Source organism: Kluyvera sp. 1366, assembly GCF_054823405.1.
The window spans coordinates 170281-226799 of sequence record NZ_JBTRDW010000006.1 but is presented as its reverse complement, the minus strand read 5'-3'; the positions used below and the strand labels follow the sequence as shown (position 1 = coordinate 226799).

General features: G+C 55.3%; 54 protein-coding genes and 1 pseudogene (2 of these 55 only partly in view). 25 read left to right on the top strand and 30 right to left on the bottom strand.

The window, feature by feature from the left end:
* Nucleotides 1-1056: the 3' portion of a lipoprotein-releasing ABC transporter permease subunit LolE gene (gene lolE, locus ACVLVH_RS15235; protein ID WP_192413639.1), read on the top strand. Its footprint begins 189 nt before the window's first position; only the last 1056 of its 1245 coding nucleotides appear in the window; the start codon falls outside the window, past its left edge; the stop codon is at nt 1054-1056.
* A 97-nt stretch (nt 1057-1153) separates the two neighbouring features.
* Entirely contained in the window at nt 1154-1987 is an 834-nt protein-coding gene (gene cobB, locus ACVLVH_RS15230; protein WP_312464065.1) for a Sir2 family NAD+-dependent deacetylase, read from the top strand.
* 109 nt (nt 1988-2096) lie between these two features.
* On the opposite strand, the gene potD is transcribed toward cobB, so the two are convergent.
* The 4 genes from potD to potA are packed head-to-tail and all read right to left on the bottom strand — an operon-like array spanning nt 2097 to nt 5877.
* On the bottom strand, nt 2097-3140 hold the full coding sequence (gene potD, locus ACVLVH_RS15225) for a spermidine/putrescine ABC transporter substrate-binding protein PotD (RefSeq protein WP_192413637.1): 1044 nt from the start codon (nt 3138-3140) through the stop codon (nt 2097-2099).
* Between the two features lie 10 nt (nt 3141-3150).
* Nucleotides 3151-3924, bottom strand: coding sequence for a spermidine/putrescine ABC transporter permease PotC (potC, locus tag ACVLVH_RS15220; protein WP_498949667.1), 774 nt, complete (start codon nt 3922-3924; stop codon nt 3151-3153).
* Nucleotides 3921-4781, bottom strand: a complete 861-nt coding sequence (potB, locus tag ACVLVH_RS15215; protein WP_192413635.1) for a spermidine/putrescine ABC transporter permease PotB — start codon at nt 4779-4781, stop codon at nt 3921-3923. The genes potC and potB overlap by 4 nt, the downstream gene beginning before the upstream one ends.
* On the bottom strand, nt 4765-5877 hold the full coding sequence (potA, locus tag ACVLVH_RS15210) for a spermidine/putrescine ABC transporter ATP-binding protein PotA (protein ID WP_192413632.1): 1113 nt from the start codon (nt 5875-5877) through the stop codon (nt 4765-4767). Before potA ends, potB begins: the two co-directional genes overlap by 17 nt.
* 299 nt (nt 5878-6176) lie before the next feature.
* Between potA and pepT the strand changes: the two genes are divergently transcribed.
* Nucleotides 6177-7406 carry a peptidase T gene (gene pepT / locus ACVLVH_RS15205; RefSeq protein ID WP_498949664.1) on the top strand — a complete coding sequence of 410 codons (1230 nt, stop codon included), beginning with the start codon at nt 6177-6179 and terminating at the stop codon, nt 7404-7406.
* A 242-nt stretch (nt 7407-7648) separates the two neighbouring features.
* Here the strand turns inward: pepT and ACVLVH_RS15200 are convergent, their stop codons facing one another.
* From ACVLVH_RS15200 to rluE, 8 genes are all read right to left on the bottom strand, one after another.
* Nucleotides 7649-8770 carry a ribosomal protein uL16 3-hydroxylase gene (locus ACVLVH_RS15200; protein WP_101760811.1) on the bottom strand — a complete coding sequence of 374 codons (1122 nt, stop codon included), beginning with the start codon at nt 8768-8770 and terminating at the stop codon, nt 7649-7651.
* Between the two features lie 57 nt (nt 8771-8827).
* Nucleotides 8828-10288: a two-component system sensor histidine kinase PhoQ gene (phoQ, locus tag ACVLVH_RS15195; RefSeq protein WP_101760810.1), complete on the bottom strand. Its 1461-nt coding sequence runs from the start codon at nt 10286-10288 to the stop codon at nt 8828-8830.
* 3 nt (nt 10289-10291) lie between these two features.
* Nucleotides 10292-10960 carry a two-component system response regulator PhoP gene (gene phoP / locus ACVLVH_RS15190; RefSeq protein ID WP_101760808.1) on the bottom strand — a complete coding sequence of 223 codons (669 nt, stop codon included), beginning with the start codon at nt 10958-10960 and terminating at the stop codon, nt 10292-10294.
* Between the two features lie 102 nt (nt 10961-11062).
* On the bottom strand, nt 11063-12433 hold the full coding sequence (gene purB, locus ACVLVH_RS15185; protein ID WP_101760807.1) for an adenylosuccinate lyase: 1371 nt from the start codon (nt 12431-12433) through the stop codon (nt 11063-11065).
* 44 nt (nt 12434-12477) lie between these two features.
* Nucleotides 12478-13119 (bottom strand): high frequency lysogenization protein HflD, encoded by a 642-nt coding sequence (hflD, locus tag ACVLVH_RS15180; protein ID WP_222233269.1) that lies wholly within the window; start codon nt 13117-13119, stop codon nt 12478-12480.
* A gap of 36 nt (nt 13120-13155) precedes the next feature.
* A complete protein-coding gene (mnmA, locus tag ACVLVH_RS15175; RefSeq protein ID WP_110865945.1) occupies nt 13156-14268 on the bottom strand; it encodes a tRNA 2-thiouridine(34) synthase MnmA in 1113 nt (370 codons plus the stop codon).
* 42 nt (nt 14269-14310) lie between these two features.
* Nucleotides 14311-14784, bottom strand: a complete 474-nt coding sequence (locus tag ACVLVH_RS15170) for an NUDIX domain-containing protein (protein ID WP_101760804.1) — start codon at nt 14782-14784, stop codon at nt 14311-14313.
* A gap of 30 nt (nt 14785-14814) precedes the next feature.
* Nucleotides 14815-15453, bottom strand: coding sequence for a 23S rRNA pseudouridine(2457) synthase RluE (rluE, locus tag ACVLVH_RS15165; protein WP_371419600.1), 639 nt, complete (start codon nt 15451-15453; stop codon nt 14815-14817).
* A gap of 131 nt (nt 15454-15584) precedes the next feature.
* On the opposite strand from rluE, the gene icd reads away from it, so the two are divergent.
* Nucleotides 15585-16835, top strand: coding sequence for an NADP-dependent isocitrate dehydrogenase (icd, locus tag ACVLVH_RS15160; RefSeq protein ID WP_498949662.1), 1251 nt, complete (start codon nt 15585-15587; stop codon nt 16833-16835).
* 76 nt (nt 16836-16911) lie between these two features.
* On the opposite strand, the gene ACVLVH_RS15155 is transcribed toward icd, so the two are convergent.
* The 4 genes from ACVLVH_RS15155 to ACVLVH_RS15140 all read right to left on the bottom strand — a co-directional run bounded on the left by ACVLVH_RS15155 (nt 16912) and on the right by ACVLVH_RS15140 (nt 21019).
* Complete coding sequence (locus ACVLVH_RS15155) at nt 16912-18324, bottom strand: hypothetical protein (RefSeq protein WP_498949660.1); 1413 nt, start codon at nt 18322-18324, stop codon at nt 16912-16914.
* Entirely contained in the window at nt 18305-19231 is a 927-nt protein-coding gene (locus ACVLVH_RS15150; RefSeq protein WP_498949659.1) for a glycosyltransferase family 2 protein, read from the bottom strand. Before ACVLVH_RS15150 ends, ACVLVH_RS15155 begins: the two co-directional genes overlap by 20 nt.
* Nucleotides 19228-19587: a GtrA family protein gene (locus ACVLVH_RS15145; RefSeq protein ID WP_280172708.1), complete on the bottom strand. Its 360-nt coding sequence runs from the start codon at nt 19585-19587 to the stop codon at nt 19228-19230. The genes ACVLVH_RS15150 and ACVLVH_RS15145 overlap by 4 nt, the downstream gene beginning before the upstream one ends.
* 175 nt (nt 19588-19762) lie before the next feature.
* Nucleotides 19763-21019 carry a mechanosensitive ion channel family protein gene (locus ACVLVH_RS15140; RefSeq protein WP_277974754.1) on the bottom strand — a complete coding sequence of 419 codons (1257 nt, stop codon included), beginning with the start codon at nt 21017-21019 and terminating at the stop codon, nt 19763-19765.
* A gap of 204 nt (nt 21020-21223) precedes the next feature.
* Between ACVLVH_RS15140 and ACVLVH_RS15135 the strand changes: the two genes are divergently transcribed.
* Complete coding sequence (locus ACVLVH_RS15135) at nt 21224-21421, top strand: DUF6404 family protein (RefSeq protein WP_007891509.1); 198 nt, start codon at nt 21224-21226, stop codon at nt 21419-21421.
* 101 nt (nt 21422-21522) lie between these two features.
* Nucleotides 21523-21717 carry a hypothetical protein gene (locus ACVLVH_RS15130; RefSeq protein ID WP_498949656.1) on the top strand — a complete coding sequence of 65 codons (195 nt, stop codon included), beginning with the start codon at nt 21523-21525 and terminating at the stop codon, nt 21715-21717.
* 31 nt (nt 21718-21748) lie between these two features.
* Here the strand turns inward: ACVLVH_RS15130 and ACVLVH_RS15125 are convergent, their stop codons facing one another.
* From ACVLVH_RS15125 to ACVLVH_RS15115, 3 genes are all read right to left on the bottom strand, one after another.
* Nucleotides 21749-21997: a DUF883 family protein gene (locus tag ACVLVH_RS15125; RefSeq protein WP_101760797.1), complete on the bottom strand. Its 249-nt coding sequence runs from the start codon at nt 21995-21997 to the stop codon at nt 21749-21751.
* 150 nt (nt 21998-22147) lie between these two features.
* A complete protein-coding gene (locus ACVLVH_RS15120) occupies nt 22148-22699 on the bottom strand; it encodes a hypothetical protein (protein WP_101761035.1) in 552 nt (183 codons plus the stop codon).
* 61 nt (nt 22700-22760) lie between these two features.
* Complete coding sequence (locus tag ACVLVH_RS15115) at nt 22761-23090, bottom strand: hypothetical protein (protein WP_101761034.1); 330 nt, start codon at nt 23088-23090, stop codon at nt 22761-22763.
* A 199-nt stretch (nt 23091-23289) separates the two neighbouring features.
* Between ACVLVH_RS15115 and ACVLVH_RS15110 the strand changes: the two genes are divergently transcribed.
* Both ACVLVH_RS15110 and ACVLVH_RS15105 read left to right on the top strand, forming a co-directional pair.
* The gene (locus ACVLVH_RS15110) at nt 23290-23469 is read left to right on the top strand and encodes a hypothetical protein (RefSeq protein WP_008108187.1); all 180 of its coding nucleotides are present in this window, start codon (nt 23290-23292) and stop codon (nt 23467-23469) included.
* Between the two features lie 129 nt (nt 23470-23598).
* Nucleotides 23599-23981 (top strand): annotated as a pseudogene (locus ACVLVH_RS15105) (hypothetical protein).
* 1 nt (nt 23982) lies between these two features.
* Here the strand turns inward: ACVLVH_RS15105 and ACVLVH_RS15100 are convergent.
* Complete coding sequence (locus ACVLVH_RS15100) at nt 23983-24657, bottom strand: MBL fold metallo-hydrolase (protein WP_101760794.1); 675 nt, start codon at nt 24655-24657, stop codon at nt 23983-23985.
* A gap of 23 nt (nt 24658-24680) precedes the next feature.
* Nucleotides 24681-25604, bottom strand: coding sequence for a muramoyltetrapeptide carboxypeptidase (gene ldcA / locus ACVLVH_RS15095; RefSeq protein WP_101760792.1), 924 nt, complete (start codon nt 25602-25604; stop codon nt 24681-24683).
* Nucleotides 25605-25767: 163 nt separating this feature from the next.
* Between ldcA and emtA the strand changes: the two genes are divergently transcribed.
* The gene (gene emtA, locus ACVLVH_RS15090; protein WP_498949652.1) at nt 25768-26397 is read left to right on the top strand and encodes a membrane-bound lytic murein transglycosylase EmtA; all 630 of its coding nucleotides are present in this window, start codon (nt 25768-25770) and stop codon (nt 26395-26397) included.
* 52 nt (nt 26398-26449) lie between these two features.
* Here the strand turns inward: emtA and ACVLVH_RS15085 are convergent, their stop codons facing one another.
* The gene (locus ACVLVH_RS15085) at nt 26450-27394 is read right to left on the bottom strand and encodes a sugar-binding transcriptional regulator (protein ID WP_498949650.1); all 945 of its coding nucleotides are present in this window, start codon (nt 27392-27394) and stop codon (nt 26450-26452) included.
* 183 nt (nt 27395-27577) lie between these two features.
* Between ACVLVH_RS15085 and ACVLVH_RS15080 the strand changes: the two genes are divergently transcribed.
* From ACVLVH_RS15080 to ACVLVH_RS15050, 7 genes are all read left to right on the top strand, one after another.
* Nucleotides 27578-28519, top strand: a complete 942-nt coding sequence (locus ACVLVH_RS15080) for a D-ribose ABC transporter substrate-binding protein (RefSeq protein WP_101760789.1) — start codon at nt 27578-27580, stop codon at nt 28517-28519.
* A gap of 13 nt (nt 28520-28532) precedes the next feature.
* Nucleotides 28533-29144 carry a DUF2291 family protein gene (locus ACVLVH_RS15075; RefSeq protein ID WP_498949648.1) on the top strand — a complete coding sequence of 204 codons (612 nt, stop codon included), beginning with the start codon at nt 28533-28535 and terminating at the stop codon, nt 29142-29144.
* Nucleotides 29144-30658: a sugar ABC transporter ATP-binding protein gene (locus tag ACVLVH_RS15070; protein WP_110865954.1), complete on the top strand. Its 1515-nt coding sequence runs from the start codon at nt 29144-29146 to the stop codon at nt 30656-30658. The genes ACVLVH_RS15075 and ACVLVH_RS15070 overlap by 1 nt, the downstream gene beginning before the upstream one ends.
* 1 nt (nt 30659) lies before the next feature.
* Nucleotides 30660-31760 (top strand): ABC transporter permease, encoded by a 1101-nt coding sequence (locus ACVLVH_RS15065; RefSeq protein WP_498949646.1) that lies wholly within the window; start codon nt 30660-30662, stop codon nt 31758-31760.
* An 87-nt stretch (nt 31761-31847) separates the two neighbouring features.
* Nucleotides 31848-32681 (top strand): transketolase, encoded by an 834-nt coding sequence (locus ACVLVH_RS15060; protein WP_192234240.1) that lies wholly within the window; start codon nt 31848-31850, stop codon nt 32679-32681.
* Nucleotides 32674-33618: a transketolase family protein gene (locus ACVLVH_RS15055; protein ID WP_101760785.1), complete on the top strand. Its 945-nt coding sequence runs from the start codon at nt 32674-32676 to the stop codon at nt 33616-33618. The genes ACVLVH_RS15060 and ACVLVH_RS15055 overlap by 8 nt, the downstream gene beginning before the upstream one ends.
* A 2-nt stretch (nt 33619-33620) precedes the next feature.
* Nucleotides 33621-35108: an FGGY family carbohydrate kinase gene (locus ACVLVH_RS15050; protein ID WP_498949643.1), complete on the top strand. Its 1488-nt coding sequence runs from the start codon at nt 33621-33623 to the stop codon at nt 35106-35108.
* A gap of 128 nt (nt 35109-35236) precedes the next feature.
* On the opposite strand, the gene ACVLVH_RS15045 is transcribed toward ACVLVH_RS15050, so the two are convergent.
* The gene (locus ACVLVH_RS15045; RefSeq protein WP_110865957.1) at nt 35237-35971 is read right to left on the bottom strand and encodes a flagellar brake protein; all 735 of its coding nucleotides are present in this window, start codon (nt 35969-35971) and stop codon (nt 35237-35239) included.
* 186 nt (nt 35972-36157) lie between these two features.
* On the opposite strand from ACVLVH_RS15045, the gene ACVLVH_RS15040 reads away from it, so the two are divergent.
* A complete protein-coding gene (locus tag ACVLVH_RS15040) occupies nt 36158-36406 on the top strand; it encodes a GlsB/YeaQ/YmgE family stress response membrane protein (protein ID WP_008102737.1) in 249 nt (82 codons plus the stop codon).
* Nucleotides 36407-36469: 63 nt separating this feature from the next.
* On the opposite strand, the gene ACVLVH_RS15035 is transcribed toward ACVLVH_RS15040, so the two are convergent.
* Together ACVLVH_RS15035 and treA are read right to left on the bottom strand one after the other, a co-directional pair.
* Entirely contained in the window at nt 36470-38569 is a 2100-nt protein-coding gene (locus ACVLVH_RS15035; protein ID WP_309835004.1) for a TonB-dependent siderophore receptor, read from the bottom strand.
* 262 nt (nt 38570-38831) lie between these two features.
* On the bottom strand, nt 38832-40511 hold the full coding sequence (treA, locus tag ACVLVH_RS15030; RefSeq protein ID WP_498949640.1) for an alpha,alpha-trehalase TreA: 1680 nt from the start codon (nt 40509-40511) through the stop codon (nt 38832-38834).
* A gap of 207 nt (nt 40512-40718) precedes the next feature.
* Here treA and ghrA point away from each other — a divergent pair, with 207 nt between their 5' ends.
* The 3 genes from ghrA to ACVLVH_RS15015 are packed head-to-tail and all read left to right on the top strand — an operon-like array spanning nt 40719 to nt 43007.
* On the top strand, nt 40719-41657 hold the full coding sequence (gene ghrA / locus ACVLVH_RS15025; RefSeq protein ID WP_498949638.1) for a glyoxylate/hydroxypyruvate reductase GhrA: 939 nt from the start codon (nt 40719-40721) through the stop codon (nt 41655-41657).
* A 24-nt stretch (nt 41658-41681) separates the two neighbouring features.
* Nucleotides 41682-42419, top strand: coding sequence for a phosphatase (locus ACVLVH_RS15020; protein ID WP_137385589.1), 738 nt, complete (start codon nt 41682-41684; stop codon nt 42417-42419).
* A gap of 27 nt (nt 42420-42446) precedes the next feature.
* A complete protein-coding gene (locus ACVLVH_RS15015) occupies nt 42447-43007 on the top strand; it encodes a TorD/DmsD family molecular chaperone (RefSeq protein ID WP_277974761.1) in 561 nt (186 codons plus the stop codon).
* 3 nt (nt 43008-43010) lie between these two features.
* On the opposite strand, the gene ACVLVH_RS15010 is transcribed toward ACVLVH_RS15015, so the two are convergent.
* Entirely contained in the window at nt 43011-44372 is a 1362-nt protein-coding gene (locus ACVLVH_RS15010) for a CoA transferase (protein ID WP_277974762.1), read from the bottom strand.
* Nucleotides 44373-44418: 46 nt separating this feature from the next.
* The gene (locus ACVLVH_RS15005; RefSeq protein ID WP_101760776.1) at nt 44419-45303 is read right to left on the bottom strand and encodes a DMT family transporter; all 885 of its coding nucleotides are present in this window, start codon (nt 45301-45303) and stop codon (nt 44419-44421) included.
* Between the two features lie 190 nt (nt 45304-45493).
* Between ACVLVH_RS15005 and ACVLVH_RS15000 the strand changes: the two genes are divergently transcribed.
* The gene (locus ACVLVH_RS15000; RefSeq protein WP_280172714.1) at nt 45494-46219 is read left to right on the top strand and encodes a glutamine amidotransferase; all 726 of its coding nucleotides are present in this window, start codon (nt 45494-45496) and stop codon (nt 46217-46219) included.
* On the opposite strand, the gene ACVLVH_RS14995 is transcribed toward ACVLVH_RS15000, so the two are convergent.
* Nucleotides 46207-46770, bottom strand: a complete 564-nt coding sequence (locus tag ACVLVH_RS14995) for a class I SAM-dependent methyltransferase (protein WP_137385593.1) — start codon at nt 46768-46770, stop codon at nt 46207-46209. The two genes, ACVLVH_RS15000 and ACVLVH_RS14995, sit on opposite strands and share 13 nt — an antisense overlap.
* 238 nt (nt 46771-47008) lie before the next feature.
* Here ACVLVH_RS14995 and exaC point away from each other — a divergent pair, with 238 nt between their 5' ends.
* A complete protein-coding gene (gene exaC, locus ACVLVH_RS14990) occupies nt 47009-48529 on the top strand; it encodes an acetaldehyde dehydrogenase ExaC (RefSeq protein WP_222233283.1) in 1521 nt (506 codons plus the stop codon).
* Between the two features lie 173 nt (nt 48530-48702).
* Complete coding sequence (locus ACVLVH_RS14985) at nt 48703-48915, top strand: hypothetical protein (RefSeq protein WP_110865967.1); 213 nt, start codon at nt 48703-48705, stop codon at nt 48913-48915.
* 101 nt (nt 48916-49016) lie between these two features.
* On the opposite strand, the gene fumA is transcribed toward ACVLVH_RS14985, so the two are convergent.
* Complete coding sequence (gene fumA / locus ACVLVH_RS14980; protein ID WP_137385595.1) at nt 49017-50660, bottom strand: class I fumarate hydratase FumA; 1644 nt, start codon at nt 50658-50660, stop codon at nt 49017-49019.
* Nucleotides 50661-50824: 164 nt separating this feature from the next.
* Nucleotides 50825-52339 (bottom strand): anion permease, encoded by a 1515-nt coding sequence (locus ACVLVH_RS14975; protein ID WP_137385596.1) that lies wholly within the window; start codon nt 52337-52339, stop codon nt 50825-50827.
* Nucleotides 52340-52944: 605 nt separating this feature from the next.
* On the opposite strand from ACVLVH_RS14975, the gene ACVLVH_RS14970 reads away from it, so the two are divergent.
* A complete protein-coding gene (locus tag ACVLVH_RS14970) occupies nt 52945-55725 on the top strand; it encodes a flavocytochrome c (protein WP_101760770.1) in 2781 nt (926 codons plus the stop codon).
* A gap of 51 nt (nt 55726-55776) precedes the next feature.
* Nucleotides 55777-56519, top strand: partial view of an FAD:protein FMN transferase gene (locus ACVLVH_RS14965; protein WP_192413594.1) — the 5' portion only. It continues 217 nt past the right edge of the window; 743 of the gene's 960 nt are visible here — the first part of the coding sequence; the start codon lies at nt 55777-55779; its stop codon lies off the right edge, out of view.

The window sequence follows — 56519 nt, the reverse complement described above, 5'->3', positions numbered from 1 at the left end:
CCGCACGGTGAAATCGAGCCGGTGAATCAGCCGTTCCGTAACTGGCAACCGATGATCGCGCCGATTGAGCAGGTGGCCGGCATTGCCGCCGCAGCGCCCTATATCAACTTCACCGGGCTGATTGAGAGCGGCGCAAAGCTGCAGGCGCTGCAGGTGAAAGGCGTCGATCCGCAGCAGGAAGCGCGTCTTAGCGCCTTGCCGAGCTTTGTTGCCGGAGATGCATGGTCGCAGTTCGCGGCTGGTAAACAGCAAATCATTCTGGGTGGCGGCATCGCTAAATCGCTCAACGTGAAACAGGGCGACTGGATCACCATCATGATCCCCAATAATGATGGCGAGAATAAGCTGCTGCAGCCGAAACGTATTCGTCTGCAGGTCAGCGGCGTGCTGCAACTGAGCGGCATGCTTGATCACAGCCTGGCGCTGGTGCCGCTGGCCGATGCGCAGAAATATCTGGATATGGGCGACAGCGTCAGCGGTATTGCGCTGAAGATGAATGACCCGTTCCAGGCGCAGAAGTTGATACATGACGCCGGTGAAGTGACGCACTCTTACGTCTACATCAAGAGCTGGATTGGCACTTATGGCTACATGTACCGTGACATCCAGATGATTCGCGCCATTATGTATTTAGCCATGGTGCTGGTGATTGGCGTGGCCTGCTTTAACATCGTCTCGACGCTGGTGATGGCGGTGAAAGATAAGAGCAGCGACATCGCGGTACTGCGCACGCTGGGGGCCAAAGATGGTTTGATCCGCGCCATCTTTATCTGGTACGGCTTGCTGGCGGGCCTGCTCGGCAGCGTCAGCGGCGTGGTGGTCGGCGTGCTGGTAGCGCTCAATCTCACGCCGGTGATGCGCGTGTTTGAGCACCTGACCGGGCATCAGCTGCTGGCGGGCGATATCTACTTTATCGATTTCCTGCCGTCCGAACTGCACTGGATTGATGTGATTTCGGTGCTGGCCACCGCGATTGTCCTGAGCCTGATTGCCAGCTGGTATCCGGCACGACGCGCCAGCCGTATCGATCCGGCCCGCGTACTCAGCGGTCAGTAAAGATAAAACGCAGCCGCTGTACGGCTGCTATTATCGGGCAGAGTAGCCCGAAAAATCCCCGATGCGCGGCAATAAACGCCGCAGATAAGGAGCTTTTATGCGCATACCGCGCCGCCGCCTACGACTCGCCCGCGACAAAAAAAACCGCCGCAAGGTGCATCAGCGCTTTCGGCAGCGCATCTTCGAGCGCGATCGCAAAGCTGAACTGGCCGCGCATCCGCAACCGCGCGTGGTGGTGCTGACTGGCGCGGGGATCTCCGCCGAATCCGGTATTCGCACTTTCCGCGCCGCCGATGGCTTGTGGGAAGAGCATCGCGTAGAAGATGTCGCCACGCCGGAAGGTTTTCAACGCAATCCGGTGCTGGTGCAGGCGTTTTACAACGCGCGGCGTCAACAGCTGCAGCAGCCAGAAATTCAGCCTAACGCCGCGCACAAAGCGCTGGCGGAACTGGAGCAGGTGCTGGGCGATAACTTCCTGCTGGTGACGCAGAATATCGATAACCTGCACGAACGCGCCGGCAGCCAGCGCGTGCTGCATATGCACGGTGAACTGTTGAAAGTGCGCTGCGTCAGCAGTGGACAAGTGCTGGACTGGACCGAAGATTTAACCGCGGACGATCGCTGCACCTGCTGCCAGTTCCCGGCCATGCTGCGCCCGCACATCGTGTGGTTCGGCGAAATGCCGCTGGGGATGGAAGAGATTTATCAGGCGATTGAGCAGGCGAATCTGTTTATCGCCATTGGCACGTCGGGCCATGTCTATCCCGCCGCCGGTTTTGTCCACGAAGCGAAACTGCAGGGCGCGCATACTGTGGAGCTGAATCTGGAACCGAGCCAGGTCGGCAATGAGTTTGCCGAGCGTCATTACGGCTTAGCAAGCGAAGTGGTGCCGGAGTTTGTGCATACGTTTTTGCGTGGGTTGTATAAGTAGATTTGTGCGCGCTTTACCTCATCCCAACCTTCTCCCAGAGGGAGAAGGGGCTAGACGGAACCCTCTCCCGCTTGCGAGAGAGGGCAGAGTGAGGGGAAGCCGCAGAGAGTTAACGTCCCGCCTTCAGCTTCTGGAACAACGTCTCATACTGCACGCTGGCGTCACCGACATCGTTTTGCCACTCGCCGTTTTTGATCACATCCTCAGCAGGATAAAGCGAAGGATCGCTGGCCACTTCCTGCGGCAGTAACTTCTTCGCTGCCAGGTTTGGCGTGGGATAGCCGATGGTTTCCGCCACCTGTGCCGCCACATCCGGACGCAGCAGGAAGTTAATCAGCTTCAGCGCGCCTTCACGATTTTTCGCATTGGCCGGAATCGCCAGGTTATCCATCCAGAAAATCCCGCCTTCCCGCGGCCAGATAATCTGCAGCGGCGTGCCCGCCTGACGCGCCACGTAGGCGGAACCGTTCCAGATCATCCCAACGTTCACTTCGCCTTCCATAAACGGATTTCCTGGATTATCGGAGTTAAACGCCAGCACGTTAGGCATCAGCTTTTTTAACTCTTCATAAGCGGCTTCGATCTGCTTGGGATCGCGGGTGTTGCCCGAATAGCCCAGCTTACGCAGCGCCATCTGGAACACTTCACGCGCATCGTCGGTCAGCAGCAGGCTTTGCTTATACTCAGGCTTCCACAAATCGGCCCAGCGGGTAATGCTTTTGGCATCCACTTCGTCAGTGTTGATGCCAATGGCGGTCGCGCCCCAGATATAGGGGATCGAGTAATCATTGTTAGGATCAAACGGCTTGTTGAGCAGGTTAGGATCGAGGTTTTTGAAGTTGCTGAGCTGGGTTTTATCGATCTTTTGCAGCATGCCTTCATTACGCATTTTGGCGACGAAGTAGGTTGAAGGCACCACCAAATCGTAGGCGCCATCTTTCCAGGTCTTCAGCTTGGCATACATGCTTTCATTGGATTCGTAGGTGGAGTAAATCACCTTGATGCCGGTCTCTTTGGTGAACTGCTCCAGCAGTCCCGGCGGCACGTATTCGGTCCAGTTATAGAAGTAGAGCGTTTTGCCGGCGTCCGCCTGCGCGCTCTGCATGCCCAATGCCAGCGCCCCAGCCGCCAGCCAGTGAGACCACTTTTTCATCGATTATCCTCTATTTGGTTTTATCACGGAGCAACAGCTGACTGAGCGCCACCAACAGCAGCGACAGCAGCAGCAAAATTGTCGCCAGCGCGTTCACTTCCGGTGACACGCCAACTTTCACCATCGAATAGATTTTTAACGGCATAATTTCGAAGCTCGGGCCGGTGACGAACGACGATACCACGACATCGTCCATCGACAGCGTAAAGCTCAGCAGCCAACCCGCTGCGACCGCCGGCAGCGCCAGCGGCAGCAGAATTTTGCGCAAAATGGTGACTTCGCTGGCACCAAGATCTTTGGCGGCTTCCAGCATGCGCACATCAAACCCTTTCAGGCGCGAATAGACGGTGATGACCACAAACGGCAGGCAGAAGGTGATATGCGAGAACAGCAGCGACCAGAAGCCCAGCGAAATGCCCAGCAGCATAAACAGCACCAGCAGCGAAATCGCCATCACGATATCCGGCGACATCATCACCACAAACAGCATGCCGCTGACGAACGGTTTACCACGGAAGCGATAGCGATAGAGCGCGACGGCGGTCAGCGAGCCGATAATCGTGGCGCAGCTGGCAGAGAGCACGCCCATCAGCAATGAATGTTGTGCCGCCTGAATCAGGCTGTCGTTATTCATCAGCAGGCGATACCACTGCGTGCTGAAGCCCTGCCAGTTAATGCCGAAACGCGAACGGTTGAAGGAGTTGACGATCAGAATGATGATCGGGATATAAAACCAGGCATAAATCACGGCCATGAAGCCGCCACGTAACCAGCGCGCCATCATTGCAGTTCCACCTTGTTGTTCAGCATACGCGCTGCGCGCCAGTAAGCCAGCAGCATCAGCCCCATCAGCAGCGTCATCACAATGCTGGTGGCAGCACCGAACGGCCAGTCACGGATATTCAGGAACTGGCTCTTGATCACGTTGCCAATTAACAGGTTTTTCGCGCCGCCCAGCAAATCCGCTACAAAGAACAAGCCCATCGCCGGGATAAACACCAGCAGGCAACCGGCGACAATGCCTGGCATGGTGAGCGGCAGAATGATGCGTAAAAAGGTTTTTACTTTGTTCGCGCCAAGATCGCGCGCCGCTTCGAGGCAGGATTTATCCAGCTTTTCCAGGCTGGAGTAGAGCGGCAGCACCATAAACGGCAGCAGAATGTAGATCAGCCCCAGAATCACCGCTTCCGAGGTGTACATGATGCGAAACGGTTTATCGATCACCCCAAGCCACAGCAAAAATTCATTCAGCCAGCCGCGCGTGCTGAGGAAGATTTTCAGACCGTAGATACGGATCAGCGAGTTGGTCCAGAACGGCACAATCAGCAGGAACAGCATCAGCGGACGCAGGCGCGCCGGCAGTTTCATCAGACACCAGGCAAACGGATAACCGAGCAGCAGGCAGCACAGCGTGGCGATCAACGCCATATTTAGCGAGTGCAGCAGCACATCAGCGTAGAGCGGATCGAGCAGCCGCGTGTAGTTATTGAGGGTGAAGGCCATACTGACAAAATGCGCATCATCGCGCGTCAGGAAGCTGGTGGCGAAAATCATCAGGTTAGGCAGCAGCACAAACAGCGTTAGCCAACTGACGATCAGCGCGACAATGACTTTCTGCAGGCGGTTACGCATCAACTTCATACGGCAACACCACCTCCCAGTTGGCGACCCAGCTGACGGCCATTTTCTGGTTCAGCGAGTGATCAAAATCGGGATCGTCTTCGTTAAAGAACTCGCTCACCGTCAGCAGCTTGCCGTTCTCCAGCTCAACGGTGGATTCCAGCGTCATGCCTTTATAGTTGCGCTCGCGCACGTAGCCGATCAGGTTGTCGCTGCGGCTGTCGTGATCGATCTCTTCGACGCGCAGATCTTCCGGGCGCAGCAGCACGTGCAGTTTATCGCCGACGCTGACCGGGAAATCACATTGCAGCGTGCATTCAAGGCCTTCCACGCGCGCGCGGATTGTAGGCGCATGTTCGCTGTTCAGCACCTCGGCATCGAACACGTTAATCTCGCCAATAAAGCGCGCCACAAACAGGTTGGCGGGCTCTTCGTAAATCTCGCGTGGCGTGCCGTCCTGTTCGATGCGGCCATCGCGCATTACCACGATACGATCGGACATGGTCAGCGCCTCTTCCTGATCGTGCGTCACAAACACAAAGGTGATGCCAAGCTTACGCTGTAGCGCTTTGAGCTCGTTTTGCATCTGGCGCCGCAGCTTGTAATCCAGCGCCGACAGCGACTCGTCCAGCAGCAGCACTTTCGGGCGATTGACCACCGCGCGCGCAATCGCCACGCGCTGCTGCTGACCGCCCGAAAGCTGATGCGGACGGCGATCGGCAAAACTCTCCAGCTGCACCATCGCCAGCGCATCGTTAACGCGCATGGTGATCTCCGCCGCCGGGGTTTTCTGCATGCGCAGGCCAAAGGCGACGTTCTCAAACACCGACATGTGCGGGAACAGCGCGTAGCTCTGAAACACGGTGTTAATGTGGCGATGCTCGGCGGGCAGATCGGTGATGTCGTTGTCATCAAGAGTGATATGACCGCGATCGGCCGCTTCCAGCCCGGCAATCAAGCGTAAAATGGTGGTTTTTCCGCAGCCGGAAGGGCCAAGCAGCGTGATGAACTCGCCGTGACGGATGGTCAGGTCAAAGTCAGAGATGATGGTTTTGCCATCAAAAGCTTTACTGATGCCAGAAAGCGTAACCAGCGCAGGCGCGCGTGTTTGCGTCATTTTAGTCACTCAGTCTGATGGTGAATCAGGTTACAGCATAGCCGCTGGTGGCCGCTTGCTGTGATGAAGGGCGCGATGATACCGCAAAAATGTGTCAATGCCATGTTTTGCCACGGATTTACCTTGAAAACTCTCAAAAATGCCGGAGTATGCGTAACGGATAAGTCGGACAGGCGCGAGTGAGCGAATTTTCAACGCAAGTCACGTTGAGAGAGCTAACCTGAAGGATAATGATTTGACGCAACATGGTGCCATTTGGTCACCATGATAATGACGCAGGTTCTTTAGAGGGATGACAGATGGATCAATTACTTGAGCGTTTTCTCAGTTATGTTGCAGTAGAAACTCAGTCAAAACCTCAGGCACGACAGGTGCCAAGCAGCGAAGGGCAGTGGACGCTGGCGCGTCAATTACAGGAAGAACTTATCGCGCTGGGCTTTGTTGATGTCTCTCTGAGCGATCACTGCTGTGTGATGGGCACCTTACCGGCTAACGTTGATTGGGCCACGCCGGTGATCGGCTTTATTTCGCACATGGACACCTCACCGGATTTTACCGCCAAAAACGTCAATCCGCAGATTATTGAAAACTATCGCGGTGGCGATATCGCGCTCGGTAACGGTGATGAAATTCTGTCACCGGTGATGTTCCCGGTTCTGCATAAGCTGATCGGTCATACGCTGATCACCACCGATGGCAAAACGCTGCTCGGTGCGGATGATAAAGCCGGTATCGCCGAGATCATGACCGCGATGGCGCGTCTGGCAAAAGGGGATACGCCACACGGTGCGATTCGCGTGGCCTTTACACCGGATGAAGAGATTGGTCGCGGCGCGTCGCACTTCGACGTCGAAGGCTTTGCCGCCGATTGGGCGTATACCGTTGATGGCAGCGATCTCGGCGAGTTCGAGTTCGAGAACTTCAATGCCGCTACCGCGATGGTTAAAATCACCGGCAACAACGTGCATCCGGGCAGCGCTAAAAATGTGATGGTCAATGCGCTGGATCTGGCGATGCGCTTCCACGCGGAACTGCCAGCCAAAGAGAAGCCGCAGTATACCGACGGCTATGAAGGCTTCTTCCATCTGCATACCATTAAAGGCACGGTTGAGCACGCCGAGCTGATGTATCTGATCCGCGATTTTGATGCCGACAGCTATGAACAGCGTAAACAGCTGCTGGAAGAGATTGGTCAGCGCGTCAGCAAAGGGCTGCAAAGCGAATGTTCGGTGAAAGTGGAGATCAGCGACAGTTATCGCAACATGCGCGAGAAAGTCGAACCGCATCCGCACATTATTGAGCTGGCGCTGCAGGCGATGCGCGATTGCGGCATCGAACCGAACGTCAAACCGATTCGCGGCGGCACCGACGGCTCTGCGCTGTCGTGGAAAGGATTGCCATGTCCGAACCTGTTCACCGGCGGCTACAACTATCACGGCAAGCACGAGTTCGCCTCATTCAATGTGATGGCGCAGTCGGTGGATGTGATTGTGCGTTTGGCTGAGCTGGCGGGGCAGAAGAAGGGCTGATGGTGATTGCTTAGCGCGGGTTGTCCCCCATCCCGGCCTTCCCCCATAAATGGGGGAAGGAGACGCTGCCCCATGCAGCTCCCAACTCCCTACTCACATATTGCAGCATCTTCCTCCCCCATTTATGGGGGAGGACCGAGGAGGGGGACAGCGAGCACAGTCCGAGCACCCACCGAGGAGGGGGACAGCGAGCACCTACCGAGCACCCACCGAGTTTTAGAAACCCCGAGACAGATTGAAACTTACTCGCCGAAGAACCAATACCCGCTATTCACCAACGCCGCCAGCTGCGCCAGCAGTGAAGGGTCATCCAGCGCATCGCCGAAATCTTCCAGCGTCAGCACGTGATTGTGCGCCAATGCCGCCAGCACATGCGGATGGCTGCTGGTGACCGATTCACCGTTCACAAACACCACATCGCCAATGGTCAATACGCGCAGGCCGCCGAGCCGCGTCAGCGCATCGCCTTGCTGCAATGCATCGTAGATTTCGTCCGGTTGATACGGCGGCTCCGGCGGTGCGACGTCCAGCTCATGACGCGACTGAGAAATAAACTCGCCAAACCACTGATTAAACTGCTCCGGCTGGTTAATCACATCCATCATGACTTTGCGGATGCCTTCCAGTTCTGACGGCAGAATTTGCGATGGGCATTCACGCGATGGCACATCGGGATCGCTGTAGCGGTAGCTGCCCAATTCGTTGGCCAGCATGTGATCGGCAAAACCGCTGATCAGCTCGCGACCGTTCGGTGCGCGGAAGCCGACCGAATAGTTGATGGCGTTTTCCAGCGAATAGCCTTCGTGCGGGAATCCTGGCGGAATATAGAGAATATCGCCGGGCTCCATCTCTTCATCGATGATGGCGTCGAAAGGCTCAACCTGCAGCAGATCCGGATGCGGGCAGTGCTGTTTCAACGGCACTTTTTCACCCACGCGCCAGCGACGGCGGCCAGTGCCCTGAATGATAAACACATCGTACTGATCGAAATGCGGACCGACGCCGCCTCCCGGCACGGCAAACGAGATCATCAGGTCGTCAACACGCCAGTCGGGCAGAAAACGGAACGGGCGCATCAGTGCGGCAGAAGGTTCATGCCAATGGTTGACCGCCTGCACCAGCAGCGACCAGTTGCTCTCACCGAGATGATCGTAGCTTTCAAACGGGCCGTGGCTGACTTGCCATTTGCCCTCGTTATGGCTGACAAGACGGCTATCGACCTCATTTTCCATCGCCAGACCGGCCAGCTCGTCAGGAGAAATAGGATCGACGAAGTTTTTAAATCCACGTTTAAGCACCACCGGGCGTTTCTGCCAGTAGCGCTGAATAAAGTCGGGCCAGTTGATATCGAGCTGATAGTCCATATGAGGAGTCCGTTTGCTGCAAAGAATGATGGCAAGTATAACAGCCCGCGTCCCTTTCTACTCGCGGTGATGCTCGACTTCCTGGCGCTGGAAAATCACTTCCATGCGCGCGCCGCCGAGCGGGCTGGTGGTGGCGATCACCTGGCCGGCGTACTGTTCGAGGATGTCGCGCACCACGGCTAAACCTAATCCCTGGCCGGGACGCAAAGTGTCGGCACGTTGACCGCGCACGAAGATCAGATCGCGTTTGCTTTCCGGGATGCCGGGGCCGTCATCATCAATAAACAGATGCAAAGTGTTGTCGGTTTGTCGTGCGGTGACTTCAATAAATTCGAGGCAATATTTGCAGGCGTTATCCAGCACGTTGCCGAGCACTTCCATAAAGTCATTTTTATCGCCGATAAAGGTCAGCTCCGGCGAGATATCCAACGTGATCGCCACGCCCTTGCGTTGATAGACTTTATTCAGTGCCGAGCACAGGCTATCGAGCAGCGCCGAAACCGAATGCAAATCGCGCTGCAGAGGATTGTGATCGGCCTGCATGCTGGCGCGATGCAGGTAATAACCAATCTGCTGCGAGATGCGGCTGATCTGCTCCAGCATCACCGGTTCGGCCTGTTCAATGGTTAACTCTTTACCATTGCGTAACGATCGCAGCGTACTTTGCAGCACTGCCAGCGGGGTTTTCAGGCTATGGGTGACATCCGACAAGGTGGTGCGATAGCGCGTGTAGCGTTGACGTTCGTTGGTCAGCAGCAGGTTAAGATTGCGCACCAGACTGCGTAACTCTTGCGGCGGATTGTCATCAAGATTCTCGCGCTGACCGGTTTCCAGCTCGCGCACCTGCGAAGTGAGATCGCCAATCGGCCGCAAACTCCAGTGCGCCGCCAGCCACAGCAGCGGGATCACCAGCAGCAGATTGGCCGCCAGCACATAGCTAAACCACGACCACACCACATCGGAATGCTGCAACTCTTGCGGAATTGAGTCGACCACCACAATGGTCAGCGCCGGTAAGTTGGTGGTGGCATCGTAGCGATTGACCGCGACCGAGTGGGTGAAGGTGTCACTGCTGTCGCTATCCAGCGCGTGCAGCCGCTCTTTCGCCTGCGGGTTGTTGCCCATCGCCGCCATGCTGGTGCGATTGCTGGTATCGATTTCGTAGAAATCGGGCTTGAGCAGCCATTCACGATGAATCTTTTTGCGGATTTCGGGCACATCGCGCTGCTGCCACAGCAGTTTGCCGCGTTCATCGTAGATAAAGACCAGCGTGGGGAAATTGAGCGTCATGCGCTCCGGCTGGCCGATGGTGAGCTGATTGTCGTGCCACTGCGCCAGCGTGAAGAACAGATTGCTCTCGCCGCGCATCACGCGATAGGTATTTTTATCGAAACTGACGACATAGCCAACCACCGCGACCATGCCGTAGGAGAGTGACAAAAACAACACGATCGCCGCGGTCGCCAGCAGAAAACGAGCGCGGAGAGAGAAGGGGCGTAAACGCCGGAACCACGTCATAAATCAGAGATCAAAGCGATAGCCCTGGCCGCGTACGGTGTTGATCACTTCGGTTGGATAGAGTGAGAGAATTTTTTTACGCAGACGGCCCATCAACACGTCGATGGTGTGACTTTCGCGCAGTTCGGCATCCGGATAGAGCTGCAGCATCAGCGAATCTTTGCTCACCACTTTACCCGCGTTGCGAATCAGGGTTTCGACGATGGTGTATTCGAAAGCGGTCAATTTTACCGGTTCATCTTGCACCGTCAGTTCGCGGCGAGAGAGATCGACCTGGAACGGCGGCATAGAGATAATTTGCGACGCGTGTCCGCTGTTGCGACGCATCAGCGCCTGCAAGCGTGCAGCCACTTCTTCAATGTGGAACGGCTTAGTGACGTAGTCGTCGGCACCCGCTTCCAGCGCTTCCACTTTGGCCTGCCAGCCTTCACGCGCGGTTAAGACCAGAATCGGTTGACGTACCGCATCGGTGCGCCAGCGGCGAATCAGCGACATGCCATCTTCATCGGGCAAACCGAGATCGACCAGTGCGATGTCGGGGACATGTTCTTGCAGGAAATAATCCGCTTCTTTGGCATCTTCTGCGGCGTCGACCTGATGGCCCATTTCACGCAATTGCACGGCGAGGTGATGGCGTAGCAGCGCATTATCTTCCACAACCAGAACACGCATAGTATTTCCTTAGCTTCGAACGTAGTGATGATGAGGAGAGTATACGCAAAGCCAGCTAAACCAGAGAACAACCAGGCGCGCGAAACGCGCCTGGCCACCGCATTACTTCAAATCATCAACCATCTGAATCGCACGGCCGAGGTAGTTGGCTGGCGTCATCTGCTTCAGACGCACTTTTTCCTCTTCCGGCAGTTCGAGGCTATCGATAAAGGTTTGCATACCGGCAGCATCAACGCGTTTACCGCGCGTCAGCTCTTTCAGCTTCTCGTACGGTTTTTCGATACCGTAACGACGCATCACGGTTTGGATCGGCTCAGCCAGTACTTCCCAGTTGTGATCCAGCTCGTCCAGCAGACGATCGCGGTTCACTTCCAGTTTAGAGATGCCTTTCAGTGTGGCTTGATAAGCGATCAGCGCATAACCAATGCCCACGCCAAGGTTACGCAGCACGGTGGAATCGGTCAGGTCGCGCTGCCAGCGTGACACCGGCAGTTTGCTCGCCAGATGCTGCATCATGGCGTTAGCCAGGCCGAGGTTGCCTTCGGAGTTTTCGAAGTCAATCGGGTTCACTTTGTGCGGCATGGTGGACGAACCGATTTCACCGGCGATGGTTTTCTGCTTGAAGTGATTGAGCGCGACGTAGCCCCAGATATCACGATCAAAGTCGATCAGAATGGTGTTGAAGCGCGCGATGCAATCAAACAGTTCTGCGATGTAATCGTGCGGCTCGATCTGCGTAGTGTACGGGTTCCAGGTGAGACCTAAGGAGGTTACAAACTGCTCACTCAGCTGGTGCCAATCCACTTCCGGGTAAGCGGAGATGTGGGCGTTATAGTTACCGACCGCACCGTTGATTTTACCCAGCACGTCAATTTTGCTCAGCTGACGCAACTGGCGCTCGAGACGGTATGCCACGTTCGCCATCTCTTTACCCATGGTTGACGGCGTTGCCGGCTGGCCATGGGTGCGCGACAGCAGCGGAATGTCACGGTATTCGTGTGCCAGACCTTTAACAGCATCGATCAGTTGGTTCCAGAACGGCACGATCACATCACGACGAGCGGTTTCCAGCATCAGCGCATGCGACAGGTTGTTGATATCTTCGGAGGTACAGGCGAAGTGAATGAATTCAGACACCGCATGCAGCGCGGGTACATCGGCCACTTTCTCTTTCAGGAAATACTCCACGGCTTTGACGTCGTGGTTGGTGGTGCGCTCGATGGTTTTGATGCGTGCCGCGTCTTCTTCGCTGAAATTGGCGACAATGGCATCAAGGAAAGCGTTTGCGTCGGCATCAAATGCAGGAACTTCCTTGATCTCGACAGTCGTGGCCAATTTTTGTAACCAGCGAACCTCAACCTCAACGCGGAATTTCAGCAAACCGAACTCGCTGAAAATGGCGCGCAGTGGGCTGACTTTATCGCCGTAACGACCATCGACAGGTGAAACGGCGGTCAGAGAGGATAATTCCATCAGTGCAACTCCTGAATCGTTTAACAATTATGCCGGGGCGGCGCTTAATACGCCGGGCCCAGGCGGGATAAAATGGTTTTAGCTTCGCTCAGCAAGCGCTGGCGCGAGAACATCAGCTGCAGACGGCCACCGCCAACCTGCTGCCATAACACCGCAGAGCGAATGCCGGCCAGCAGGGCGGCGCGCACTTTACTCTGCACTTGTGAATTCTGTAGCACCTGCGGTGAACCTGTCACCTGAATGCGCGGGCCCAGCGGGCTAATCACATCCACATAAATGCCGGCCATTGCGCTGATGATGGTGTCCGATTCCAGCTCGTAATGCGCCAGCTGGCGGTCAAGCTGGCCGATGCGTTGTGCCAGCGTGTTCATCGCGGTTTTGTTGCCATGCAGCTTACGCTCCAGCACCATCATGCTTAAGGTATAACGGGTCAGTTCAGCGCTGGCACCCTGACGATTGCTGCTGTTGAGCACCGCCATCAAGGTCTCTAATCCAACCTTTAAATTGGCTTCGTCGTTGCCAAACACTGCCAGCGTCGAACCGGGATTGAGATCGATCAGGCTGCGCAGCGACACATTCATTGCCGCGTTATTGCAATTTCCCTGCTGCGCGAGCTGTTGCACCACATGGGCGGCCTGGCATACGCCCGCCAGCGCCAGCGTAATCTCATAATAGTTCTTAGCCACGCTTAACTCCTGTCATCGCGTCGGGCAGCGCCGACCTTAGGCTTCTGCCAGAGGCAGGCGTTGTTCGATAATGCCGCCGCCGAGGCACACTTCACCGAGATAGAACACGGCGGATTGGCCTGGCGTGACGGCCGCAACCGGCTCGTCAAAACGGACTTCAATACGGTCATCGCCGTGCGGAATAATTTCACACGGAATGTCGGTCTGGCGATAGCGGGTTTTCACCGTGCAGCGCAGCGGCGCGGTCATTGGCTGGCGATCAACCCAGTGCAGCTGTTGGGCAATCAACCCCACGGACATCAGGCGCGGATGCTCGCCGCCTTGCGCCACGATCAGGCGATTGCGCGCCACATCTTTATCGACCACATACCAGGGATCGTCGTTGCTCTCTTTACGGCCGCCGATGCCCAGCCCCTTACGCTGGCCGAGCGTGTGGTACATCAAGCCCTGATGTTCACCGACGATTTCGCCGTCAACGGTTTCGATTTCGCCCGGCTGCGCAGGCAGATAACGACCAAGGAAGTCGCGGAACTTGCGCTCACCGATAAAGCAAATGCCGGTGGAATCTTTCTTTTTCGCGGTGATCAGATCCAGCTGCTCAGCGATGCGGCGCACTTCCGGCTTATCCAGTTCGCCAACCGGGAACAAGCTTTGCGCGATCTGCTGGTGGCTGAGCGTGTAAAGGAAATAGCTCTGATCTTTGTTGCCATCGAGGCCGCGCAGCAGGCGGCTTTGGCCATCCACATCCTGACGGCGCACGTAGTGGCCGGTGGCGATGAAGTCTGCGCCGAGATCATCCGCCGCGAATTCGAGGAAGGCTTTGAACTTGATCTCTTTGTTGCACAGGATGTCAGGATTCGGCGTGCGGCCGGCTTTGTACTCTTCCAGGAAGTGCTCGAACACGTTATCCCAGTACTCAGCGGCGAAGTTGATTTTGTGCAGTTTGATGCCGAGTTTGTCACACACGGCTTGTGCGTCAGCCAGATCATCGGCGGCGGTGCAATACTCCTCGCCATCGTCTTCCTCCCAGTTCTTCATGAACAGGCCTTCAACCTGGTAGCCCTGCTGCTGCAGTAACCAGGCGGAAACGGAAGAATCGACGCCGCCGGACATTCCGACGATCACTTTTTTCTGGCTGTTGTCAGACATGACGCACTCTTAAATTACGATAAAAACAGGCGGCGCATTCTATCATGCAGAAGCGGGGCGCGCACCCTCATGAAACGGCCACTGGAACGGCGCGACCAGATGCAGCGGATAACGCTCGCCTTGTTGCCACAGTCGCACGCTCTCTGCCACTAACGGCGAACGCAGGCGATTGGCCGTCAGAATCTGCTCTGGCGGCAGCCACCAGCAGCAGTCGATGTCGCGATCGTGCGGCGAGGTATCGACTTTTTCGGCCAGATCGAGGCCAAACAGGAAACGCACAAAAGGTGTATCGTCCGGCGCAATCCACTGCTGCACGCCGAGGAAATATTCAGGTTTGGCTTCAATGCCGGTCTCTTCAAACAGTTCACGCTGGGCGGCTTCGAGAAGGGTCTCATTGGCCTCAAGATGCCCGGCGGGCTGGTTCCAGGTAATACGACCGTGCACGCGCTCTTCAACCACCAGCAAATGTCCCTGTGCCTGCACAATACAGGCGACCGTTACATGAGGTTTAAACATCCTTCCTCCGAAATTGTTAACTAAAAGTTATTAAATGGCTACACTGATATCGCGCCATTCACCCGGGGGCAAATCGCCTAACTGATGTTCGCCCATCGCAAAGCGAATCAGGCGCAATGTCGGAAAGCCGATGTGTGCCGTCATGCGGCGCACCTGGCGATTTCGTCCCTCAAACAAGGTGATTTTCAGCCAGCTGGTGGGAATCGCTTTGCGTTCACGAATCGGCGGCTGGCGCGGCCATAGCCACTCTGGCTCGCCCACTAACTCAATCCCTGCCGGCAAAGTGGGGCCATCGTTCAGCGTCACGCCGCTGCGTAACAGGGATAAATCTGATTCCTGCGGCGCACCTTCCACCTGCACAAAATAGACCTTTCCGGTGCGCTTGCCGGGCTGCGTCAGCGCGGCCTGCAGCGCGCCATCGTTGGTCAAAATCATCAATCCTTCGCTGTCGCGATCGAGTCTGCCAGCGGCGTAGACGTCGCTCACCGGCACAAAATCCTTCAGCGTGCGGCGTCCGGCTTCATCACTGAATTGCGGCAAAACATCGAATGGTTTGTTAAAGAGTATGACGCGTCTTGGGCCTTTCGGACGGGTATCGCGGCGCACGGGCTTACGTGCCGGGGCGCTTGCGCGCTTATCCTGGTGAATTCGTTGAGAAGTTTTTCGCATGGGCTTTGCAGTCGGAAACATTCGGCGCATTATAGCGCGAAACTACGGTGATTGGCGTAGCGGAAATAATCAAGTAGTATTGACCCGCATCTTACAAATCATTAACAAAAAATCGCTCGAAGGAGAGGTTGATGGAAAGCAAAGTAGTTGTTCCGGCGGAAGGTCAAAAAATCACCCTGGATCAGGGAAAACTGAATGTTCCGAATAACCCGATTATTCCTTACATTGAAGGTGACGGTATCGGCGTTGATGTTTCCCCGGTAATGTTGAAAGTGGTTGATGCCGCTGTGAAGAAAGCCTACAAGGGCGAGCGAAAAATTTCCTGGATGGAAATTTATACCGGCGAAAAATCAGTAGAACTCTACGGCCAGGACGTCTGGCTGCCGCAGGAAACCCTCGATTTAATCAAAGAATATCGCGTTGCCATCAAAGGCCCGCTGACTACTCCAGTTGGTGGCGGTATTCGTTCTCTGAACGTTGCGCTGCGTCAGGAGCTGGATCTGTACGTTTGTCTGCGTCCGGTTCGCTACTACAAAGGCACGCCAAGCCCGGTTAAGCGTCCAGAAGAGACCGACATGGTGATCTTCCGTGAAAACTCAGAAGATATCTATGCCGGTATCGAGTGGAAAGCGGGCACGCCAGAAGCGGATAAAGTGATCAAGTTCCTGCGCGAAGAGATGGGCGTGAAGAAAATTCGCTTCCCTGAGCAGTGCGGTATCGGCGTTAAGCCATGCTCGGAAGAGGGCACTAAACGTCTGGTGCGCGCAGCGGTTGAATACACCATCACCAACGACCGTGATTCTCTGACCCTGGTTCACAAAGGCAACATCATGAAGTTCACCGAAGGTTCTTTCAAAGACTGGGGTTACCAGTTAGTGAAAGAAGAGTTCGGCGGCAAGCTGATCGATGGCGGCCCGTGGATGAAGTTCAAGAACCCGAACACCGGTAAAGAGATCATCGTTAAAGACGTGATCGCCGACGCCTTCCTGCAGCAGATCCTGCTGCGTCCGGCGGAATACGACGTGATCGCCTGTATGAACCTGAACGGTGACTACATCTCTGATGCCCTGGCGGCACAGGTTGGCGGCATCGGTATCGCACCAGGCGCCAACATCGGTGACGAATGCGCCCTGTTCGAAGCGACGCACGGTACAGCACCGAAGTATGCAGGTCAGGATAAAGTGAACCCAGGTTCAGTGATTCTGTCGGCAGAAATGATGCTGCGCCACCTGGAGTGGTTCGAAGCGGCTGACCTGATCGTTAAAGGTGTTGAAGGCGCTATTGCTAACAAAACCGTGACCTACGATTTCGAACGTCTGATGGACGGCGCTAAACTGCTGAAATGTTCAGAGTTTGGTGACGCGATCATCAGCAACATGTAATTTGCCACTCGGGCAGAAAGCATAACGGGAGCCAATGGCTCCCTTTTTTTGTCTAAAGTTCGCGGATAATCTCGGTTTATTGCCTTGCCAGCACCGACTGAGCATCGATAATCATGCATTTTCCTGTGCAGCTCTCATTGCCGGTGATCACTGGCGATTTGGTTAGAGTGTAATTCATACCCGCTTCTTTTTTTACGGTGAATGCCATACCGGCAAACGTCCACGGCATGCCTAAAGATAAAGAACCAAACTCATCATATTTCGATGATTTTGCAATTTTTGGCAAATTCTCACTATTTAAGCGGTAGTATAGGGCGCCATCGAAATCTTTGGCGACTACTTTAGTTATTTCGTCTTTTAAAAGGGCATACTCTTTTTGCTGAGGTGAAGAAAAACCCTCTTTAATATTGTTGGCTGCAAGCCATCCGGCAGCGACAGGTAGCAATAGATAAAGGAATCGTGAGTATTTTGTCTTATCGATCACCACGAATAGCCCGATAAGGAAGCAAGACGTGGTAATCAGCGAGAGCGCACTGATTGTTCGGTAAGCCGCCCAACTCTCTGTCACCAATAGGTTTGGTGTCACTGCTGCAACAGCGAACAGTAAAGATAAAATCACTTTCTCCTTGCCGTTCCCGCTAATTTTTTTCAGCCCAATAAAGATGAATAACAGAGAGATGATAACCGATAGTGCTTTTCTGCCAGTGTCAAAATTACAGATGGCATTTTTCAATGGCTCTACAAAGAACCATTTTATTTTTCCCATGAGATCGATGGTAATGTTACTTCTTGAAAGTGTCTCGCCGAATAACAGGAGCGGGATGACTTTGGCTAATATTAATGCCATCAACATGCCAAAGAAAATAATTAAGAATGTACGAATGAGTTCCTTTTTATCGACTTTACGTGAAGTCAGGCAAGTGTCCATAAACGCAAAAAAAAGAAAACACATGGCAGTGGGCTGGTAAATAGCGAAAGAGAGCGTAATCAGCAAGGCTGACAAGATGACTCCCTTGATACCGCGCAATCGGGTTAACGCTGAGTAACTCCATCCTGCAAGCAGAATAGACGTCACAAAAGGAAAACATACTGACCAGGCGTTGAATACCTGAAAAGAGGGCAGTAAACAGATCACTAAAGAGAATATAACTCTCTGCAGTGGATTTTTAAGGATATCTCTCTCAGAGATAAATTTGTAAAAGTAACAGCTTAGTAATATGAGAGAGGCAACGGATAGCACTCTTATCAGTATCAATGAGTCCAGGCTGGATATCAGGAAAGAGAAACCATAGCGCAAAGCACCATAGGCCGGCCTTCCAGAAAGGACGTCCCACTTGAAAATGCTGGCAGGATCAGTTTGGGCGCTGAACAGATAGTACCAATCATCCGAAAAGGCATAGCTTGAAAGAAAGACAGGGCTATAGCAAACCAATAATGCCGCAGCTAAAAAAAGATAAACTTTAAAGTTATTACAAGCTATGTTTGTCATCTGCTTCCTTTTTAATATATCGAGGTCTATGCTTGGTTTCAATATATATCCTGCCAATATATTCACCTAGCACACCTATTCCAATTAATTGAATTCCACCCAAAAACAGTATTGATACCAGTAGTGATGGATAACCTGCAACCGGGTTACCCCATATTATTTTATCAATGATCATCCACGCGCCATAAACGAACGACAGGAATGCGACAAAAAAACCAATATAGGTCCACACTCTGAGCGGAAAGGTTGAGAAACTGGTCAGCCCTTCAAGCGCTAAATTCCAAAGTCGCCATCCGTTAAACTTTGCCTCTCCCGCAACGCGCGCTGAACGGCTATATTCCACGATGGCAGCATCACCCTCCACCCAACTCAGGATGCCTTTCATAAATAGATTGCGTTCCTGCAATTGCTTAATGTTTTCGACAGTCGCGCGAGAAAGTAAACGAAAGTCTCCAACATTTTCTTCTAGCTTTGGTGAACTGATCTTATTATGCAGTTTATAAAACCATGCAGCAGTTTTACGCTTGAAATGACTATCGCTACTGCGGTCATTGCGTTTTGCCAGCACAATGGGCCATCCCTCTTGCCATTTGCTTATTAGCAAGGGAATCACTTCGATGGGATCCTGTAAATCAACGTCAACCGGAATGACTGCATCACCGGTAGCATGTTCAAGTCCGGCAAGCAGCGCGGTTTCTTTACCAAAGTTACGAATAAAATCAATGACTAATACAGATTCGTCATCATCCCGCAGCGACTTAATAATCTGCTCTGTTCTATCGGTACTGCCATCATTAATGAAGACAATTTCGAGAGGGTAAGAAGAGAGTTTTTCTTTAACGGTACGATAGAATATCGGGATTGCATCTTCTTCATTGAAGACGGGAACGACCAGAGAAATTTTCACTTTTTCACCTTAAAAACAATAAAGTTTGAATAGATGAAGCCGAATACCAGGCTTATTATAGAAAATGAAATAAGCGTGATAATCGGATTAATATGCGTATGATCGGCGAAACTGCCGATGCCGGCGGCCATTATGCCCATAAAGGCCACGAAGATGACATAGCGAAAAGTTGTCGCTTCGGCTTTAAACGTCCAGCGTGCATTGGCAAAAAATGAAAATGTTACCGCGACAATGAAAGCCAACAGATTAGCCAGCCATTGGCGGGTATTAAGAGAATACAGGGCTGCAAACACCATCCAATGAATCAGTGTGTTAATGATGCCAACTGATAAAAAACGTGAGAATAATTTCAACATAGTGAAATATTAGCCATGACGACATCATTATTTGCAAAATAGATGCGAATTTTACATGGAGGGGTACGATAAATAAAGTTGAAAAATCAGCGTCCTCACCGGTATGTCATAAGCGCAGGCTATTCACTCATCGTCAGAAAAAACGGAAGCTAATCGCTTCCGTTTTTTTAATGCATTAATCGACTTGCTGCTCATTGGGTTTGGCGATTTGAGCGCGCTCCTGCGACAGTCGCCAGAAATCGCTGCCACCCGGTTGCTGGTACATCCGCAGCGAGAAGTGACCGACGATCGCATAGATATACTCAAAAATGGCCGACTGCGAATCCTCGTAATCCACCCACAGCACTGACGAGGTGAAGCAATAAACCTCCACCGGCAAACCCTCGGGCGAAGGCTTCATGGCGCGTACCACGATATACATATCCTTTTTGATATCGTCGCGCTGCGACAGCCACGCCGTCAGGTATTTACGAAACACCGTCAGATTGGTAATGCCGTTTTCTGCAAACCAGCGTTCGCCCACCGCATTGCTATCGCGGCCATCCATCAGTGCTGAAAGTTGCTCACTGACGCCGCGGATTTGGCTCATCTGCTGCACCATCTCGTGATCGAGAAAGCGTATCGACATCTGATCAAGATGGAAACTGCGCATAATGCGGCGCGCGCCGGAGGAGAACATCGCCTGCCAGTTGGTGTAGGTTTCGGTGAGGAAGTTTTTGGTGGGGATACGCGACAGCGTATTGTCCCAGTTGCGAATGGTGATGGTATGCAGCGCGATATCGATCACTTCGCCGCTGATGCCGTTATCCGGCATCTCAATCCAGTCGCCGAGCTGCAGCACATCGTTCGATGACACCTGAATATTGGCCACCAGCGACATCAGCGTATGCTGGAACACCAACATCAATACCGCCGCTACGGCACCCAAACTGGAGATAATAATCACCGGCGATTTATTCGACATAATCGCCAGAATCATAATCGCCGAAATAATGTGCACCAGAATCTTGCCGACCTGGATATAACCCTTGATCGAGTGATTTTTGCGCTTTGCTTTTTTCGAATAGGAGTTATTAACAATCTCCAGCACTTCGGTAAAGAACAGCGATAAATAGACGAAGAACAGAATGCCGCAGATGGTCTTAATAGCGATCAACAGATGCTCGGGTAAATCTGGCATAAACTGCAGCAGATAATAGACCGTGATCACTGGGATAAAGTTAGAGAGCTTCTCCGACAGCCTGACGTCCTTATCCAGCGGCACCTGATTTTTGTGCGTGCTGAAGAACACCTTTCTGACCACTTTAACGATAAAGAATTTACAGATCAGATGGGCGATCATGCCGGCAAACATCAATAATACCAGGCTGAAAGCGGCCGACAGCACCGTGTTACCCTCAATAAAACTTTGTATCTTGCTTAAATAATTCATTTCAACCACATGCCGGACAGTGTTGGCGGGAATTCAAACATAATCGCGCCGATGGCGATATGCGACGCGTGCGCATTAGTCTACACCATCGTGGGTTTACATTCCCTTTCGCAGAACTTTGAAACAGTTAACATTTACGTGCTGATGGCAGTGTGCATTAAAGACTAAACCGTTATCTTCAGCGCTTACGATTCAGGAGGTGGTATGCAAGGTGTAATCAAGTTCGTTAAGGGCTGGCTGCTGTTTTCGCTGTTGTGGGGCATCTTTATGTGGTTTGTTTCGTGGCAGGCGCAGGGCAAAGAGATCGGCATGGTGATCGTGATGAGCTTGTATGCGGGATTAATTTACCAGGCGCTGATGACCATGGTTGCGCGATACAAAGCACGGCGCGCGCAGGTGTAGTTGTACACAACTGACTACAGAGCTTTGCGGCACATTGACGCTCATTTTCATTTACTCGGGCAATCTGAGCCGACATATCTCAGCTTGCTGGAAAAAGAACGATGGGAAAGAAAGTTGTCGCTGCGTGGTTTTTTCTGCTGCTGTCTGTGGTTGCTTGCGCACAGCCTTCAAGCTCAATAACGTTAACCCTGCAGCACGATCGTCATTTGAAGATGGAAAACAGCACCGCAGATGTGGCTGAAACGCCGGATGAACATATCAAAGAAGGAATATATGAAGTGGGTCAGCACCATTAAAATCGGGGCCTTGAGGCCCCGTTTTAACGGATTACTTACGTCCGAGCAGAAAACCGACAATCACACCAATGCTGGCTGCAACTGCCAGGCCGGTCGCGGGGTTATCGCGTACCGATTTCACCACACAATCCGCTGCATCCTGAACCGCATAGCTGGCCTGAGCCGGATAACGACGCGCCGCGCCTTTGGCTTCATGACGGCGTGAACCGGTGAATTGACCAAATTTTTCCTGGACGGCACCCGCCGCTTCATTCAATTTTGCTTCCGCTTTGTCGCTCATAATGACTCCCTGATCGTGGTGAATGTCCTGTAAAGCGTAGTCAGAGAAACTGCAGGCAGCAAATGACGCAGCGGTAAAGGTTGTAACAGCAGTTTGCAGTACGCAAAAATTCTGCGCATGCCAGCGGAGTGGGAAAGCGAAAACCTGAAGTTAGCGCTGACCGCGATAAGCCGGATACCAGCTCACCAGAAAGTGACGCAGGTGGTCAAAACACCATTCGGCATCGTCGGCCTGCTGGCAGTAATAGCGCAAGGTCACTTTTTCGTAGCGCATGTGGCGCTGCTGCAGCGGAGACCAGCTCCAATCAAGCACCGCACGAGCGTAGTTGATTAGCGTGCCACTCTGCATGTTGTGCTGCTTCTCCTGACGGCTGAGGTAGATTTCAAACGCCTGATCGAGGCTTTGCGTCTCTTCCGTATTGAAGCCTGCCACCGTCGGACGAAATGCCACATCGATAAATCCGCACACGCCATCGTCACGTTGCTGCCAGTCGCAGGCCAGGGTCATAAATAAGCCATCCTGCAGATTCACTTCTTCCAGCAGGCGCCGCATATTTTCGGAGTGTTTACCGGCGGTGATCTCATCAATACGATCGGTTTCCAGCGTGAGGTCAAATCCACAGGGATTCACCGAGCCATCCGCATTGGTGCTGGCCGGAAAGGGGAAATCGATATAGCCATTGTTATCCAGACTCTTTTCCATCATGCAGGTCCGCCGCGTGCGATGGGCAGACAATAAACCATCTCACGCTGCGACGCACGGCTTATGGGCACGTCCAGGTAATCATGGTGTTCTGATAAGGATTGATCAGGCGGAACTGTTTATCAGACAGGCGTTGCGCGTAAAAGCCCTCCGCGGTGATGGCCGATGGCACGTACTGAAAGCGATCGGTGGAGTGCAGCGTACCGCTTTGCACCTTCACGCCATCGCGCGATACGGCGAAGGCGCTCACCAAATCAAAGATCCGCGCCTGCGTGTTGCCCATCGATTGTCCATAAATCGTCGACACTTCGCCCGGACAGTCGACACCTTTCGGTGCGGAACTGCAGCCAGCTAACATTAAAAGGGTGAGTACAACCGTGATTCGCCACATGAGCACCTGCTTCATTCCCTGGTTTGCCATGGCACGCCTATGCGTACTGATAAGTGGATCATAGCAGGTCTGACGCTGCTTCCCATTTGTCATTTGTATAATCGTTAAGCGGAAGGAATGTAAAGGGGTGACTTTACTAGCAGAGAAACGGTATTCTTGCCAGCGTTGCGCACCAGGTAAGCAAAACAAGGGTAAATTAATGAAAGAAGAAGAAGCGAGTTTAATGATTCTTCAGCACGCGATCGACAAATTAGAAGCCGACAAAAAGAAGCAGGTAATGAACTGCGTAGCGGCCATTCAGGAAGTGATGCAGCGTTTTGAAGCCGAAGAAGCCGGACTGGCATTGATGTTGGTCGCGGCGCAAGTGGCCGCTGAATAGTGCCTGCTCCCGCAGAATCTCATTGCGCTTGATGTACCAGGCTTTGCTGTTGTTGGATGAAGTTTATGGAATGCAGCAGCAAGGCCAATCACGCCACGAAATCATCATTTAACCTCAGCGGAGAACCCAATGAAGGCACTAGTCATGGCCGTTGGCGTGCTGGCATGTCAGATAGCGCCCGCCTGGAGCGAAACCGAATACCAAATCACCTGTCCCGGCCGTCCGACTATGACGGTATCGCGTGCCGAGTATGGTTTGAGTACGTTAATGTGGCCAACGCGCCACTTCCAGATTGCTGCCGGGCAGCAGCGCACCAGCCTGAAAGGGGCGATAAAGTCGCCATCACCCGTTTTCGTAATGGCGATCAGTTAATCGTGAATAAAAAGAACGATGAAACTTTCTTCGTCTACGCCAACAGCAACAAGTTGTTGCCCTGCAGCCGCACCGATAAGCGCGATGCGCAGATTCTGTCGCTGGAACGCTACGACGACAGCGCGCGTCCAAACTCGTGAGTTAATAGCCCGGTTTGATGAGTTGCCGCTGGCGCAAATCCAGCGGCGACTGTTCCGCCTCATCAATGGCTGCCAGCCAGCTCTGCAAATTCACCTTAGCCCACGAAAGATGTCCGCGCGTGGTGCTCATCAGCACGACATCCGGGCGTAACGAGCGATACAACTCCAGCGACTGCTGCAGTTCGGTGGGATTGCTTTCAGGCATCAGCACGCTGATCCAGCGGTTGTAATCGCGGGTCAGCGTATCGCCGACAAACAGATAAGTGTGGCCGAGCGGCGAGTGGTAGAGATAGCTGCTGCTGCCGGGCGTGTGTCCGGGCGTCGGCAGCAGGTGAAAATCGCCGAAGTGCGTCTCTTGCTGTGTAAAGGTTTCGTCGGGCTCAATCACCAAACTGACCGGCCCGAGCGAACGACTGTGGCAATAGAGCGCGCTATTAAAGCGCTGCTGAATGGCGATCGCTCCCGGCGCGGCTTCGTGCCAGTGAGTTAAATAGTGGCGAATGACGCCGCCGGCATCGTTAAGGAACTCATGATCGAGCGGATGCTCCACGCGGCCAATCAATAAATTGCCGCGTGGGTGGCACAGCATAAAGCCATGCATCATTAAGTCACTCGCCGTCTCTTCGGCGGGGAATTCTGGCGTGGAGATCCACAAATCGTCGTACAGTGGCTTCATTGTCGGTCTCCTGCGGCAACACGTTAGCGCAATGTCGGATGGCCGGTGAAGGCGAACTGTGCTTCTCCATTCTCAATCTGCAACGTGGCGCTAGCGCCCAGCGGCAGCGTCACGGTATCGGCATCGTGTCCAAAAGCCAGATCGCTAATCACTGGAATCTGAAACTCGTCACGAATGCGCTGCCACACGGTGGCAAAATCAAAACCGTTGTCATACGCCGACAGCGATGTGCTGGTAAAGCTGCCGGTAATAATCGCTTGCTGGCGCGACAAAATGCCACTCTGCTGCAGCTGAATCAGCATGCGCTCGATACGGAACGGATGTTCGTTCACATCTTCGATCACCAGAATGCCGCCTTCAATTTGCGGCATCCACGGCGTACCAATCAGCGAGCAAATCATCGCTAAATTGCCGCCCCATAACGTGCCTTGCCAGCGGCCGTGATCCGGGCTGGTGCTGCGCCAGCTTAGATTGACTGTAGGTGATGTCAGCGTTTGCCAAAAGTGCGATTCGGTAAAATCAGATAATGCCTCGGCGCCGAAGTTACCGGCCAACATCGGCCCGCTAAAGGTGATCAGCCCGATTTGTGCCAGTAACGCCAGTTGTAGCGCGGTGAAATCGCTATGGCCGCACAGCGCCACCGGTTGATTGAGCAATCGACGTTGCAGGCCAACGTAATCGATCTTATCCAGCAAACGTGAAGCGCCGTAGCCGCCACGCACCGCCAACACGATATCGGGCAGCGCCTCCAGCGTGGCCAGCGCATTGATATCATTCAGCCGCTGCGCATCATCGCCGGCAAAGCGTTGAAAGCGGCGGGTGATCGCCGATAGATTGTCAAGATGATGGCCAGCAGCCTGTAAACGACTCACCGCGCGCTGGGCGGCGTCCTGATTGTGGCAATAACCGGAAGGGGCGATGAGACGTAGCGTGCGGGGAGTAACCATAACTTCCATCCTGCTGTAGAGTGGCCTGCTGATGATGACGAAATGCGTTATCGAAGTCACGGTAGCATAAGGTTTTTTACCGATTTAGGATAAACGGTAATTTTGCATCGCGCTGCGCCAGGTATGATAGCTTGCGCCAACCCTATTGCGGAACCAAAAATCAGTGAAAATTCGCCTACTTATGCTTTCTGCACTGCTGCTTGCTGGCTGTTCCAGCGAGCCGGAAAAACCGGCACTGCCCGAGAAGAATACGCCGTTAACTCAGGCACCGCCGTCGAAAGTAAATGATGCATGGTCAATGTTTACCGAAGATGCCGCCAGTCATTATGGCGTTGATGAGAAGTTAATCAGCGCCATTATTAGTGTCGAATCCGGAGGCAATCCCACCGTGGTGAGCCGTTCCAATGCGGTTGGTCTGATGCAAATTAAGGCCTCGACCGCGGGCCGCGAAGTCTATCGCATCCAGGGCCGTCATGGTCAGCCATCCTCGTCCGAGCTGCGCGATCCGGCGAAGAACATCGATATTGGCGCGGCTTACCTGAAAATTCTGCAGGATTCCGCCTTAGCCGGAATTCGCGATCCGCTGACCCTGCGTTACGCCACCATTGTCTCCTACGCCAACGGTGCTGGTGCCTTGCTGCATACTTTCTCACGTGACCGCGACCGTGCTATTGCGATGATCAATTCCATGACGCCGGACGAGTTTTACCAGCACGTACAGAATAAGCATCCGGCGGCGCAGGCCCCGCGTTATTTATGGAAAGTCACCACCGCCTACCGTACCATCGGTTGATGCTGTACACCTATCTGTTGCGGCGCGATTTATGACGCAATGAATTGCGCCGCTACACCAACAATCGCGCCGTCGGATAATCCACAATCAACACCTGCACATAACCGCCGCGCAACGCCCCGCGAATCGCCTGCGCTTTCTCTTTGCCGCCCGCTAACGCCACCACCTGAGGACAGCGTTTTACCTGCGCCAACTCCATACCAATTACCGGATCTTCCTCTGCGTTCAGCACCGGTTGACCGTCGGCGTCAAAATAGTGCAGGCAGATATCGCCTACCGCGCCGCGTTCGGCCAGCGTTTGCAGCATCTCACCGTCGTAATAGTTGCCGGAATTACGCAGCAGGGCGGACGGCTCGAGATCGCCGATGCCGACAATCGCCAGGTCCACCTGATCAAACTTTTCCAGTACCACCGCGACATCGGGATTAACCGATAAACGCTGGCGATCCTTTACCGAGTGTTCGATTGATTGCGACGGCAGCAGCCACGCCGGACAACTCAGCAGCGCCGCGAGATTCTGCGTCAAAATCGTGGCCTGCACATTGCCGTTAGCGCCCACGCCGCCCAGCAGCTGAATGACGCCTTGGCACGGCGCGCTGAGCGGATGCAGCGCATCGACCATGGCGCGAATGGTGCCGCTCCAGGAGGAAATGCCAATCAGCTCATCGGCACGCACCCGCGTTTCCAGATAGTGCGCGGCGGCGGAACCGATCGCCTGTTTGATCTGCAATGCAGAAGCCTGATCCGGCACATCCACCACAATCACCTGCGGCAGTTGATACAGCTGCTCAATGGCTTTTTCCAGCTCAGGGAACACATTGGCCGGCGGCACCACGCTGATCTTCACCACACCTTCTTTCACGCTGCGATTAAGGATGCGCGACACAAAAGATTGCGACAGCTTCAACAGCTGCGCAATGTCGGACTGCTTCCTGCCTTCCACATAATAAAGCGTGGCGATTTTCACCATCAGCCGCTGTTCATCCTGTTTTGCCATGGTTTTTTCTCTCTCTTAACCTGCCTGGTATTGTTAATCAGCCTGTCATAAATAACAACGCAGAACATTTTGTGATCGTTTTCGCTTTTTGAGGATCGGGCAATGGACGTGCTCAAGAAGCCAGCGCATAGTCATTATGCATATAAAATCGCAATTGAATATATATTCAATCGGAGATAACAAATGAAAGCCTCTGTCCTCAAAGTCTCTCTACTTGCTTCAATCATGATGATCTCGGCGGCGTCGCTGGCGGCGGATAAGGGGTTGCTGGCCATTATTACGCCATCGCATGATAACCCGTTCTTTAAGGCCGAAGCCGACGGCGCGCAGGAGAAAGCCAAAGCCCTCGGTTACACCACGCTGGTGGCCTCGCATGATGATGACGTGAATAAGCAAAATCAGCTGATTGAAACCGCCATCGCGCGCAAAGCCAAAGCCATCATTCTTGATAACGCCGGTGCAGATGCCACCGTTGGCCCGGTGCAAAAAGCCAAAGATGCCGGCATTCCTACCTTCCTGATTGACCGCGAAATCAATAAAACCGGCATCGCCGTAGCGCAAATCGTCTCCAACAACTATCAGGGCGCACAGCTCGGTGCCGAGAAGTTCGCCAAACTGCTGAACGGCAAAGGGGATTATGTCGAGCTGCTGGGCAAAGAGTCAGATACCAATGCGGGTGTACGTTCGCAGGGATATCACGATGTGCTGGATGATTATCCCGATCTGAAGATGGTGGCGCAGCAAAGTGCCAACTGGAGCCAGACTGAAGCCTTCAGCCGCATGGAAACCATCCTGCAGAAGAACCCGAATATCGTTGGCGTGATCTCCGGTAACGACACCATGGCGCTCGGTGCGGAAGCGGCGCTGAAAGCGGCGGGCAAAACCAATGTGATTGTGGTCGGCTTCGACGGCAGCGATTACACCCGCGACTCCATCCTCAATAAAGGCAACATCAAAGCGACGGTGCTGCAGCCGGGCTGGGATCAGGCGCAGATGGCCGTCGAGCAGGTGGATTACTACCTGAAGAACGGCAAAGCGCAGAAAGAGGAGAAGCAGCTGATGGATTGCGTGCTGATTGACGACAGCAACGCCGCGAAGCTGAAAACCTTTAAGCTGGCGCCATAACATGGAGGCCGGCATGAAGGGGAAAGCGCTGAGCGGCACGCTGGTGGCGCTGCTGACGCTGATGTTAGCCGCCTGCACCGTGGTGGATCTCGATGCCAACGGCAAACCCATCATGCCGAAAGATCCCAACGCCAAACCGGGCTACAGCGATCAAACGCCGCAGCAGATTGCGGAGTCAAGCTGGGCCAGCCGCGTGCAGCAGCCAGCTGAGAAGCAGGCGCTGAGCTGGGCGGATATGGAAACCAAAAGCCACACCGTCAAAGCGGGCGGCAGCGAAAGCGTGTTTGTGCGCGCGGCAGGCACGGTAACGGCGTTTGATAACAGCAACGAGCGGGAACGCAGTCTCACCATGACCATCAACGGCAAGCCGGTGAAAGTGTTGATTGGTCCGGTGCTGCGCGGCAACGCGATTCGCGATGCAGCCGGTTTCCGCTTTGAAGAGTTTACTAATCAGGTGCAGTACGCGCAGCTCACCAAAGCACTCAATCGCCACGCGGTGAAACAGCTGCCCGCAGTGGATGCCAGTTGGGTGGGCAAACCGGCGCAGGCGCTGCTGGCCGTCAGCATGGGCGCAGGCACGGTGGATGAGGTGGTTGCGGTGCAGCTGCAGCAGGGGAATCCATAATGAGCGACGAGATCATTCTGCAAGCGAATCAGATGTCGATGCTGTTCCCTGGCACCTTAGCGCTGGATCGCGTGGATTACCGCGTGTGGCGCGGCAAAGTCAACGTCATCATTGGCGAAAACGGCGCGGGCAAATCGACGCTAATGAAGATTCTCGCCGGCGTGCAGCAACCGACCAGCGGTGAGATGTTCCTGAACGGTAACAAAGTGGCGTTTCACAGCACGCGAGACGCCGCGCGTCACGGCATCGGCATGGTGCATCAGGAGCTCAACCTGTTTGAGAACCTCAGCGTAGCGGAGAACATTTTCCTTGGCCGGGAAATCCAAAGCGGCATTCGGCCCATCAATGAAGCCGAGCAGAAACGCCGCACCGCCGCGCTGATGCAGCGCCTCGATCAGCCAATTTCACCGGATGAGAAGGTCGGCAGCCTGAAGGTTGGCCAGCAGCAATTGGTGGAGATCGCCAAAGCGCTGGCGGAGGACGCTGACATTTTGATCCTCGACGAACCGACCTCGGCGCTGAGCAAAACTGAAGTGGAGATCCTGTTTCGGGTGATCCGCGAACTGACGCGTCAGGGCGTCTCAATCATCTATATCTCGCATCGGCTCGAGGAGCTGATGGCGATTGGTGATGTGATCACCATTCTGCGCGACGGGCGTTTTCAGGCCGAAGCGCAGGTCAGCGATATCGACGTGCCGTGGATCGTGCGCGAAATGCTGGGCAGTGAACCGGTCGGCACTTTCCTGCCGCCGGATCGCCAGTTCGGTGCGCCGGTGCTGGAAGCCGAACACATCACCTGCGTCAGCCCGAACGGCAACACGCTGGTGGATGATGTCAGTTTTCAGGTGCGTTCCGGAGAGATCGTCGGCATTTACGGGTTGATGGGCGCGGGGCGCACCGAACTGTTTGAGTGTTTGCTTGGCACGCAGCGTAACTATCTCGGCAAGCTGTGGCTCGACAGCAAACCGCTGCCGACGCGTCTGCCGACCGCTGAACGCATTCGTATGGGCATGAGTCTGGTGCCGGAGGATCGCAAACGCTCGGGCATTTTTCCCATCTCATCGGTGGCGAGTAATCTCACCATCGCCAGCCTGTGGCGGCGTCTGTCGCATCGCACCGTGATTTCAGAGCAGGCGGAACGCGAAGTGGTGACCAGCACCGTCGGCAATCTGGCAATCAAAATCTCCTCGCCGGATGTCGCCATTAGCGCACTGAGCGGCGGCAATCAGCAAAAGGTGGTGATTGGCCGATCGCTGCTGACCAATCCGCGCTTGCTGCTGCTGGATGAACCGAGCCGTGGTATCGACGTTGGTGCCAAAGGCGAAGTGTTCCGCATGATGGTGAAGCTGTCGGAGCAGGGCATTGCGGTGGTGTTCTCCACCTCAGATTTGAAAGAGATCATGGCCGTAGCCGATCGCATCATTGTGATGTCCGGCGGCAAATTGACTGCTGACCTGCCGCGCGCTGAAGCGGAAGAGGCGGCGCTGGTTAAAGCAAGCGCACAAGGGTTCTGATATGAAAAACAACGGCGCGCTCGCATCGCCTGCCAAAGCATTCAACTCACGCGAAAGCCTGATTTTGCTGCTGCTCAAACTGCGCACCTTTATTGCGCTGTTTCTCATTGTCGGCTTCTTCGCTATCACGGTGCCCGATTTCCTCGCGGTGGGCAGCATGGTGATCATGGTGAAACACATCGCCATTAACGCCTTCCTCGCGCTCGGCATCACGTTTGTCATTATCACGGCGGGCATCGATCTCTCTATCGGCGCTACGCTCGGCCTGTGCGGCATGATCGCCGGCTGGCTGATTACCAAAGGCATTGTGTTGCCGATGTTTGGCATCGCTATCTTCCCCAGCGTATGGCTAATCGTGCCGATTGTATTGCTGATTGGCGGGCTGATTGGCGCGGTCAATGGCTGGATCATTACCCGCTATAACGTGGCTCCGTTCATCTGCACGCTCGGCACCATGTACATCCTGCGCGGCACGGCGATGCTCACCTCGGGCGGCGAAACCTTCCCCGGTTTGCAGGGCAATGAAATGCTGGGGAATACCGGATTCGACAAGATTGGCGCTGGCTATTTCCTTGGTTTGCCGTGGGCCATCTGGATGATGGTGCTGCTGGCGCTGGTGATTGCCTACGTGGCGCGCCGCCTGCCGTTTGGCCGTCAGGTTTACGCGATTGGCGATAACGAACGCGCCGCTGAACTCTCGGGCGTGAAAGTGAAGTCGGTGAAAATATGGGTCTATGCCATCTCCGGTTTTTGCGCGGCAATTGCTGGCATCGTGGTCTCGTCGCAGCTGGTGGCCAGCCATCCGGCGAACGGAACCTCCTTTGAAATGAACGCGATTGCCGCAGTGGTGCTGGGCGGTACCTCGCTGGCGGGTGGACGCGGCACCATTCTTGGCACGCTGATTGGTGCCTTTGTGATCGGCTTCCTCGCCGACGGTTTGATCATGATGGGTGTGAGCGAGTTCTGGCAAATGGTGATCAAAGGCATCGTGATTATCGTGGCGGTGATCATCGACCAAATGCAGAGCCGCATGCAGCAGAAAGCGGCGGTGGTGGCGCAGAAAGCGCTGATTGAGGAGGGCGGTAGCCCGGCAAAAAGTTAATCGGTGGGTGCAGGCGCTGATTGTCTGCACCTTTTTTTCTTCATCACGAATAAATATTCATCCATGCTTTAAAATTCAGAGGTGTCTATGAATCCTTTCAAATACTCGGTAGCGGATCTGGCAGCGAAAGCGCGCGCCGTGCGCCGCCGCATCATCCAGCTTAATGCGGGCAGCCCGGCGGGCGGTCACACCGGTGCCGATCTCTCACAGGTTGAGATCCTTACCGCGCTCTATTTCCGCATCCTGAACTGCGCGCCAGATCGCACCAACGATCCGCAGCGCGACATCTATATCCAGTCGAAAGGCCATGCGGTGGGCGGTTATTACTGCGTGCTGGCAGAAGCCGGTTATTTCCCCACCGAATGGCTGCCGACTTATCAGCATTCCGATTCGCATCTGCCGGGCCATCCGGTGCGGCAAAAAACGCCGGGCGTTGAGCTGAACACCGGCGCGCTGGGTCACGGTTTACCGGTGGCGGTCGGCATTGCGCTGGCGGCGAAGAAAGATAACAGCGACCGACGCATTTTTGTCGTCACCGGTGACGGTGAGCTGGCGGAAGGCAGCAACTGGGAAGCGGCGCTGGTGGCGGCGCATTACGGCCTCGATAACCTGGTGATCATCAATGACAAGAACAAGCTGCAGCTGGCGGGGCATACGCGCGACATCATGAATACCGATCCGCTGCCGGAAAAATGGCGCGCCTTTGGTCTGGATGTGAGCGAGTGCAACGGCAATGACATGGCGGCGGTGGTGGACGCCATCGAAAACCTGCCGCGCAACAGCGGCAAGCCACAGGTGATTGTGGCGCATACCGAAAAAGGCTTCGGCATCTCCTTTATTCAGGGCAAACCGGAGTGGCATCACCGCGTGCCGAAAGGGGAAGAGATTGCGTTGGCACTGGAGGAATTAAAAGATGAGTAATGCAAAACATTTGGCGACGGTAATGGTTGAGGCATTTATTGATGCGGTTAATCGCGGTGTCGATTTAGTGCCGGTGGTGGCCGATTCCACCTCAACCGCGAAAATTGCGCCCTTTATCAAAGCATTCCCCGATCGCCTGATCAACGTGGGTATCGCGGAGCAAACGCTGGTGGGCACCGCCGCCGGTCTGGCAATTGGCGGCAAAGTGGCCGTGACCTGCAACGCCGCGCCGTTCCTGGTTTCCCGCGCCAATGAGCAGGTTAAAGTCGACGTCTGCTACAACAACACCAACGTTAAACTGTTTGGCCTGAATGCCGGTGCCAGCTACGGCCCGCTGGCCAGCACCCATCACAGCATCGACGACATTGCGGTGATGCGCGGCTTCGGCAACATCGAAATCTATGCGCCATCCTGCCCGCTGGAGTGCCGCCAGATTATTGAGTATGCGCTGGCGCATGTCGGGCCGGTGTATATCCGTCTGGACGGTAAGGATCTGCCGCAGCTGCACGATGAAAACTATCAATTCCGTCCTGGCCAAATCGACGTGTTACGTGAAGGTCATGACATTGTGCTGGTGGCGATGGGCTCGACGGTTCACGAGGTGGTTCACGCCGCCGAGCAACTGCATGAGCAAGGCATTACAGCAGGTGTGATCAGCATTCCATCGATTCGACCTTGTGATACCCAACAGCTGCGCGAGCTGTTAAATCACTATCCAGCGGTCATTACCGTGGAAGAACACAACGTCAACGGCGGCGTCGGCAGCCTGGTGGCGGAAGTGCTGGCGGAAGGCGGCTGTGGCATCCCGCTGCTGCGTTTGGGCATCCCCGACGGCGAATACGCGATTGCTGGCGATCGCGCCTCCACCCGTGCCCGACATGGCATTGATGCCGCCAGCGTGGTGAAGAGTGCAGCGCGCATCTGTGCAGGAGCGTAAAGATGGCAGGTTCGTTGATACTGGCAATTGATGAAGGCACCACCAACGCGAAAGCGATTGCGGTCGATCGTGCCGGCAATGTGGTGGCACGCGGCAGTCAGTCGCTGACGCTGGAACATCCGCAGCCGGGTCTGGCGGAGCAGGATCCGCTGGCGATATGGCAGGCGGTGAAACAGGCAGTGAGCGCTTGTCTGGCGCAGTGTGCGGGGGCGCAGGTTGCGGCGGTGGCGATCAGCAACCAGCGCGAATCGGTGCTGATCTGGCAGCGACATAACGGTCAGCCGTTGACGCCGTTGGTCAGCTGGCAGGATCGCCGCTCGGAGGCGTTTTGCCGCGATCTGCGCGTGGCGGGTAAAGCACCGCGCATCACCGGACTCACCGGGTTGGCGGTGGATCCGATGTTCCCGGCCGGTAAACTTACCGGCATGCTGGCTGCGTTGCCGAATGGATTTGCGCGCGCGCAGGCCGGTGAACTCTGTATCGGCACCGTGGATAGCTGGCTGAGCTGGCAGCTGAGCGGCGGCGAAAGCTTCGTCACCGATCATGCCAATGCGGCACGCACCCAACTCTACAACCTGCACAGCGGCGACTGGGATGATGAATTGCTGGCGCTGTTCCATATTCCCCGCGCGGCGCTGCCGCAGATTGTGCCCTCGGCCAGCGCGCAAGGCGTGGTGACACGCAACGATATTCCCGGTTTAGCGCCCGGCACGCCGATTTTGTCACGCATCGGCGATTCGCACGCTGCGCTGCAAGCGCAGCGCAACGGCAGCGAAGAGGTGGTGAAAGCCACTTACGGCACCGGTTCATCACTGATGATGTCGATGGCGACGCCGTTGCTGACGGAAAATGGCCTCAGCACCACGGTGGCGTGGCACGACGGCACGCTGCGCTATGCCTTTGAAGGCAACATTACCCACACCGGTTCCGGCGCGGCGTGGCTGGGCCGCATGCTTGGCATTCATGATCCGCGAGAACTCACTGCGCTGGCGCAGCGCAGCGAACACAATCAGGGCATCTATTTTGTGCCGGCGCTTTCCGGTCTTGGCGCGCCCTGGTGGGATTTGAAAGCGCGCGGCATGGTATGTGGGTTGACCGATGCGGCGACGCCGGAGGTGCTGGCGCGCGTGGCGCTGGAGTCGATCACCTTCCAGATCGCCGATGTGTTTTTTGCCATGGAGCAGGCCAGCGGCGTGCAACTTCCTGCGCTGTGCGTGGATGGCAGCGCCACGGAAAATAGCTGGTTGATGCAGATGCAGGCCGATGTATTGCAGCGGCCACTGAAACGCGTGCCGACGGCAGAAGTTTCTGCGCTGGGCGCCGCGCTATTAGCGGGTCGCACCTTAGGCTGGTGGCAGCAGGGCAGTGAGATGCAGGCGTTACAGGGCGGTAGCGTGATCACGCCGCGAGAGGATCAGGCGAAAAACATGCAGGAGAATTATCACGGCTGGCTGGATGCGGTGGCGCGTTGCCGTTATCAGCCGCATTGATTACCGTTATTTAAATCGCGCACGCTTCGTAGCGGCGCGATTTATCGCGCTTTGTAGACGTGTATCTCATGCCACATAGCGCAATAAATTGTGCCGCTACGATGTTGTACGGTGATAAACGTCCAGCGCTACTGGAAACGGTTGGCTTTATCACGCGCCAGACGTTCCAGCGCAAAAATCACCTGCTGTAGCTGGCGTTCCTGAATCGGTTCGATGGCGGTAAAGCGGAAGCTGAGGCGCGGTGTGGCGCGGGTTTCATTCTTGCTGGTCACTACGGTGCGTTCACCAATGTGCAGCAGCTGTGCTGTCACCTCAAAGTGACCATACTCAGCTAAATCCACGCGCAGGTTTTTAAAGGTATCGCCGCGATTGAGGCCTTCCGGTAGCGCTTCGTCCAGCAGCACGCCGACGCCGCCCAGTGACAGATCCTGCAGGCGGAAACGCGCGGTACGCCCATCAGGCCACTGGCTGTGGCAATAAAAAACCGGTTCCAGTGGCGCATTGACGCGAAAGAATTCACGACGTTGAATCTGCCACACCAGTTCCGGCAGCGACGCAGCAAAAGCGGGTAAGCCTTCGAATTCAACCCGCTGTAAACCGGTTAAGCCAAATTCGACTTTGGCACCGTGCGTTTCGGCGGCAATATTCACTTCGCCACCTTGCAGCGCTAAATCGTTATCCAGCGCGTTGCTGCCGAGGTCAAAGATCACCTGATCTTCATCGGCTGACAGCAAGCGACTGATAAACTGACCGCGCGAAAAATTCACCATCAACAGGGTTTGAAAACGCAACAGGTCCTTCATCACGCCCAAAACCGCTAACGTGCCTCGCTTGAGGTATTGTTCTTTATCGGCTTCTCCCACGTCCTGCTCCACTTATCCGATTGTTATTTTCACGACTGACAATGCTGTTCGTCAGTTATCGGCGTCGATGCGCTAACCTTTAGTCAGCTAACGGCTATTTACTGCGGCAAGTTGGGATGCAGATCATAAAATCCCGTCTATACTAGAGGCGGTGAACACATTGATTAATAACGTAAGGAGCAGTACATGGGTATTCTTTCATGGATTATTTTTGGTCTGATTGCCGGGATTATCGCTAAGTGGATTATGCCGGGTAAAGATGGCGGCGGCTTTATCATCACCGTGGTTCTGGGTGTGGTGGGTGCGGTTGTTGGTGGCTGGATCAGTACCCTGTTTGGTTTCGGTAAAGTTGACGGTTTCAACTTTGGCAGCTTCGTGGTGGCAGTGATTGGTGCCATTGTGGTGCTGTGGATCTACCGTAAAGTGCGAAGTTAATCGCGCGAGGATTTGATGAAATCCGCCATCCCGCAAAGGGTGGCGGATTTTTTTTATGCCTGATTAAAAGTCGTAGCCCACCGTGGCCATGACCGTGCGCTCGGCACCGCGATAGCAGTAACCGGTGCCGTAACAGGCGGCCAGATACGTCTTATCGGTCAGGTTGTTGGCATTCACCTGCAGCCAGGCGCCTTTCAGCTTTGAGTTCCATGCGCCAAGATCGGCGCGAACCGACGCATCAAACAGCGTTACCGATGGCAGACGCGTGGTGTTCTCGTTATCCGCCCACTGTTTACCGATATAGCGCACACCCGCACCGGCGCTCAAGCCGTAGTCAAACTGATAATGTCCCCACAACGATGCCATGCTGTTCGGCGTCACATACGGCGTATGGCCATCGTTACCGTCCACCGAATCTTTAAAGCGCAGATGATTTAGTGTGTAGCCGGCGATGGTGCTAAAACGCGACGTCAGCTGATTACGCGCCTCAAGTTCAATGCCCTGCGAATGCACTTTGCCCGACGGCGTGTAAGTGCCGTCCAGCACGTTACGGTTGGCGACATCGTCCTGGGTCAAATCGTACACCGCGATTGAGTACATATCGCGCGTGCCCAGCGGCTGATATTTCACGCCCGCTTCATACTGCTCTGACGTAGTCGGTTTTAGCTGATTGCCGAAAGGATCGGTTAACGAAGCCGGCGTTATTGCCTGGCTCCAGCTGACATAAGGCGAGATGCCGTTCTCGAAGGCATATAACAGTGCAGCGCGGCCGCTGATGTGATCGTCCTGACGACGGCTGGTGCCGTTTTCCGACACGATGCGATCGTAGCGTCCTGACAAATCCAGATGCCAGCGATCGAGCTGCAACTCATCCTGCAGATACAAACCGGTTTGATAGTAGCGGCGCGTCTGCGATGTCCAGTCGAAGTCTGGCATGATGCCCACTTCTTCGCCGTTCCACGCATTCAGCGCGCTGGCGGCACCGCTGGCTTTGGTGATGTCGTTTTTATAGCGATGGTATTCCGCGCCCAGCGTCACGCGATGCTGAACCGCGCCGGTAGCGAAATCGGCCTGCAAGCGGTTGTCGTTGGCCCACGCGCTCAGCGATGAACGCTCACCGGAGTAGTAGCGGTTCAGCAGGTCTGGATTCGTTGCGTTCCAGCCAATCTGATAAACCTGATCGAGCTCGGTATTGGAGTGGCTGTAGCTGCCGGTGGAGTACACCGACCACACATCGTTGAAGCGATGCGAGAAGTCATAGCTGTAAATCTGCTCGCGACGTTTGAACTGATCGAGCGCAGTGTCACCTTCATAGAAACTGTCGCTCAATTTGCGGCCATTATGGCTATAGAGCGTGCCTTCCGCCGGTACCGAGCCGTGATAGCCGCCGGACGGATCTTTCTGCAGGTAGGCGCGCAGCACTAAGTTGGTATCTTCACTTGGCTGCCACATCAGCTGTGGCGAAATCGCATATTTCTCTTCACGGGTGTGATCGTATTGGGTATCGCTGTTGCGCGTAATGCCGGTTACGCGAAATGCCCACTGATCGTTGATGGCGTTGGTGTAATCAAAGGCGGCGTTATTGGTGGCGTTGGTGCCGGTCGCCAGGCGGAAGTGGCCCTCTTCAGCAAACTGCGGGCGCTTGCTCACCATATTCACCAATCCGCCCGGCACCGTTTGGCCGTAGAGCGCGGAGGAGGGACCTTTAATCACATCGATGCGGTCGAGGAACCAGTTATCCACCTGCAGGATGTTGAAGCTGCCGCCGTCACTCATCACGCGCAGGCCATCGAGGAAGGTGTTATCGACATCGCCGCCGTGGAAACCACGCAGCGCGATGGTGTCATAACGCGTGGCCGCGCCGCCAAAGTTGGTGAAGACGCCCGGCGTGTAACCCAGCGCCTGATTGAGATCCTGCGCGCCCTGATCTTCCATCTGCTGACGCGTCACTACCGAAATTGACTGCGGCGTAGTGATCAGCGGCTGATCGCTTTTGCTGGCACCGCTGCTGCGCGTGGCGAGATAGCCCTGCGTCGGCGAGGTGGCGCTCTCTTGCGGTTGCGCTGTCACGACAATCGACTCTTCAGCGAAGCTTGCCGCGGGTAAAGCCAGCGCAAGCGCGCACAGTACGCGGCCACGTTTAAGGGTAAACAACGAGGTCATGAGAGGTTCCTGTTATTTTAATGGGAATAGCTATCGATATCAGATTGAGAATTATTATCTTTTGTCGCGAATGTTTCAAGATGTGAGTTTGTTGCTAGAGGGATGTGAGGAAAATGCACAGATGACAGGCACGAGCCGTAGCGGCGCGATTTATCGCGCATTGCACTGGCGAAACCTTACCCAGGTTCGGATCGCGCAGTAAATCGCGCCGCTACGGGAATGTGCAGTTGCCGGGCTACTTCGCCCGGCAGAATAGCGGTAATTACTTCGCGCGACTTAAAACCGGCATATTCGGGATATCGCCAGCGTTATTACAGGTTTTGTCTTTCGGGCAGTACTTATCCAGCAGCTTCAGCGTCACGCCATTGGTCCAGCCGAAGCCGTCCTGCAGCGGATATTCACCGCCGCCACCGCCGCCCAGCTGCGCGCCTTCAACCACGTATTTCTCGACCAGCTTATGTTCCTTGTCGTAGGTCGCCTGCACGTTCTGCAGGAAGCGCTGACCAATCTGTTGCGCCAACTTCGGCTGCTTGTAATGCTCCAGACCTTCTACCGCCACCCATTGCAGCGGCGCCCAACCGTTTGGTGCATCCCATTGCTGGCCGTTATTCACCGTGGTGGTCACCAGTCCGCCGGGTTTCAGCAGCTGTTTTTCAACTGCGGAAGCGGTGCGTTCAGCTTGCTTATCGCTCGCGAGCTGCATATAGAGCGGGAATAGCGTTGCAGCGGTCAGCTGTGAATGCACCTGCTTCTTCTGGAAATCGTAATCGGCGTACCAGCCTTTTTTGTCATCCCAAAGGTAGCGATTGATCGCCGCCTGACGTTTCTCAGCATCCGCCGCGAACTGTTTAGCTTTGTCATCCTGCTTATCCAGTTTGGCGGCTTTAGACAATGTTTGTTCGAGGTGGAAAATCAGGCTGTTAAGATCAACCGGTGCCAGCTGCGTGGTACGGATGGACGCCAGATTGTGCGCATCGGTGAACCAGCGCGAACTGAAATCCCAGCCCGAAGCCGCGCCCGCACGCAGATCGCGATAAACCTGCTGTTTATTGCGTTCCGGCGCTTTATTCGCGGTGTTGACGTCATCCAGCCAGGATTCGGTACGCGGCGCATCGCGATCGTCCCAGTAACGGTTAAGCAGCGTGCCGTCGCTGAGTTTGATCACGCGTTTGCTGGCCTGGCCGGCCGCCACTTTGTCGCTGTCCGCCATCCAGTAATCGTACTCTTTCTGCAGCTGCGGCAGGTATTGGCGATAGACGTCGTCGCCTTTGTGCGTTGCCAGCAGGTCAACCATCAAGCTGAAGAACGGCGGCTGCGAGCGGCTGAGATAGTAGCTGCGGTTGCCGTTGGGAATATGGCCATATTTGTCCAGCTCGGTGGCGAAGTTATCCACCATATCCTGCACGCGATCCCAGTGACCGCTCTCCGCCAGGCCAAGCATGGTGAAGTAGCTGTCCCAGTAATACACTTCGCGGAAGCGTCCGCCAGGCACCACATAAGGTTTGGGCAGCGGCAGCAGCGAATCGTACTGACTGGCACTTTGCGCGGTACGCGTCAGCACCGGCCATAAACCGTTGATGTGCTCACGCAGGCTTTGCCCGGCGGGCGGCACATATTTGTCACCCTCTTTTGGCAGCGTGAAGTTGCTGTCGACAAAATGCTTGAGATCGAAGTTGCGCTGGTTTTTTTGCATCTGCCAGTCGGCCAGAATCGACGAGGGATTGGATTTCGGCACCGCATCGGCGAAGGTTTTCTGATCCGGATAAAATTTAGCCTGTTGTACCGCATTGAACAACGGTCCCAGGCGCACATCCGGTGGCTGCGGTTGGTTGCTGAGCATGCGGCTTTGATCGTCGGCGTGTGCGGCGCTGGCACCGGCCAGCAACGCGGCGCTAAGTAAAAAGGTCAGACGCGCGGGCGTGAATACGGCATTTTTTATCATCGGTTTTTCTCCTTGTCCGAAAAGGTGGTGTGCTAACGCATTGACCACCCGAACAACTTTAGTCGTAATCGCGCCGCTTAGCCTCGCACAGCGGTGGAAATGTGAAGCGCCCGGAATTAATCACGTGAGAAATTGCCTCAAGGCTAAGGTTTTTGCTTGCCCTGTACGGCTATTTGCCTGAGGCTGAAGCAAAAAAAGGAGAGTCGTATGGAGATAATCTGGTATCACCCGTCGCTGGCGCCGCAAGGTTGGCTGGAGGGTTTGCGTCAGCGTTTGCCGGAGGCGCGCGTGCGTGACTGGCAGCCGGGCGACAACGCGCCGGCCGATTATGCGGTAGTGCGTTCTCCGCCGGTCGAGATGCTGGCGGGGCGTCAGCTGAAAGGTGTGTTTGCCATGGGCGCGGGCGTCGACGAGATCCTCAAACAGCTGCGTGACAATCCACAGATGCTGGCCGACACTGTGCCGTTATTCCGCCTGGAAGATACCGGCATGGCGCGCCAGATGCAGGAGTACGCCAACTGGTGTGTGCTGGGCTGGTTCCGCCGTTTTGCCGACTATCGTCAACTGCAGCAGCAGGCTTGCTGGCAGGAGCTGGACGGTTTCGATCGCGAAAACTTCACCATTGGCGTGCTCGGCGCGGGCGTATTAGGCCGTAGCGTGCTGGAGAGTTTGCGTCAGTGGGGCTTTCCGTTACGCAGCTGGAGCCGTTCGCCGAAGCAGATCGACGGTGTGCAAAGCTTTCATGGCCGCGAACAGCTCAATGCTTTCCTGGCGGGCACGCAGGTGCTGATCGATCTGCTGCCGACCACGTCGGAAACCACCAACCTGATTGATAGCCAGCTGCTTAACGCATTGCCGCACGGCGCCTGCTTCATCAACCTTGCGCGCGGTGCGCATGTGGTAGAAGCCGATCTGCTGGCGGCGCTCAACAGCGGTCAGCTGGCCGCCGCCGCGCTGGATGTGTTCCAGCGCGAGCCGCTGCCGCAGGATCATCCGTTGTGGTCTCATCCGCATGTCACAATCACGCCACATACTGCGGCGATTACCTTGCCAGGCGAGGCGATGGATTACATTGCGGATGCCATACTTGCTCTGGAGCAAGGTCAACAGCCGGGTGGTTTAGTCGATCGCCAGCGCGGTTATTAATTCCCATTGGGTCAGGAGATGAAGATGTATCCCGTTGATTTACATATGCACACCGTTGCCAGCACGCACGCTTACAGCACGCTGCATGATTATGTGGCGCAGGCGAAACAGAACGGCCTGAAGCTGTTCGCGATTACCGATCACGGCCCGGATATGGCCGATGCGCCGCACTATTGGCATTTCGTCAACATGCGCATTTGGCCGCGCGTGATTGATGGCGTTGGCGTGCTGCGCGGTATCGAAGCCAACATCAAAAATCAGCAGGGTGAGATCGATTGCAGCGGCCCGATGCTGGATGCGCTGGATCTGATTGTCGCGGGCTTCCACGAACCGGTTTATGCGCCGCGTGACAAAGCACATCACACTGAAGCGATGATTGCGGCGATGGCGGGCGGTTTGGTGCATATCATTTCGCATCCGGGCAACCCGAAGTTCCCGGTGGATATTCGCGCAATTGCCGAAGCCGCCGCGCATTACGATGTGGCGCTGGAGATCAACAACTCCTCCTTTACCCATTCGCGTCCGGGTAGCGAACCGAACTGTCGCGCCATTGCCGAAGCGGTGCGCGATGCCGGTGGACGTCTGGCGTTTGGCTCCGATTCGCATACCGCGTTTACGCTGGGCAATTTCGAACACTGCCTGCGCATCACCAGCGAAGTGGATTTTCCCGAAGATCGCGTGTTAAATGTCACGCCGCGTCGCCTGCTCGACTTCCTCGCGTTGCGCACCGGCAAAACGATTCCCGAATTTGCTGATTTTTAACTTTTTTACCTCAAGGAATTCTGTTGCATGAATGAGTTTTCCATACTCTGCCGCGTCATCGGCTCGCTGTTTAATCGCCAGCCGCAGGATCCGCTGCTGGTGCCGCTGTTCACTCTGCTGCGTGAAGGCAAACTGCAACAGCAGTGGCCGTTGGAGCAGGACGAACTGTTGACGCGCCTGCAGCAGAATAGCGATCCGCAGGCGCTGGCCGCTGACTACAATGCGCTGTTTGTCGGCAGCGAGTGCAGCGTGCCGCCGTACGCATCACAGTGGCCAAACGGTGTTGCTGAAGCAGACGTGCGTGAGTTTCTCAGCGCGCGCGGCATGCCGCTGAGCGAAGCGCCTGCCGATCACTTTGGCGTGCTGCTGCTGGCGGCATCCTGGCTGGAAGATCAGTCGGCAGAGGATGAATCTGCCGCGCAGCTGGCGCTGTTTGATGAGTATCTGCTGCCGTGGTGCGGCGCGTTCCTCGGCAAAGTGGAAGCGCATGCCACCACGGCATTTTACCGCACGCTGGCGGTGCTGAGCCGTGAGGCGATGCAGGCGATGTACGACGAACTGAACGAAGAGCAGGGCGACGAGGCGTAATCGTTACCAGCTTGCTGCGCTGCTGCCGAGCTTCACGCCTGGCGTTGCGCAGATCATTGGCGTGCCGGGCAAATACGCTGCGGCACGCAATCTCGCAGCAATTCCCCACTGATTGATTTCTACTATGCTTAGCGCGTCATCGTGCTGCGCGTGTATACCGTTTTGCGCATTCTGCGGCGCGGCACCGAACTGCTGCAACAGCCGCGCGGTGCGTGCCAGCGATAAGCGCGCCTGCCAGCCAATGCCGTTGGTCAAGCGCTGACGCAAACCTTCCAGCACCGCGGCGGCCATCAGATAACCGGTTGCGTGGTCGAGCGCCTGCACCGGCAGCGGCGTTGGTTGATTATTGCCGCTCCAGCGCATGCCTTGTTCGGCGATGCCGCAGCCCATCTGTACCAGACTGTCGAAGCCGCGCCGGTTGCGCCACGGCCCGCTCCAGCCCCACGCATTGAGGCTGACATCCACCAGGCCCGGCGCGAGTTGGCGGCGCGTATCGGCATCCAGCCCGAGTTTTTCCAGCGCATCAGCACGATAACCGTGTACCAGCACATCGCTGTGCTGCAACAGCTGGCGCAGCTGCTCGCGCCCGGCGCGGGATTTGATATCAAGGCGCGCACAGCGTTTGCCGCAGGTGATCTCCTCTTCCAGCGTGGGTTCGTGCCAGTCGGGCGGATCGATGCGCAGCACCTGCGCGCCGAGGCTGGCGAGAAAACGTGTCGCCACCGGTCCGGCAATGATGCGCGTGAGATCCAGTACGCGCACGCCGAGCAGCGGCCGCGCGGGCGACAGTAACCAGGCGGGCGGCGGGGCGGCGTCGGTGGCCTGTTGGGCAATCAGCGCTTCCTGCTGCACGGCGCTGCCTTGCGGATGCTGCAGCCATTGCGCTTCGCTGCGCATCTGCGCGGCGCAGCCGCCGGCATCAATCACCGCCTGTTCCAGCGTGGCGGCGGGCCAGCGGGCCACCGCATCGGCCAGCGCGGCACGATCGGCATGCTGGCCGAGCACGCGCTCCATCGCCGCACGATGATGAGCCGCGTTGGTGTGCAGGCGGATCCAGCCGTCGGCGCTGGCGTAATCACCGGCGAATTCATCCCACAGCGCAGCAGGCGGTCGATTGAGCGGGATCAGGCTGTGCTGAAACCAGCGCGAGGCGAGACGGACATTAACGCTGACCGGCGCGGATTGGCCGAGCAGATCGCTTAGCGCCTGGCTGGCGAGGCCGATGCTGGTGGCCGCCAATTCGCTGACGGCAAAGGCAGAGGAAAAAGTGTCGGGCTGGAGAAAAGTCGGCGAGGGAAGCGGGTCTGCGCCTCGCAATCCCTGCCACATTTGCTGCCACAGTGCGGCAGCACGTTGAGAATCCATGTTGAGTCTCCGGAAAACGCGCGAGACTCAAGCATAGCAGAGCGGATTAACGGCGGCGTAAGCGCGGGAAACGCGCGTGCATCCGCAGGTTACGCAGGTTGATCACCGCAATCGCGGTGCCCAGCACCACCAGTGACGCACCGAGGATCTTGAAGCTGTTCATGCTGTCACCCAAGACGAAAACGCCCATCAATACCGCCAGCACCGGCGTCAGCAGCGAATAGGGCATGATCAGGTTGACGTTGTATTTCTTCAGCAGCGCGTACCACAGCGTATAGGCAACAATCGACGAGGCGAGCGCGCTATAAAGAATGCCAAACCAGCCGCGCCAGCCGGCGTGGCTCAGCGCGTAAAACTGATGGGATTCGGTCAGCCACGAAGCGGCACCGACAATCGGCACCGCAAGGAAGGAGATCCAGCCGGTGAGCGTCAGCGGTTGTATCGGCGGCGATTTTTTCACAATCATATTGCTGATTGCCCAGCCAAACGCGCTGCACAACAGAATACAGAGCACCCACCAGGCCGGAATGGTCGGACTGCCCGACAGCACCGCCACGCCGCTCAGCGAAATGGCGATACCAAACAGCTGCACCAGCCGCAATTTCTCTTTGAGAATCACCATCGCCAGCAGCATGGCAATCGGCGTACCGAGCTGAACCACGATGGCGCCGGTGCCGGCATCGGTGTAGCGCATGCCGACAAACAGCAGCGAGAAGTGCATAAAACCGAAGGTGAACGCCAGCGTCAGCAGCCACGGCAGTTGCGCGCGCGTAATGCGGCAGAATGGCACCAGCACAATCGCTACCACCACAAAGCGCATCCAGGTGAGAAACAGCGGCGGAAGTTCCAGTAATCCCCACTTCACCGCCACGTTGTTGAAAGCCCAAATGGAAACCACCATCAGAACCATTAAAAAATGCCGCACTGCCACGAGGTCTTCCTTCACGCTGTACAAAGATGATCACCGGCTAATGATGGCATGAAGGCGCGGACTTCGGGCATGTCGGGCAACATTTTTTTCGCATAAGCATTAGCTTATGCAGGAAAAAAATAAGACATGTCGCTGATTTACTGTCAAAGTGGATGTCCGAAAGGCGACCATAACGAGGACCGTATTCGGCATGACACACACCCGCGCTTTACCTCTTGCTCTGATTCAACTTGAAATCCCGCCGCCGCAGGTTGTGGCGCAAATTGGTGAACAACCCCGCTGGTTTATCGACGCGCTGCAACTGCAGCCCGATGACTATGTGATTGTGCGTCCGCATCTGGGCGATGATTTACCGGCCTTTGACCGCGTCAGTGGCGCGATCCTCAGCGGTTCCTGGGCGATGGTCACCGATCACGCTGACTGGAGCGAACGCACCGCCGCCTGGATTCGTGGCGCGCTGGAGGCGGAGCTGCCGCTGCTGGGCGTCTGTTACGGGCATCAACTGATGGCGTATGCGCTGGGTGGCAAAGTGGGCGATAACCCGCAGGGCTGGGAGCGTGGACTGAAACCGCTGACGCGCAATGCGCAGGCGCACAACGACCCCTGGCTGGCCGATCTACCGGGCGAGTTTCAGGCGTGGTTGTCACATCGGCAATCGGTGTTAACGCCGCCTCAGCATGCGCAGGTGCTGGCGAGCTCGGCGCAGGATAGTTGTCAGATTTTGCGTTATTCACCGCAGGCGCTGTCGGTGCAGTTTCATCCGGAATTTACCCGCGAGATTATGACCGCCTGTTTACCGGCGGGCGTCAGTGACGATGGCACGGTTCTTTCAGGCGAAGATTGGTCGCGCGAACTGTTGCGCAGCTTCTGGCTACAAACGCGGCCGCAGCCGCGCGCGCAGGCTCAGGGCGCGTAGTTGCGCGTGCAGCGATAAACCCACGCAGGTGGCATATTTTTCAGCACCCGCTGGCGTTCCCAGGTGAAGTAGCGTGACAAATTTGGCTGGGTGAACGAGGTGTATTGAAACTGCACGAATACGCCGCGTGGACCCAGCGCATCATGCACCGCACTGAGGATGTTATCGCGCGTGGCGGGCGGTAATGACAGCAGCGGCAGGCCAGAAAAAATCACATCATATTCCCCGGCGAGATATTCCGCCGAACAGGCGCGTACCTGCATGCGCGCATCAGGCAATCCACGCAGGCTTTTCACCAGTTCCGGGCAGATTTCGAACACATCAAGCTGTGCTTGCGGTGACATGCGCGCCAGCACGTGGCGTGTGAGCACGCCATCACCGGCGCCCAGTTCGGCGATACGCAGGCTGTTATCCCAGTTCACCGCATCGCACATGGTGCGGCACAGCGCGGCGGAAGAGGGCGTGATGCTGCCCATTTTGCGCGGGTTGCGGATAAATTGCTGAACAAAGTTCGCTTTGGCGCGCATTAACGTCAGGGCTGAAGCCAACATCTGTTTCTCCTGGTTAGTATCCTGCTTCATATTGACCACATATTTCGCCCATGTTCCGCTTTTTGCGGCATAAGCGGGAAAACTCGGAATTATCTGTAGCGGCCTGCGCACGCCACATTTCCCTCGGTGCGGTCACAGTTTCCCCTTTTACGATCTGACAGGCTGGCGTGGATCGCCCAATGTTAATAACAGGTTTCATAGTTGTTAATCGCCACTCTGTCCCGCAAGGAGAAACACCATGCGTTACGCTGCTCCGGGAGAACAAGGTTCTCTCATTACTCTGCAATCGCGTTATGGCAACTTTATCAACGGCGAATTTGTTGCGCCGGTGAACGGTAATTACTTCGTCAACACTTCACCGATCAATGCTTCTACCATTGGCGAATTTCCCCGTTCGGACCGCGCCGATATCGATAACGCCGTGGCTGCCGCCCAGGCCGCTGCCGATGCGTGGGGCAAAACCTCGCCGCAGGCACGCTCGCTGATGCTGCTGAAAATTGCCGATCGGCTGGAAGAGAATCTGGAATATATCGCGGTCAACGAAACCTGGGATAACGGTAAGCCGGTGCGCGAAACGCTGGCGGCGGATCTGCCGCTGGCGGTCGATCACTTCCGCTATTTCGCTGGCTGCGTGCGTGCGCAGGAAGGCACCGCCGCTGAAATCGATGAGTTCACCGCCGCCTATCACTTCCACGAACCGCTGGGCGTGGTCGGGCAAATCATTCCGTGGAACTTCCCGCTGCTGATGGCGGCATGGAAACTGGCGCCGGCGCTTGGCGCAGGTAACTGCGTGGTGTTGAAACCGGCCGAGCAAACGCCGCTTTCGATTACGCTGTTTATGGACGTGATCAAAGATCTGCTGCCGCCGGGTGTGATCAACGTGGTACATGGTTACGGCAAAGAGGCAGGCGAAGCGCTGGCATCCCATCCGGGCATCGCCAAAATCGCCTTCACCGGATCCACTGCCACCGGCGGCCATATTCTGGAGTTGGCGGCGAAAAGCCTGATCCCGTCCACCGTTGAATTGGGCGGCAAGTCACCGAACATCTTCTTTGAAGACATCATGGATGCCGAAGAGAGTTTCATTGAGAAAGCGGCAGAAGGCGTGGTGCTGGGCTTCCTTAATCAGGGTGAAGTTTGTACCTGTCCGTCGCGCGCGCTGGTGCAGGAATCGATTTTTGAGCCGTTTATGGCGGCGGTGATGAAGCGCATCAAAACCATTAAACGAGGCGATCCGCTGGATACCGAAACCATGATTGGCGCGCAGGCGTCGCAGCAGCAGTTCGACAAAATCCTCTCTTATCTGGAAATTGCGCAGCAAGAGGGCGCGCAGGTGCTGCACGGCGGCGGCGTAGAGAAAGTGGGCGAAGAGTTTGCCAGCGGCTACTACATTCAGCCGACGCTGTTGAAAGGCGATAACAGCATGCGCGTGTTCCAGGAGGAGATATTTGGCCCGGTGGTTGGTGTGCTGACCTTTAAAGATGAAGCGGAAGCGCTGGCAATCGCCAATGATTCGATTTACGGACTTGGCGCGGGCGTCTGGACGCGCGACATCAATCGCGCCTATCGCATGGGCCGGGCCATCAAAGCCGGTCGCGTGTGGACTAACTGTTATCACCTCTATCCGGCGCACGCGGCGTTTGGCGGCTATAAGAAATCGGGTATTGGTCGCGAAACCCACAAAATGATGCTCGATCATTATCAGCAAACGAAAAACCTGCTGGTGAGCTACAGCACGCAACCGCTGGGTTTCTTCTGATTGAATATGGCGGCGGGGCAATCTCGCTGCCTTTTCATCTCTTCGTCATCTTGCCGCTGCAGGATATTCACTTCGCCAGAATTTTCTGATCAAGGTGGCATCTTTAAGCCAGGTCTTGTGTGTTTAAAGGAGGCGATTGGGCAGAATAGCCCACCTATTTTCAAGGAGATTTCATGAACACGTTGTATAACTACCTGGAACAGCATGATGAGATGCTGGACGGTGTGGAGCAAAATATTATTACCGTTAACCTGCCTGGGCGTCAGGCGGTGTATGTGATTGGCCAGAACGATGCTGACCTGCTGCTGGAAGTAAAAGCGCGCGAAATCGCCACGGCACAGCGCATGGAAACATTGCGTCAACTGGAGAGCCAATTCCGTTTTTAACCTTTCTGTTTTGCCTCATTCGATGATCAATTCGTCAGAAATATCGCAATAAAAAAGCCGCTATCACAAGATAACGGCTTTTTTGTGGTGCGATGCGCAGATTACTTCACGCAGGCGGCACAGTTATTGTGAATCTGCTGGAAGAAGTCGTTTCCTTTGTCATCCACCAAAATGAATGCCGGGAAGTTTTCCACTTCAATCTTCCAGATCGCTTCCATGCCGAGTTCGGCATACTCCACGCATTCCAGACTCTTAATGCTCTGCTGTGCCAGCACCGCAGCCGGGCCGCCGATGCTGCCCAGGTAGAAGCCGCCGTGTTTTTGACACGCATCGGTAACCTGTTTGCTACGGTTGCCCTTCGCCAGCATCACCATGCTGCCGCCATTGGCCTGCAGCAGATCAACGTAGGAATCCATACGACCTGCAGTGGTTGGGCCGAGTGAACCGGAGGCATAACCTTCTGGCGTCTTCGCTGGACCCGCGTAATAGACCGGATGGTCCTTGATGTACTGCGGCAGGCCTTCGCCGTTATCGATGCGCTCTTTCAGCTTGGCGTGCGCAATGTCGCGCGCCACGATAATGGTGCCGTTAAGCGACAAGCGGGTTGAGACCGGATAAGCCGACAGCAGCGCCAGAATTTCGCTCATCGGCTGGTTGAGATCGACATGCACCACTTCGCCTTCACCCTGCTGACGCAGCGCTTCCGGAATATAGCGGCCTGGATTGTCTTCCAACTTCTCAATCCAGATGCCTTCACGGTTGATCTTGGCCTTGATATTTCGGTCTGCGGAACATGACACGCCCATACCCACCGGGCAGGATGCGCCGTGACGCGGCAGACGCACCACGCGGATATCATGCGCAAAATATTTACCGCCAAACTGCGCGCCGAGGCCAAGCTCCTGCGAGGCTTTCAGCAGTTCTTCTTCCAGCTGAATGTCGCGGAACGCCTGACCATGCTCGTTGCCTTCAGTCGGCAGCGAATCGTAATAGTGGGTTGAAGCCAGTTTGACGGTTTTCAGCGTGGCTTCGGCTGAAGTCCCGCCAATCACAAACGCGATATGGTACGGCGGACAGGCCGCGGTACCCAGCGACATCATTTTATCGATCAGGTAGTTCTTCAATTTGGCGGGCGTAATCAGCGCTTTGGTTTCCTGATACAGATAGGTTTTGTTGGCGGAACCGCCACCTTTAGCGATGCACAGGAATTTGTATTCGTCGCCATCAACGCTGTAGAGGTCGATCTGCGCCGGCAGGTTGGTGCCGGTATTCACCTCTTTATACATATCCAGCGCGGCATTCTGTGAATAGCGCAGGTTATCTTCAATAAAGGTGTTGTAGACGCCTTGCGACAGTGCGGCTTCATCGCCGCCACCGGTCCAGACACGCTGGCCTTTTTTGCCCATGATGATGGCGGTGCCGGTATCCTGACAGGTTGGCAGCACGCCTTTGGCGGCAATTTCAGAGTTACGCAGGAACTGCAGGGCGACGTATTTGTCGTTCTTGCTGGCTTCATCGTCGGCAAGAATGGACGCGACCTGCGCCTGATGCGAGGCGCGCAGCATGAAGGAAGCATCGTGGAATGCCTGCTTCGCCAGCAGCGTCAGCGCTTTGGGATCGACTTTCAGGACTTCTTCGCCATCGAAGTTGGCCACCGAGACGTAATCGCGGCTCAGCAGATAGTATTCGGTATCATCTTTGGCGAGAGGAAAGGGATCCTGATAATAGAAGGGTTTGTTCGACATGTTGGCTCACTTAGCTTCGTGTGGCCCGCCAGCATGACGGGCGACAAATTAGGCAGTTTGTTATTCGATTTTCTCTCGCCAGCCCTCCGCAGGGGCTGACTGGCGAGTATCATAACATTTTCACGGTAATGCGCGGCTCCGTTTTTAACATCGAAGCAACATCATCAGAACATCATCACCATCCATGGATAGGCGACAACCATCAGAAGAACCAGGAACAGCGCGCCGAAGATGGTGCCCAGGCGCCAGTAATCTTTAGTTGGCAGATAGCCGCTACCGTAATAAATCGGACTTGGGCCGGTGCCGTACGGGGTGATAATGCCCATCACACCCAGAGAAACACACATCATCAGGCAGAACACCGGCATGTTGATGCCCGGAATGGATGCGGCGATGGTCAGCATCGCGGGCAGCAGCGCGGTGGTGTGCGCGGTGGTACTGGCGAACAGGTAATGCAGCAGGTAGAAGGCGACCAGAAGGACGACGGCAGAAACCTGCGGGTCATAGCCTTGCAACAGCATTGCGCCTTCTTTACCCAGCCACGCGATGAAGCCAACGCGCGCTAAACCATCCGCCAGCGCGACCAGCGTGGCGAACCAGGCGAAGGTGTTCCAGGCGGCTTTATTGCTGGTGATGTCATTCCAGTTGAGTACGCCGGTCCACAGCATCAGCACGATGACTAACAGTGCGGCCATTGCGGGCTCAATCCAGGCGGTGGCGAAGATCCACATCATCAGCGCCGCAACCACGAAGCCCAGCAGCAGGATTTCGTTACGTTTCAGTTTACCGAGTTTAGCCAGCTCAGCGGTGGCCCAGCGCGGTACTTCATCGTTCACTTTCACTTCTGGCGGATAAAGCCAGTAAGCCAGCAGCGGCATGGTGAGAATCAGCAGCACGCCCAGCGGCAGGAAGGCGAGGAACCACATGCCCCATGAGATATCAAAGCCCACCACGCTTTTTACCAGCGCCAGCGCCAGCAGGTTTGGTGCCAGCGCAGAAAGGAACATTGAACTGGTGATACAGGCGGCGGTGATGGCAACCCACATCAGGTATGAACCAATCTTACGTGCGCTAGGATCGTTCGGTTTTGAACCATAGAGCGGCGGCAGGTTTGCAATAATGGGATAGATGGTACCGCCGCTGCGCGCGGTGTTGGATGGCGTAAACGGCGCCAGCAACAGGTCAGCGAAGGTAATGGCGTAACCCAGCGTCAGGCTACGACGGCCCAGATATTTCACCAGAATCAGCGCCAGGCGGCGACCGAACTGGGTTTTATCGTAGCCTGCGGCGAACATGAAGGCACCGAAGATCAGCCAGACCGTGGAGTTGCCGAAGCCACTCACCGCCCATTTGAACGACTGCGCCGCGGTTTTGAACTTGGGATCCGCCAGTTCTGCCGGGCTAAACAGCACCCACTGGCTGAACAGCGCAATCACCACCACGCCGGTTAACCCGATAACGGCACCCGGCAGCGGCTCGAAAATCAGTCCCACAATAACCCCGACAAAAATGGCGAAGAAGTGCCAGGCGTAAGGTTCCAATCCCGCAGGAGTCGGCACCAGCAGCAACAGCACAGCCACAATAATTGGCAGGCACAACATTATCAGGCGGTTCTTTTTTTTCCCTGGTGCCGCGGGAGGCGCGGTGAGGGATTCACTCTGGGTTGTTTGTGTGTTCATAGTTTTGTCTGCAAGTTATGGAGAATGCGGATATACGCCCCGAACCAAGCTGGTTTTTTTAGTTACAAAACCCTTTTAACAGATTAGTCGTGACATTTAAAACTGAGTCTTAATAAATCGCCATTTACAAAATTCGATGCGCGAATTATCTAATGGATGCGCTTATGATGCGATTAATTAAAATATCTATTTTGATCTAGATCAATAAAATTTATTGGTGATTTTTTTGCTTTAAACCTGTGCGCCTTAATTAACGAACCATTAGGTGAAAATTAACTGTGTGAGATGAATAAAACGGCACAAATCAAGCAAAAAACAGAGAAAGGAGACGATTTATCTTTATGATAAGACTAGATTTGTTTTAAATGTAAGGAAAAAGTTGATTTTTGTCAAGTCTTGGTTAAAACTTAGCGGAGCGCAGCTTTTAGCAATAAGCCACAAATATTATTTTCATGCGTAAAACTTATATAACTAACGAATAAGGTTATGTAAGTAAATAAAATGCTATATTTACGCCATGAAATCGGACCACTCAAATAATTATAAAATTCTCCGAACCGCCAAAGAATTGAATACCAAGTTTCTTAATTCTGGAGTTGCTCATCATGAATACGCTCACCCCGATTCTTAATCCGCTTACGTTACCGAAAGGTGCGGTGCTTAAAAACCGACTGGTTATGGCACCGATGACCACCTGTACCGGTTATTACGATGGCGGTGTTACCAGTGACCTTGTCGAATATTATCGCGTGCGCGCTGGCAGCATCGGTACCGTGATTGTCGAGTGCTGCTTTATTGATAACCGCGGCCCTGCGTTTCCGGGCGCGCTCGGTATCGACAGCGACAACAAAATCCCAGGCCTGGCGAAAATCGCCCACGCCATCAAGTCGCAAGGCTCCAAAGCGATTTTGCAGATTTATCACGGCGGCCGTATGGTTGAACCGGCGCTGATCGGCGGTAAAACCCCGGTCGCACCGAGCGCCATCGCCGCACCGCGCGACGGTGCCACTCAACCTCAGGCGCTGACTGCAGAAGAAGTGGAGGTGATGATCACCAAATTTGGTGATGCGGTGAACCGCGCGATCAAAGCCGGCTTCGACGGCGTGGAGATTCACGGCGCCAACACCTATCTTATCCAGCAGTTCTACTCGCCAAACTCCAACCAGCGCGACGACAAATGGGGCGGCAGTCGCGACAATCGCGCGCGTTTCCCACTGGAAGTGCTGGAAATCACCCACAAAATGGCTGACCGCTTCGCTGCGGCAGACTTCATCATCGGCTATCGCTTCTCACCGGAAGAGCTGGAAGTGCCGGGCATCCGCTGGGATGACACGCTCTATCTGCTGGAGAAACTGGCAGAACGCGGTCTCGATTACGTGCACTTCTCGGTTGGTCAGCTGCTGCGTCCATCGATTGTTGATACTCAGGACCCAACGCCACTGATCACCAAATATCTGGCACAGCGCTCGCCTAACCTGGCGAAAGTGCCGGTCATCGGCGTCGGCGGCGTCGTCAATAAAGAAGATGCCGAGAATGCGCTGGAGCACGGTTTCGACTTGGTAGCGGTGGGCAAAGCCTGTATCGCCTATCCGGACTGGACCGATCGCGTCATCAAGAATCAGCACATGGAGCTGTATATCGACAGCACCAAGCGCGAAGAGTTGACTATCCCGGAACCGCTGTGGCGCTTCTCGCTGGTGGATGCGATGATCCGCGACGTCAGCGATACCGGCCGTAAATACAAAGCGGGCGTTTATCAGGCGAAAGTCGAAGCCGAAGCGCTGAAGCTGAAAATCAACGTTACCCTCGACACCGACCGTATTACCGACATCTCGCTGGTGCCGGATCCGAGCCTCGACGTCGACTTCACCAGCACCTTCGAAAGTCTGCGTGAACGCATTCTGGTGGCGAACAGCCCGCACGTTGACGCCATCACTGGCGCCACCACGCAGAGTGAAGCGCTGAAAAAAGCGGTATCGCGTGCCATGACCACCTCAAGCAAAGAGTATGTGATTGAAGAGGGCGGTAACCCGAACGCACCGGTGAATTACGATGTGGTGGTAGTGGGCACCGGCGGTGCTGGTCTGGCGGCGGCGATTCAGGCGCATGACGATGGCGCACGCGTGGTGATCATCGAGAAGATGCCCACCATCGGCGGTAACACCATCAAAGCCTCGGTCGGTATGAACGCGGCGGAAACCCGTTATCAGAAGTTGAAAGGCATTGAAGACAGCAAAGAGCTGTTCTATGAAGAGACGCTGAAAGGCGGCAAATTCAAAAACAATCCGGTGCTGCTGCGCGAATTTGTTGAGCAGGCGCCCGAAGCGATTGAGTGGCTGGCCGCCAAAGACATCGAGCTGTGCGACATCACCATCACCGGGGGCATGAGCATCGATCGTACGCACCGTCCGGAAGATCGTTCGGCAGTCGGCGGCTTCCTGATCAGCGGGCTGGTGAAAAACGTTAATCTGCGCAATATCGAAGTGTTGCTGGAAACCTCAGTGGCCGAAATTTTAGTGGAAAACGGTGCGGTCACCGGCGTGAAAGTGGTGGATGAGTATAACGACAGCCGCATTATTAACGCCAAAAGCGTGATTGTGGCGACCGGCGGCTTCAGTGCCAACCGCGAAATGGTGGTGAAATATCGCCCTGAGCTGGACGGTTTCGTCACCACCAACCATAAAGGCGCCACCGGCAGCGGCATCGCCATGCTGCAACACATCGGTGCGGATACCGTGGATATGGGGGAAATCCAGATTCACCCAACGGTTGAGCAAACCACGTCGTACCTGATTTCCGAAGCAATGCGCGGCGGCGGGGCGATTCTGGTGAGCCAGGCAGGCAAGCGTTTCTACAATGAAATGGAAACCCGTGACAAAGTGTCCGCTGAGATCATCGCGCTGCCTGAGAAGAGTGCGTGGATTGTGTTTGACGAGCAGGTACGCGCCAATAACAAAGCGGCTGACGAATACATCGCTAAAGGCTTTGTCATCAGCGCGCCAACGCCACACGAGCTGGCGGTGAAACTCAACATGGATCAGGAAGCGCTGCAAACCACGCTCGGTCGTTACAACGAGTTCGTGGCGAAGCAGGATGACGAAGACTTTGGTCGTAAAACCGCGCTGCGTCACCCGCTGAATAAAGGTCCGTACTTTGCGATTCGTATCGCACCGGGCGTGCATCACACCATGGGCGGCGTGACCATCAACACCGATACCGCGGTGCTGGATGCGCAGAAAGAGGTGATTCCAGGCGCATGGGCGGCCGGTGAAGTGGTCGGCGGCATCCACGGCGCCAACCGCATCGGCGGCAACGCGGTGGCCGATATCATTATCTTCGGTATCAAAGCCGGTCACAACGCGGCTAAACTAGCGTTAGGACACTAAGCTGTAAAGATGCCCGCCTTGTGCGGGCATCGTTTTCTTTAGAGGCATGCAATGACCGCTGGCGTCTTTTCTTACTCTGCCGTTCTGATGGGTTCGCCCATTCTGCTCAAATTGTTTGATGACAATCCCACGCTTGCCCGCCACGTATTTCAACTGATTAAACAGCAGGAAAACCTGTTCACCGTTAACCGCGCTGAATCCGAAGTGATGTCGGTCAACCACGCCGCAGGCCACCATCCGGTGATCGTCAGCGAAGCGGTGTTTGCGTTAATTAGCGTGGCACACGCCGTGAGTTTACTGCCGGACAGCGCCTTCAATTTCACCATTGGGCCGATTGTGAAGCGCTGGAAAATTGGTTTTCAGGGACGTGCGGTGCCGCCTGCGCCAGAAATCGCATCCCTGCTGAAGCTGACCGATCCGCATCAGGTCGTGCTCAATCCCGCCGATCGCTCAGTGTTTTTGCAACAGCCAGGCATGGAGATCGATCTTGGCGCCATCGCCAAAGGCTACATCGCCGATCGCGTGCAGGCGTTTTTACGCCAGCAGGGCGTGCAGCAGGCGCTGATCAATCTGGGCGGCAATGTGCAAACGCTGGGTTCGCCGCCGCACGAGCCGCAGGGTTGGGGCATTGGCCTGAAAAAGCCGTTTGGTCGTGATGATGAGCTGTTAGGCGTGCTGCAGGTGCAGGGCAAATCGGTGGTGACGTCGGGGATTTATGAGCGCTACTTCGAACTGGACGGCCGCTGCTGGCATCATATTTTTGATCCGCAAACCGGCTATCCGCTTGATAACGA

Coding starts and splice junctions, on each gene's coding strand:
- ACVLVH_RS15065 (WP_498949646.1), top strand. CDS start 30,660: ATGAAAAACAACGGCGCGCTCGCATCGCCTGCCAAAGCATTCAACTCA.
- ACVLVH_RS15040 (WP_008102737.1), top strand. CDS start 36,158: ATGGGTATTCTTTCATGGATTATTTTTGGTCTGATTGCCGGGATTATC.
- phoQ (WP_101760810.1), bottom strand. CDS start 10,288: ATGACGTGGTTCCGGCGTTTACGCCCCTTCTCTCTCCGCGCTCGTTTT.
- potB (WP_192413635.1), bottom strand. CDS start 4,781: ATGAAGTTGATGCGTAACCGCCTGCAGAAAGTCATTGTCGCGCTGATC.
- purB (WP_101760807.1), bottom strand. CDS start 12,433: ATGGAATTATCCTCTCTGACCGCCGTTTCACCTGTCGATGGTCGTTAC.
- ACVLVH_RS15085 (WP_498949650.1), bottom strand. CDS start 27,394: ATGGCAAAACAGGATGAACAGCGGCTGATGGTGAAAATCGCCACGCTT.
- ACVLVH_RS15050 (WP_498949643.1), top strand. CDS start 33,621: ATGGCAGGTTCGTTGATACTGGCAATTGATGAAGGCACCACCAACGCG.
- ACVLVH_RS14985 (WP_110865967.1), top strand. CDS start 48,703: ATGAACACGTTGTATAACTACCTGGAACAGCATGATGAGATGCTGGAC.
- ACVLVH_RS14970 (WP_101760770.1), top strand. CDS start 52,945: ATGAATACGCTCACCCCGATTCTTAATCCGCTTACGTTACCGAAAGGT.
- ghrA (WP_498949638.1), top strand. CDS start 40,719: ATGGAGATAATCTGGTATCACCCGTCGCTGGCGCCGCAAGGTTGGCTG.
- ACVLVH_RS15170 (WP_101760804.1), bottom strand. CDS start 14,784: ATGTTTAAACCTCATGTAACGGTCGCCTGTATTGTGCAGGCACAGGGA.
- phoP (WP_101760808.1), bottom strand. CDS start 10,960: ATGCGTGTTCTGGTTGTGGAAGATAATGCGCTGCTACGCCATCACCTC.
- ACVLVH_RS15200 (WP_101760811.1), bottom strand. CDS start 8,770: ATGGACTATCAGCTCGATATCAACTGGCCCGACTTTATTCAGCGCTAC.
- ACVLVH_RS14975 (WP_137385596.1), bottom strand. CDS start 52,339: ATGAACACACAAACAACCCAGAGTGAATCCCTCACCGCGCCTCCCGCG.
- ACVLVH_RS15115 (WP_101761034.1), bottom strand. CDS start 23,090: ATGTGGCGAATCACGGTTGTACTCACCCTTTTAATGTTAGCTGGCTGC.
- ACVLVH_RS15130 (WP_498949656.1), top strand. CDS start 21,523: ATGGGAAAGAAAGTTGTCGCTGCGTGGTTTTTTCTGCTGCTGTCTGTG.
- potA (WP_192413632.1), bottom strand. CDS start 5,877: ATGACGCAAACACGCGCGCCTGCGCTGGTTACGCTTTCTGGCATCAGT.
- ACVLVH_RS14995 (WP_137385593.1), bottom strand. CDS start 46,770: ATGTTGGCTTCAGCCCTGACGTTAATGCGCGCCAAAGCGAACTTTGTT.
- ACVLVH_RS15010 (WP_277974762.1), bottom strand. CDS start 44,372: ATGGATTCTCAACGTGCTGCCGCACTGTGGCAGCAAATGTGGCAGGGA.
- ACVLVH_RS15015 (WP_277974761.1), top strand. CDS start 42,447: ATGAATGAGTTTTCCATACTCTGCCGCGTCATCGGCTCGCTGTTTAAT.
- ACVLVH_RS15060 (WP_192234240.1), top strand. CDS start 31,848: ATGAATCCTTTCAAATACTCGGTAGCGGATCTGGCAGCGAAAGCGCGC.
- ACVLVH_RS15100 (WP_101760794.1), bottom strand. CDS start 24,657: ATGAAGCCACTGTACGACGATTTGTGGATCTCCACGCCAGAATTCCCC.
- pepT (WP_498949664.1), top strand. CDS start 6,177: ATGGATCAATTACTTGAGCGTTTTCTCAGTTATGTTGCAGTAGAAACT.
- ACVLVH_RS15055 (WP_101760785.1), top strand. CDS start 32,674: ATGAGTAATGCAAAACATTTGGCGACGGTAATGGTTGAGGCATTTATT.
- exaC (WP_222233283.1), top strand. CDS start 47,009: ATGCGTTACGCTGCTCCGGGAGAACAAGGTTCTCTCATTACTCTGCAA.
- icd (WP_498949662.1), top strand. CDS start 15,585: ATGGAAAGCAAAGTAGTTGTTCCGGCGGAAGGTCAAAAAATCACCCTG.
- ACVLVH_RS15070 (WP_110865954.1), top strand. CDS start 29,144: ATGAGCGACGAGATCATTCTGCAAGCGAATCAGATGTCGATGCTGTTC.
- ldcA (WP_101760792.1), bottom strand. CDS start 25,604: ATGGTTACTCCCCGCACGCTACGTCTCATCGCCCCTTCCGGTTATTGC.
- ACVLVH_RS15000 (WP_280172714.1), top strand. CDS start 45,494: ATGACACACACCCGCGCTTTACCTCTTGCTCTGATTCAACTTGAAATC.
- ACVLVH_RS15145 (WP_280172708.1), bottom strand. CDS start 19,587: ATGTTGAAATTATTCTCACGTTTTTTATCAGTTGGCATCATTAACACA.
- fumA (WP_137385595.1), bottom strand. CDS start 50,660: ATGTCGAACAAACCCTTCTATTATCAGGATCCCTTTCCTCTCGCCAAA.
- cobB (WP_312464065.1), top strand. CDS start 1,154: ATGCGCATACCGCGCCGCCGCCTACGACTCGCCCGCGACAAAAAAAAC.
- ACVLVH_RS15140 (WP_277974754.1), bottom strand. CDS start 21,019: ATGAATTATTTAAGCAAGATACAAAGTTTTATTGAGGGTAACACGGTG.
- ACVLVH_RS15080 (WP_101760789.1), top strand. CDS start 27,578: ATGAAAGCCTCTGTCCTCAAAGTCTCTCTACTTGCTTCAATCATGATG.
- rluE (WP_371419600.1), bottom strand. CDS start 15,453: ATGCGAAAAACTTCTCAACGAATTCACCAGGATAAGCGCGCAAGCGCC.
- ACVLVH_RS15135 (WP_007891509.1), top strand. CDS start 21,224: ATGCAAGGTGTAATCAAGTTCGTTAAGGGCTGGCTGCTGTTTTCGCTG.
- ACVLVH_RS15120 (WP_101761035.1), bottom strand. CDS start 22,699: ATGGAAAAGAGTCTGGATAACAATGGCTATATCGATTTCCCCTTTCCG.
- ACVLVH_RS15035 (WP_309835004.1), bottom strand. CDS start 38,569: ATGACCTCGTTGTTTACCCTTAAACGTGGCCGCGTACTGTGCGCGCTT.
- mnmA (WP_110865945.1), bottom strand. CDS start 14,268: ATGTCTGACAACAGCCAGAAAAAAGTGATCGTCGGAATGTCCGGCGGC.
- ACVLVH_RS15020 (WP_137385589.1), top strand. CDS start 41,682: ATGTATCCCGTTGATTTACATATGCACACCGTTGCCAGCACGCACGCT.
- ACVLVH_RS15075 (WP_498949648.1), top strand. CDS start 28,533: ATGAAGGGGAAAGCGCTGAGCGGCACGCTGGTGGCGCTGCTGACGCTG.
- ACVLVH_RS15155 (WP_498949660.1), bottom strand. CDS start 18,324: ATGACAAACATAGCTTGTAATAACTTTAAAGTTTATCTTTTTTTAGCT.
- ACVLVH_RS15110 (WP_008108187.1), top strand. CDS start 23,290: ATGAAAGAAGAAGAAGCGAGTTTAATGATTCTTCAGCACGCGATCGAC.
- potC (WP_498949667.1), bottom strand. CDS start 3,924: ATGATGGCGCGCTGGTTACGTGGCGGCTTCATGGCCGTGATTTATGCC.
- ACVLVH_RS15125 (WP_101760797.1), bottom strand. CDS start 21,997: ATGAGCGACAAAGCGGAAGCAAAATTGAATGAAGCGGCGGGTGCCGTC.
- potD (WP_192413637.1), bottom strand. CDS start 3,140: ATGAAAAAGTGGTCTCACTGGCTGGCGGCTGGGGCGCTGGCATTGGGC.
- treA (WP_498949640.1), bottom strand. CDS start 40,511: ATGATAAAAAATGCCGTATTCACGCCCGCGCGTCTGACCTTTTTACTT.